This window comes from Lysobacter fragariae, assembly GCF_054779775.1.
In genome coordinates this window covers 278,119-319,208 of the sequence record NZ_BAAGXP010000012.1, presented here as the reverse complement: position 1 = coordinate 319,208, position 41,090 = coordinate 278,119, and the positions used below count along the sequence as shown (strand labels likewise).

40 protein-coding genes (1 of these 40 running past the window's edge) are annotated in these 41,090 nt (G+C 66.5%); 24 read left to right on the top strand and 16 right to left on the bottom strand.

Features of this window, described 5'->3' with window-relative positions:
- Positions 1-431: 431 nt before the first annotated feature.
- The 3 genes from ACYVD7_RS13520 (at position 432) to ACYVD7_RS13510 (ending at position 2,242) form a co-directional block, all read left to right on the top strand.
- On the top strand, positions 432-929 hold the full coding sequence (locus ACYVD7_RS13520; RefSeq protein ID WP_460764214.1) for a hypothetical protein: 498 nt from the start codon (positions 432-434) through the stop codon (positions 927-929).
- Between the two features lie 23 nt (positions 930-952).
- On the top strand, positions 953-1,693 hold the full coding sequence (locus ACYVD7_RS13515; RefSeq protein WP_460764211.1) for a pseudouridine synthase: 741 nt from the start codon (positions 953-955) through the stop codon (positions 1,691-1,693).
- A 180-nt stretch (positions 1,694-1,873) separates the two neighbouring features.
- A complete protein-coding gene (locus tag ACYVD7_RS13510; protein ID WP_460764208.1) occupies positions 1,874-2,242 on the top strand; it encodes a hypothetical protein in 369 nt (122 codons plus the stop codon).
- Positions 2,243-2,374: 132 nt separating this feature from the next.
- Here the strand turns inward: ACYVD7_RS13510 and kbl are convergent, their stop codons facing one another.
- From kbl to ACYVD7_RS13495, 3 genes are all read right to left on the bottom strand, one after another.
- Positions 2,375-3,568: a glycine C-acetyltransferase gene (gene kbl, locus ACYVD7_RS13505; protein ID WP_460764205.1), complete on the bottom strand. Its 1,194-nt coding sequence runs from the start codon at positions 3,566-3,568 to the stop codon at positions 2,375-2,377.
- A gap of 162 nt (positions 3,569-3,730) precedes the next feature.
- The gene (gene tdh / locus ACYVD7_RS13500; protein WP_460764252.1) at positions 3,731-4,753 is read right to left on the bottom strand and encodes an L-threonine 3-dehydrogenase; all 1,023 of its coding nucleotides are present in this window, start codon (positions 4,751-4,753) and stop codon (positions 3,731-3,733) included.
- A 413-nt stretch (positions 4,754-5,166) separates the two neighbouring features.
- A complete protein-coding gene (locus tag ACYVD7_RS13495) occupies positions 5,167-5,568 on the bottom strand; it encodes a DUF3224 domain-containing protein (protein ID WP_460764202.1) in 402 nt (133 codons plus the stop codon).
- 239 nt (positions 5,569-5,807) lie between these two features.
- Between ACYVD7_RS13495 and ACYVD7_RS13490 the strand changes: the two genes are divergently transcribed.
- From ACYVD7_RS13490 to ACYVD7_RS13460, 7 genes are all read left to right on the top strand, one after another.
- Positions 5,808-6,452, top strand: a complete 645-nt coding sequence (locus tag ACYVD7_RS13490; protein WP_460764199.1) for a histidine phosphatase family protein — start codon at positions 5,808-5,810, stop codon at positions 6,450-6,452.
- Positions 6,453-6,743: 291 nt separating this feature from the next.
- Positions 6,744-8,174, top strand: a complete 1,431-nt coding sequence (locus ACYVD7_RS13485; protein WP_460764196.1) for a bifunctional folylpolyglutamate synthase/dihydrofolate synthase — start codon at positions 6,744-6,746, stop codon at positions 8,172-8,174.
- Between the two features lie 480 nt (positions 8,175-8,654).
- A complete protein-coding gene (locus tag ACYVD7_RS13480; RefSeq protein ID WP_460764194.1) occupies positions 8,655-9,695 on the top strand; it encodes an SPOR domain-containing protein in 1,041 nt (346 codons plus the stop codon).
- 39 nt (positions 9,696-9,734) lie between these two features.
- Positions 9,735-10,502, top strand: coding sequence for a CvpA family protein (locus ACYVD7_RS13475; protein ID WP_460764192.1), 768 nt, complete (start codon positions 9,735-9,737; stop codon positions 10,500-10,502).
- 128 nt (positions 10,503-10,630) lie between these two features.
- Entirely contained in the window at positions 10,631-12,100 is a 1,470-nt protein-coding gene (gene purF / locus ACYVD7_RS13470; RefSeq protein WP_460764189.1) for an amidophosphoribosyltransferase, read from the top strand.
- A 139-nt stretch (positions 12,101-12,239) separates the two neighbouring features.
- On the top strand, positions 12,240-13,061 hold the full coding sequence (locus ACYVD7_RS13465; protein WP_460764186.1) for a ferritin-like domain-containing protein: 822 nt from the start codon (positions 12,240-12,242) through the stop codon (positions 13,059-13,061).
- 176 nt (positions 13,062-13,237) lie between these two features.
- Complete coding sequence (locus ACYVD7_RS13460) at positions 13,238-13,732, top strand: COG3650 family protein (protein ID WP_460764184.1); 495 nt, start codon at positions 13,238-13,240, stop codon at positions 13,730-13,732.
- Between the two features lie 61 nt (positions 13,733-13,793).
- Here the strand turns inward: ACYVD7_RS13460 and ACYVD7_RS13455 are convergent, their stop codons facing one another.
- Positions 13,794-14,249 (bottom strand): DUF2846 domain-containing protein, encoded by a 456-nt coding sequence (locus ACYVD7_RS13455; protein ID WP_460764181.1) that lies wholly within the window; start codon positions 14,247-14,249, stop codon positions 13,794-13,796.
- A 53-nt stretch (positions 14,250-14,302) separates the two neighbouring features.
- Entirely contained in the window at positions 14,303-15,034 is a 732-nt protein-coding gene (lpxH, locus tag ACYVD7_RS13450; protein ID WP_460764179.1) for a UDP-2,3-diacylglucosamine diphosphatase, read from the bottom strand.
- 178 nt (positions 15,035-15,212) lie between these two features.
- Here lpxH and gltX point away from each other — a divergent pair, with 178 nt between their 5' ends.
- Both gltX and ACYVD7_RS13440 read left to right on the top strand, forming a co-directional pair.
- Positions 15,213-16,616 carry a glutamate--tRNA ligase gene (gene gltX, locus ACYVD7_RS13445; RefSeq protein WP_460764176.1) on the top strand — a complete coding sequence of 468 codons (1,404 nt, stop codon included), beginning with the start codon at positions 15,213-15,215 and terminating at the stop codon, positions 16,614-16,616.
- A 9-nt stretch (positions 16,617-16,625) separates the two neighbouring features.
- A complete protein-coding gene (locus ACYVD7_RS13440; protein WP_460764174.1) occupies positions 16,626-17,120 on the top strand; it encodes a transcriptional repressor in 495 nt (164 codons plus the stop codon).
- A gap of 88 nt (positions 17,121-17,208) precedes the next feature.
- On the opposite strand, the gene ACYVD7_RS13435 is transcribed toward ACYVD7_RS13440, so the two are convergent.
- Both ACYVD7_RS13435 and ACYVD7_RS13430 read right to left on the bottom strand, forming a co-directional pair.
- Positions 17,209-18,435 carry an MFS transporter gene (locus ACYVD7_RS13435; RefSeq protein ID WP_460764172.1) on the bottom strand — a complete coding sequence of 409 codons (1,227 nt, stop codon included), beginning with the start codon at positions 18,433-18,435 and terminating at the stop codon, positions 17,209-17,211.
- Complete coding sequence (locus tag ACYVD7_RS13430; RefSeq protein ID WP_460764169.1) at positions 18,432-18,896, bottom strand: MarR family winged helix-turn-helix transcriptional regulator; 465 nt, start codon at positions 18,894-18,896, stop codon at positions 18,432-18,434. The genes ACYVD7_RS13435 and ACYVD7_RS13430 overlap by 4 nt, the downstream gene beginning before the upstream one ends.
- Before the next feature lie 153 nt (positions 18,897-19,049).
- On the opposite strand from ACYVD7_RS13430, the gene ACYVD7_RS13425 reads away from it, so the two are divergent.
- The 5 genes from ACYVD7_RS13425 to ACYVD7_RS13405 all read left to right on the top strand — a co-directional run bounded on the left by ACYVD7_RS13425 (position 19,050) and on the right by ACYVD7_RS13405 (position 23,170).
- Positions 19,050-20,441, top strand: a complete 1,392-nt coding sequence (locus ACYVD7_RS13425; RefSeq protein ID WP_460764166.1) for a P1/P2 acidic ribosomal protein — start codon at positions 19,050-19,052, stop codon at positions 20,439-20,441.
- A 97-nt stretch (positions 20,442-20,538) separates the two neighbouring features.
- Complete coding sequence (locus ACYVD7_RS13420) at positions 20,539-21,453, top strand: metal ABC transporter substrate-binding protein (RefSeq protein ID WP_460764163.1); 915 nt, start codon at positions 20,539-20,541, stop codon at positions 21,451-21,453.
- On the top strand, positions 21,450-22,262 hold the full coding sequence (locus ACYVD7_RS13415) for a metal ABC transporter permease (protein ID WP_460764159.1): 813 nt from the start codon (positions 21,450-21,452) through the stop codon (positions 22,260-22,262). Before ACYVD7_RS13420 ends, ACYVD7_RS13415 begins: the two co-directional genes overlap by 4 nt.
- Before the next feature lie 26 nt (positions 22,263-22,288).
- Positions 22,289-22,729, top strand: a complete 441-nt coding sequence (locus tag ACYVD7_RS13410) for a MerC domain-containing protein (protein ID WP_460764156.1) — start codon at positions 22,289-22,291, stop codon at positions 22,727-22,729.
- A 252-nt stretch (positions 22,730-22,981) separates the two neighbouring features.
- Positions 22,982-23,170 (top strand): 30S ribosomal protein THX, encoded by a 189-nt coding sequence (locus ACYVD7_RS13405; protein ID WP_460764154.1) that lies wholly within the window; start codon positions 22,982-22,984, stop codon positions 23,168-23,170.
- Positions 23,171-23,264: 94 nt separating this feature from the next.
- On the opposite strand, the gene ACYVD7_RS13400 is transcribed toward ACYVD7_RS13405, so the two are convergent.
- Together ACYVD7_RS13400 and hutI are read right to left on the bottom strand one after the other, a co-directional pair.
- Positions 23,265-24,437, bottom strand: a complete 1,173-nt coding sequence (locus tag ACYVD7_RS13400; protein WP_460764151.1) for a dipeptidase — start codon at positions 24,435-24,437, stop codon at positions 23,265-23,267.
- Between the two features lie 166 nt (positions 24,438-24,603).
- Positions 24,604-25,824: an imidazolonepropionase gene (hutI, locus tag ACYVD7_RS13395; protein ID WP_460764149.1), complete on the bottom strand. Its 1,221-nt coding sequence runs from the start codon at positions 25,822-25,824 to the stop codon at positions 24,604-24,606.
- Between the two features lie 138 nt (positions 25,825-25,962).
- On the opposite strand from hutI, the gene ACYVD7_RS13390 reads away from it, so the two are divergent.
- Positions 25,963-27,324 (top strand): formimidoylglutamate deiminase, encoded by a 1,362-nt coding sequence (locus tag ACYVD7_RS13390; RefSeq protein WP_460764146.1) that lies wholly within the window; start codon positions 25,963-25,965, stop codon positions 27,322-27,324.
- Positions 27,325-27,512: 188 nt separating this feature from the next.
- Here the strand turns inward: ACYVD7_RS13390 and ACYVD7_RS13385 are convergent, their stop codons facing one another.
- From ACYVD7_RS13385 to ACYVD7_RS13375, 3 genes are all read right to left on the bottom strand, one after another.
- A complete protein-coding gene (locus tag ACYVD7_RS13385; protein ID WP_460764144.1) occupies positions 27,513-28,022 on the bottom strand; it encodes a methylated-DNA--[protein]-cysteine S-methyltransferase in 510 nt (169 codons plus the stop codon).
- Positions 28,019-29,518 carry a DNA-3-methyladenine glycosylase 2 family protein gene (locus ACYVD7_RS13380; protein WP_460764141.1) on the bottom strand — a complete coding sequence of 500 codons (1,500 nt, stop codon included), beginning with the start codon at positions 29,516-29,518 and terminating at the stop codon, positions 28,019-28,021. Before ACYVD7_RS13380 ends, ACYVD7_RS13385 begins: the two co-directional genes overlap by 4 nt.
- Before the next feature lie 95 nt (positions 29,519-29,613).
- Positions 29,614-30,909, bottom strand: a complete 1,296-nt coding sequence (locus ACYVD7_RS13375) for an alkaline phosphatase family protein (protein WP_460764138.1) — start codon at positions 30,907-30,909, stop codon at positions 29,614-29,616.
- A 104-nt stretch (positions 30,910-31,013) separates the two neighbouring features.
- Here ACYVD7_RS13375 and ACYVD7_RS13370 point away from each other — a divergent pair, with 104 nt between their 5' ends.
- Together ACYVD7_RS13370 and ACYVD7_RS13365 are read left to right on the top strand one after the other, a co-directional pair.
- Positions 31,014-31,556: a YybH family protein gene (locus ACYVD7_RS13370; protein ID WP_460764135.1), complete on the top strand. Its 543-nt coding sequence runs from the start codon at positions 31,014-31,016 to the stop codon at positions 31,554-31,556.
- 147 nt (positions 31,557-31,703) lie between these two features.
- Entirely contained in the window at positions 31,704-32,051 is a 348-nt protein-coding gene (locus ACYVD7_RS13365; RefSeq protein ID WP_460764132.1) for a hypothetical protein, read from the top strand.
- Between the two features lie 89 nt (positions 32,052-32,140).
- On the opposite strand, the gene ACYVD7_RS13360 is transcribed toward ACYVD7_RS13365, so the two are convergent.
- On the bottom strand, positions 32,141-32,740 hold the full coding sequence (locus ACYVD7_RS13360; RefSeq protein ID WP_460764129.1) for a TetR/AcrR family transcriptional regulator: 600 nt from the start codon (positions 32,738-32,740) through the stop codon (positions 32,141-32,143).
- A gap of 145 nt (positions 32,741-32,885) precedes the next feature.
- Between ACYVD7_RS13360 and hutU the strand changes: the two genes are divergently transcribed.
- Together hutU and ACYVD7_RS13350 are read left to right on the top strand one after the other, a co-directional pair.
- Entirely contained in the window at positions 32,886-34,550 is a 1,665-nt protein-coding gene (gene hutU / locus ACYVD7_RS13355) for a urocanate hydratase (RefSeq protein ID WP_460764126.1), read from the top strand.
- A gap of 349 nt (positions 34,551-34,899) precedes the next feature.
- Complete coding sequence (locus ACYVD7_RS13350; protein ID WP_460764124.1) at positions 34,900-35,961, top strand: DUF1615 domain-containing protein; 1,062 nt, start codon at positions 34,900-34,902, stop codon at positions 35,959-35,961.
- 16 nt (positions 35,962-35,977) lie between these two features.
- Here the strand turns inward: ACYVD7_RS13350 and ACYVD7_RS13345 are convergent, their stop codons facing one another.
- On the bottom strand, positions 35,978-36,304 hold the full coding sequence (locus tag ACYVD7_RS13345) for a GIY-YIG nuclease family protein (RefSeq protein ID WP_460764121.1): 327 nt from the start codon (positions 36,302-36,304) through the stop codon (positions 35,978-35,980).
- 212 nt (positions 36,305-36,516) lie between these two features.
- Positions 36,517-37,629, bottom strand: coding sequence for a hypothetical protein (locus ACYVD7_RS13340; RefSeq protein ID WP_460764119.1), 1,113 nt, complete (start codon positions 37,627-37,629; stop codon positions 36,517-36,519).
- Between the two features lie 405 nt (positions 37,630-38,034).
- On the opposite strand from ACYVD7_RS13340, the gene ACYVD7_RS13335 reads away from it, so the two are divergent.
- On the top strand, positions 38,035-38,712 hold the full coding sequence (locus ACYVD7_RS13335; protein ID WP_460764116.1) for a GNAT family N-acetyltransferase: 678 nt from the start codon (positions 38,035-38,037) through the stop codon (positions 38,710-38,712).
- A gap of 60 nt (positions 38,713-38,772) precedes the next feature.
- The gene (locus tag ACYVD7_RS13330; protein WP_460764113.1) at positions 38,773-39,567 is read left to right on the top strand and encodes an MOSC domain-containing protein; all 795 of its coding nucleotides are present in this window, start codon (positions 38,773-38,775) and stop codon (positions 39,565-39,567) included.
- A gap of 51 nt (positions 39,568-39,618) precedes the next feature.
- Here the strand turns inward: ACYVD7_RS13330 and ACYVD7_RS13325 are convergent, their stop codons facing one another.
- Positions 39,619-41,090, bottom strand: the 3' portion of a protein-coding gene (locus tag ACYVD7_RS13325; RefSeq protein ID WP_460764111.1) for a DUF2207 domain-containing protein. 292 nt of this gene lie beyond the right edge of the window; the window shows 1,472 of its 1,764 coding nt (coding positions 293-1,764); the start codon falls outside the window, past its right edge; it ends in the stop codon at positions 39,619-39,621.

The following is a 41,090-nucleotide window of genomic DNA, read 5'->3' as shown; positions in this document are numbered from 1 at the left end:
GAACGGTTACGGCGAGAGCCGTCCGCTGGAAGCGCTGGGCGATGCAATGCCGGGCTGCAAGAGCGAGAAGAACCGCCGCACCGAGCTGAACGTCCAGAACTGAGTTCTGCATCAGCTGCAGTAAACGCGAAGCCCGGCCAAGTGCCGGGCTTCGCTTTTTTGTGCATTGGTTCGCGGTGATATGGGATCCATGCAAATCCGAAATCAGATGCAAGCCAATTCGGGCTTCGCGCCTGTGAAGCGTAGTGCCGACGTCGATCACTCTAGGTGATCCAGACTCCGCAGCCAGCGATCCGCAATGATCGCGAAGCCCCGAAGCTTCAGATTCCGAAACCGAAGTCGCGCTGGTCGCGGTTGTCCCCCCTGTACGCCCGGCCTAAACTCGCCGGACAGGGTGCCTCGTAGCCGGCATCGCAATGACGGAGAAGCCCATGCAACGCGCACTGATTGGATTGTCGGTCTGGTTCCTCGCTGGCGTCGCCCACGCCCAGATGCCGCCCGACTGCAGCGCGTTGCCGCGTCAGGGTCTGCCCGTGCAGCCGACGCTGCTGGCGCCGGCGTCGCCTGAACTGACCGCGCCGACCCACCAGCTCGGTGCACCGACCGGCGTACTGGCACAGGCCTTCGACGAAGCGCTCGCCGTGGACAACGTGCTGCTGCGGATACGCAGCGAGAGCTGCATGCAGCTGGCGAAGGCGACCGTGCCGTCGGCGCCGGCGGCGATGCCGTCGTCCACCGACCCGGCCGCCTACCAGCCCAAGACCCAGTACGACAACACACCCTGGCGTTTCAACATGAGCCAGAACGGCAAGCGCATGACTGCTGACGAATTCAGCGCCTGGATGAAGGCCAAGGGCGTGCGCGTGGCCAAGGGTGCGCCGCCCGCAGGGGAAGCCGTTCCTGCCGAAAAGGCCGAAGAAAAGAAGTAAGCCGGAACAGGTTGGATCCCGCGATGGCCGGATCACCGCGCCACGGCTTGGCCCGCGTGCTGTCCAAGCGAGGCCTGTGTTCACGCACGGAAGCCGCCCGCTGGATCGCTGCGGGCCGCGTTCGTGTCGACGGCCTTATCGTCCGCGACCCGGAGTTTCCGATCAGCGCCGATGGCAGGCAGCGGATCGAGGTCGACGAGCAGTCGCCCGAAGCCACCCAGCGCCTGTACGTGATGCTCAACAAGCCTCGCGGGCTGCTGACCACGGCGCGTGATGAGCAGGGGCGCGACACGGTCTACCGTTGCTTCGACGAAGCGCAGCTGGACGGCGTGCCGTTACCGTGGCTGGCGCCGGTGGGCCGCCTCGACAAGGCGAGCGAGGGGTTGCTGCTGTTCTGCAACGACCCGCAATGGGCCGCGCGCATCACCGATCCGGAGACCGGCCCCGACAAGACCTACCACGTGCAGGTCGACACGATTCCCGAGGCCGCATTGCTGGACCAGCTCGTCACCGGCGTGACGGAGGAAGGCGAGGCATTGCGTGCGAAGTCGGTGCGGATGCTGCGCCAGGGCACGCGCAACGCGTGGCTGGAGATCGTCCTGGACGAAGGGCGCAACCGCCAGATCCGACGCCTGCTCGCGGCCTTCGATATTGCCGTGCTGCGCCTGGTGCGGGTCGCCATTGGCGGCGTGCAACTGGGCGAACTCGCCAAGGGCCAATGGCGCCCACTGACCCCGGAAGAGCTCCGCGCCCTGTCCAGCTGAGCAACGCGCCTACGCCCCCCGTGCACCGCAGCGCAAGCGCGATGCACGTCGCAACACCGGAAATTCCCGGTGCATGCATCACGCGGAACTGTGGCCGCATGCACCTTTTGCAGCGACTCGACTCCCCGTCGTGGCCCTAGACTTTGAAATCGCAGGGGGCTGCAAAAGGGGAGAAAACTGATGCGCGCTATTGTCTTGGCCCTTCCGGGCTTGCTGTTGTGTGGCCTTGTCTCGGCGAAAGAAATGCCGGCTTCGTCCATCACTCGCATCGACGTGACCGGAACTGCCTCGCCAGTCGCCGCCAAGTCGTGGTTGTCGGGTGAGCAGCTCGCCGCGCGTCGTCCGGCGAAGAAGGCGAGTGCTGCAAAGAAGCCGCCGGCACCGGTGGAAAAGAAGACGGCTGCCGACAGCAACCGCTTCAACATGACCCAGAACGGCAAGCAGATGACTGCCGACGACTTCGACAAGTGGATGAAGGCGAAGGGCATCCGTGTTGCTGGTGGTGCACCCGCGGCCGGCTCCAGCGGCGCCGCTGCTCCGAGCAAGTAAAAGCAGGCGGGCTACCTGGGCCTGTCAACGCGACCTGCCGGATTGCGTTAACAGGCCCTGGCTTTCCCGCCTTTGCGGGTCACTGGAATCGAAGCGACGAAGGCGACGCAGCGAACCCGCGTCGCGTCGCGATCAGGCCTTCAGTACACCCAGTTCGTGTCCGATGCGGATGAACGCATCGATCGCGCGATCCAGGTGCTCGCGGGTGTGTGCCGCGCTGATCTGCGTGCGGATGCGCGCCTGGCCCTTGGGCACGACCGGGAAGAAGAAACCGATCGCGTAGATCCCTTCCTCCAGCAGGCGTTGCGCGAACCGCTGTGCCAGCGGCGCGTCGTACAGCATGACCGGCGAGATCGGATGCACGCCCGGCTTGATGTCGAAGCCCGCTGCCGTCATCCGTTCGCGGAAATACCGCGTGTTCTCCTGCAGCTGCTCGCGCAGGTCGCCCGCCGCGGCGAGCATTTCGAACGCCTTGATCCCCGCGGCCACCACGTGCGGCGGCAGCGAGTTGGAGAACAGGTACGGACGCGAACGCTGGCGCAGCAGCTCGATGACTTCACGCTTCGCGGTGGTGAAGCCGCCCAGCGCGCCACCCATCGCCTTGCCGAGCGTACCGGTGAAGATGTCGATCTTGTCCATCACGCCTTTCACTTCGGCGGAACCGCGGCCGTTCCTGCCGAGGAAGCCGGTGGCGTGGCATTCGTCGATGTGCACCAGCGCGCCGTACTTCGCCGCGAGTGCGGTGATCTCGTCGAGCGGCGCAATGAAACCGTCCATCGAGAACACGCCGTCGGACGTGACCATGATCGTGCGCGCGCCGTCAGCCTTGGCCTGATGCAGCTGTTTCTCCAGGTCGGCCATGTCGCAGTTGGCGTAGCGGTACCGCTTGGCCTTGCACAGGCGCACGCCGTCGATGATCGAGGCGTGGTTGAGCGCGTCGGAGATGATCGCATCAGCTTCGTCCAGCAGCGGCTCGAACAACCCGCCGTTGGCGTCGAAGCAGGCGGCGTAGAGGATCGTGTCCTGCGTGCCGAAGAAGTCGGCGATCGTCTTCTCCAGCTGCTTGTGCAGGTCCTGCGTACCGCAGATGAAGCGCACCGACGCCATGCCGAAGCCGTGCGTGTCCAGCGCGTCCTTCGCCGCGGCGATCACGTCGGGATGATCGGCCAGACCGAGGTAGTTGTTGGCGCAGAAGTTCAGCACCGTGCGGCCGTCTTCGAGCGTGATCTGCGCCGACTGCGGCGAGGTGATGATGCGCTCGGACTTGAACAGGCCGGCGGCGCGGATTTCGTCGAGGGTATCTGTGTAGCGTTGGGTAAGGGACATGCTCTTCGCTCGTCATTCCCGCGAAGGCGGGAATCCATGGACTTTCTTTTCAGAAGCAGGCGCCGGTCCCGGCAGGGAGGGAATCCGGACGATGCCTGGTTGCTTCGACATCGAAGGCAACGCCCGTGGATTCCCGCCTTCGCGGGAATGACGGTGGATGGATCAATTCCAGCTCAGCACGACCTTGCCGGCCTTGCCCGATTCCATGAGCTCGAAGCCCTGCTGGAAATCGTCGATCGGCAACTGGTGCGTCAGCACCTTGCCGAGCGGGAAGCCGCCCAGCACGAGCTGCGTCATCTTGTACCAGGTCTCGTACATCTTGCGGCCGTACATGCCGTGGATGGTGAGGCCCTTGAAGATGATCTTGTCCCAGTCGGCGCCGGCGCCCTTGGGCATGATCCCGAGCATCGCGATCTTGCCGCCGTGGTACATGCAGTCGAGCATGTCGTTGAAGGCGCGCGCGTTGCCGCTCATCTCCAGGCCGACGTCGAAGCCTTCCATGTGCAGGTCGGCCATCACGTCCTTGAGCGAGGTGTTGGCGACGTTGACCACGCGCGTCGCGCCCATGTCGGCGGCGAGCTTGAGGCGGTAGTCGTTGACGTCGGTGACCACGACATTGCGCGCACCGATGTGCTTGCAGATGCCCGCGGCGATTATCCCGATCGGGCCCGCACCGGTGATCAGCACGTCTTCGCCGACCACGTCGAACTCCAGCGCGCAGTGCGCGGCATTGCCGTAGGGATCGAAGAACGCCGCCAGCTCGCTCGGGATCTGGTCGGGGATCGGCCACAGGTTGCTGGACGGCATCACGATGTATTCGGCGAAGGCGCCGTTACGGTTCACGCCGATGCCGACGGTGTTCGGGCACAGGTGCTGGCGGCCGGCGCGGCAGTTGCGGCAATGGCCGCAGACGATGTGGCCTTCGGCCGACACGCGCTGGCCGACCTTGTAGCCGGTGACGCCCGGGCCGAGGTCGACCACGCGGCCGACGAATTCGTGGCCGATGACCAGGCCGGGCTTGATCGTGCGCTGGCTCCACTCGTCCCACAGGTAGATGTGCAGGTCGGTGCCGCAGATCGCGGTCTTCTCGAGCTTGATCAGGACTTCGTTCGGGCCCGGCGACGGGATCGGCACCTGTTCCATCCAGATGCCCTTGGTGGCTTCGCGCTTGACCAGCGCCTTCATCGTCGACATGGGATTCGCCCTGTGAGGTTTCATGGGAGCGGCCGCGGCGGGCGCGGCGCGAGGCCCGAAATTATACGCGCCGGGACCTTGCCGACCCTGTCGGCGACGCTACTGCGTGCCCTCCACGGGCCGACGATTGCCGGCCTGCTGCGTTCAGGACCGGTCGCCGCTCGGCGCGGATGCGGATTTCCCGCTCACCCTGAGCGCAGCCGCGTAGCGTCCTTCGACTCGGCCTGCGGCCTACGCTCAGGATGAGCGGATCCCGAGGGCTGCGATCCAGAGCTCGGAGCTCCCGGCCGGCCGCAGTAGATGCGGATTTCCCGCTCACCCTGAGCGTAGCCGCGAAGCGGCGAAGTCGAAGGGCGGCCTGCGGCCTACGCGCAGAATCCGCGCTGCATTCGGGATACAGGGCCCTACACCGGCAACGTGTACTCGAACGAGTACGAATGCGCGCCGTCCTTGGCGATCTCGATCAGCAGGCTGCCGCGCAGCCCGGCCAACGCGTCGGTGCCGCTGCCCGGTACCACGGTCACCGACAGCGAGCCGTGGCCGTTCTCCATCACGCCGTTGTGCTGGAACATGAAACGGCCCCCGCGGCCTTGCAGCGAACCGATCACATGCTCCACCGCCACGTAGCCGGCCGAGCCCGTACTCGGGTCGCCGGCGCTGAGCATCTCCACGACGCTGCTGGCATCCAGGTCGCCGTGGAAGCGCTTCTCGAAGCGGATACGTCCGAACGCGGCATCGCCGCCGGCATCGACGGACTCCATCGCGGTGCGCTTCACGTCGAAAGGGCCCTTGGCGAGCTGGCTCATGATGCGATTCCCTGTGCGGTGAGGACGCCATGGTTCCACGCTTTCGCGCCACGGGGTAGGCGTCGCTTGCGGACACCGCGTTCAACCGCCGTGGCGGCGCGACTGCTTCGACATGCTGCTGGTTCGGCGACTTGTCGCGAAGCCCGCTGCGCTCACGCGTTCCACGCGGGGGCATTCCACACGGCGAGCACCCCGGATCGTTCTGCTACGCTGGCCCGCCGTCGATTTCCCGCCGCCGCATGAAGATCCTCCTCGCCCGCCACGGCGAAACCCCGTGGAACGCCGAAGGCCGCTACCAGGGCCAGGAAGACATCCCGCTTTCGCCGATCGGCGAATCCCAGGCCCGCGCACTCGGCGACCGCCTGGCCGAAGCCCGCATCGATCGCGCCGTCGCTTCGCCGCTCAGCCGCGCCCGTCGCACCGCGCAACTGGCGCTGGGCGAGGAGCGCGCCGGCATGCTGACGCTCGACGAAGGCCTCATGGAAATCGCCCACGGCACCTGGGAAGGCCTGCTCGCCGAGGAAATCCGCGCGCGCGATCCCGAACTCATGGACGCCTGGCGCAACGCGCCGCACGAAGTACTGATGCCGCAGGGCGAATCGCTGCAGCACGTGCTCGATCGCGCGTGGCCGGCGCTGGAGCGCGCCTGCGCCGGACTGGGCGCGCACGAGACGCTGCTCGTGGTCGCGCACGACGCCGTCAACCGCGTCCTGCTGTGTCGCATCCTCGGCATCCCGCTGGCGAACCTGTGGTCGTTCCGCCAGGCCCCGACCACGCTCAACCTGCTCGAAGGTCCCGACGTCGACCATCTGGAAGTCGTGCGCCTGAACGACTGCAGCCACCACACGCCGCTGTTCGGCGAGGCCGTGCACCGGGCGTTGTAAAGCGCGGTGTAAATCCGCGGGCGCGCGCCTCCCGTTCTCGCGGTGGGAGCCTGTGGACATGCCCTGTCATCCCGAGCGCAGCGAGGGATCTGTTTTTCGCGACGAAATAGCAGATCCCTCGCTGCGCTCGGGATGACATTTGACTTGTTCAGTGATCGAAAGACGGGCGTCGCCCGAAGTCGTGAACAAGAGCGACGCGGGGCTCGCTTCCCCGCCTTCAAATGCGTCGTGCGGACCGGTCCGGCTACGTCGCTGGCTGGGCGGGTCGAGACCCGCCCTACAATTGCGCCCATGCAACGCACCCTCGCCGACTGGCTCGAGTACATCGAGCGCCAACATCCAAAATCCATCGAACTCGGCCTTGACCGCGTGCGCGAAGTCGCCACGCGCATGGGCCTGAAAAAGCCCGCGAAGAACGTCATCACCGTCGCCGGTACCAACGGCAAGGGCTCCACCGTCGCCTTCATCGAAGCGATCGCGCGATCCGCTGGCTGGAAGGTGGGCGCGTACACCTCGCCGCACCTGCTGGCCTACAACGAGCGCGTGCGGGTCGATGGCGACGATGCCGGCGATGCAGATCTTGTCGCCGCATTCGAAGCGATTGAAGCCGCGCGCCTGCAACCGGCCGCAATGGCGAAGGCAACTGGCAAGCGCGTTGCGTCCATGCGCCGCCCGCAGACGGATGCCGGCATCGCCGGCCCCGATGTCGCGCTGCCCGAAACCACAAAAGCACTGACCGAAGCCGCGCCGACCGAAGTCCCGCTGACCTACTTTGAATTCGGGACGCTCGCTGCGTTGTGGCTGTTCGCGCGCAGCGGTCTTGACCTTGCGATCCTCGAAGTCGGCCTCGGCGGGCGCCTGGACGCGACCAACATCGTCGATCCCGACGTCGCCGTGATCACCACCGTCGACCTCGACCACCAGGACTGGCTCGGTACGGATCGCGAAACTATCGGCCTGGAGAAGGCCGGCATCGCCCGCGCATTCAAGCCGTTGGTGCTGGGCGACGACGATCCGCCCGCCAGCGTGCTGCGGCATGCCTACGCGATCGGTGCGTCGGCGGTCCGCGCCGGCTGCGATTTCCTCATCGAACCGGAGCATCGGACCCTGTTCGAAGCGCCGGTCGAAGGCTGGCGCTGGCGCGAAGTGGGCTTTGCCATCGACCTGCCGATGCCCGCGCTCGCCGCGCCGGTGCAGGTGCGCAACGCCGCCACCGCCATCGCCGCGTTGCGTGCACTGGGCAAGACGCTGCCGCGGGCGGCGATCGTGCAGGGCGTGTCGCAGGCGCGCGTGGCGGGCCGGTTGCAGCGCTTCGAGCGCGACGGCGTGGACGTCGTCGTCGACGTCGGCCACAACCCGCAGGCGGCGCGTGAACTGGCGGCATGGCTCGCCGCGGCGCCGCCGACGGGTCGGACGCACGCTGTGTTCGCAGCGCTGGGCGACAAGGATGCGGCCGGTGTCGTCGATGCCCTCGCGGATCGGATCGATACCTGGCAGCTGGGTGGACTGACCGGCAGCGGGCCGCGCGGGCTGGACGTCGATGCATTCGCGGCGCGCCTGGCCGGGACCGTGGCCGGCGAGGGGGCGCGCCATGCCGATGTCGCGGGCGGGTTGGCTGCGGTGCTGGCAGGGGCACGGCCGGGTGATCGGGTGCTGGTGTTCGGGTCGTTCCATACCGCGGCGGCGGCGTTGGAGTGGTTGGCGAAGCATCCGCTGGGCTGAATCCTTGCCCGTTGTGTCGGGTCGGCCGCCGGTGCGGCATCGTCCGGTGAGTCGTGTGCCGTTGCCGCGTTCCGGGCCGCCGGCTCGGCATTGTTGGTGTCCGGTTTTCGGCTGGGTTGCGGGCCGGCTTTCGGCGACTCGAGTCGGTCCGACGGTGACTGCAGTCGGCATTCCGGCGACTCGAGTCGGTCCGACGGCGACTGCAGTCGATATTCCGGCGACTCGAGTCGGTTCGGTGGGCGACTGCAGTCGGTATTTCGGCGACCTGAGTCGGCCGGGTGGCGACCCAAGTCGTTGTTCCGGCGAGCTGAGCCGATACGTTAGCGACGGCGGTCAGCTACTCCAGCGATTCCAGTCGGGATAGGTACGTTCCTCGACCAGACCGGGTCAGCGAGACGTCTCCATTCAACCTTCCTGCGGTCTGGGGCGTGGCGCGGGCGGTATAATTCGCGCGCCCCTTTCCCCCGAGGCTCCGATTCGATGGAACCCGCCCTGAAGCAGCGAGTGGTTGGCGCGTGCGTGTTGGTAGCCTTGGCAGTGATTTTCCTGCCCATGCTGGTCAAGGGACCGGCGCCCGAGAGCGGTGTATCCGATGTGCCGTTGAAGCTTCCCGACGCTCCGGCCATCAATGAAGGCATCGAAACCCGTGAACTGCCGCTGGTGACGCCCGGTTCGGCGCCGGCCAGTGGCGTCGTCGGCATGGACGCGAGCGCGCCGGCCGACGCCGGTGCCAATCCGGATGCGGCCGAACCCGCCGCCGGCATGCTCCCCGCCACCACCGCCGGCGGCGATTACGCCGTCAGCTTTGGCCGCTACGCCACGGTCGCCGATGCCGACCGGGTGATCGCCGCGCTGCGCAGCGCGCAGCTGCCCGGCTACCAGGAAGCCACGACCGAGAACGCTCGCACCCTGTACCGCGTGCGCATCGGGCCCTTCACGACCCAGGCCGATGCCGAAGCCGCCCGCCTGCGCGCCGCGCACGTGCGCGACGACGTCGGCGCCAAGGTCGTGGTGCTGAACGCGGACGCCTCGGCGCCGGCCGACACTGCGCCCGCCGCGACGCCTGCGTCGCCGCCGGTCGCCGCTGCGACCCCCGCTGCGCCGAAGGTCGAACCACTGCCCGAAACCAAGCCGGCGACGATCGCGGCCAAGCCGGCCGACACAAAGCCGGCGGCCACGAAGCCGGCTACCAAGCCCGCCGCACCCGTCGCTACCGCACCCGCCAAGCCTGTCGCGACAACGCCGCCGGCCACGACCAGGCCTGCACCGCCCGCCGCCGCAGCCACCGGCTTCGCCGTGCAGCTGGGCGCGTTCGGCAACGCCGATGAGGCGATCAAGCTGCGCGACCGTGCGCGCGCCGCCGGCCTGCGTGCGTTCGTCGATTCGGTGCGGACCGACAAGGGCGTGCTCAGCCGCGTGCGCGTCGGACCGGTGATGACGCGTGCGGAGGCGGACCAGTTGAAGACACAGGTCGCCAGCAAGCTCGGCGTCGGCGACGCCATCGTCAAACCGCACCCGTAAGGGTCCGGTGCGGCGGCAGGCATTCGGATCGAGGCAGCAATGACGGCGCTGGACTGGGTGTTGCTGCTGGTGGTCGGTGTCTCCGCGCTGTTGGGGCTGCTGCGCGGCGTGATCGGCCTGGTTGCCTCGCTGCTCGCATGGGCGTTGGCGGGCGTGGCGGCGCTGGCGTTCGGCGGCGACGTCGGCCGCAGCCTGGTGACCGACGGCCAGCTGGGCTGGGGCGAAGTGCTCGGCGGCTACGCCTTGAGCTTCCTCGTGGTCTGGATGGTGGTGGCGCTGATCGGGTGGGTGGTGAAGCGGGTGGCGGATTCGGCCGGATTGTCTGGCGTCGACCGGATGTTCGGATTGGGACTGGGGGTGGTCCGCGGCGTGTTCTTCGCCTGCGTGCTGCTGCTGGGACTTGGCCTGAGCGACGTCCCGCGTGAAGCCGCCTGGCGCGGTTCGGCCCTGGTGGCGGTGCTGCTGCCGGGTGCGCAATGGATGCGCGGCTGCCTGCCGCCGTGGGCGGCGCAACGCATCGACCTGGAAGGTCGGGGCGCGTCGTTGCAGGCCTCGGTGAAGGAATTGCAGCAGCAGATGCCGCACGGACTGCCGGCGGCGATTCCTGAAGGGCTGATGGCAGGCGTGTTGGCTTCAGGAGAGCCCGCCTCTGGAAGCGCGGCCTCTGGAAAGTTCGCTCCCGAAGGGTTGCCGGAGGCAATCCCCGACCTCATACAGGGTGTGTCGCAACAGGTTTCATCGCGCCGCGCCCCTTCACGATCCGAACCTTCAACAGCACCCGTGCGCGACGACAAGCTCGTGCACTGATCGGATCTGGTGATTCAGCAATTCAAGCCAGATCCAGTTCCAGATCCAACTACAGATCCAACTTCAGATCCAACTCCGATCCAACCCGGTTCCGGTACACCGGAACCACCCAAGCAGGATTCATCGACATGTGCGGCATTATCGGAATCGTCGGCAACACGGATGTGGCCGCCCAGCTCTACGACGGACTGTCCGTGCTCCAGCATCGCGGCCAGGATGCGGCCGGCATTGCCACGGCAGACGGCGGCAAGCTGCGCGTGTACAAGGGCAACGGCCTGGCCAGCGACGTGTTCAGCGAAGACGCGATGCTGCTGCTGCAGGGCAAGTTCGGCATCGCCCATTGCCGCTATCCGACGGCGGGTTCGGAAGGTTCCGACGAAGCCCAGCCGTTCTACGTCAACTCGCCCTACGGCATCGCGCTGGCGCACAACGGCAACCTGATCAACACCGACAAGCTGCGCCGCGAGGTCTTCGAGCAGGACCTGCGCAACGTCAACACCGAGTCGGACTCGGAAGTGCTGCTGAACGTGTTCGCGCACGAGCTGGGCCTGCAGAAGGCGCTGACGCCCGAGGCGGTGTTCAGTGCGGTCGAAGGGGTTTCGCGCCGCTGCGTCGGCGGTTACGCCGTCGTCATCGCGGTGCTGGGCCTGGGCCTGGTCGCGTTCCGCGATCCCAACGGCATCCGCCCGCTGGTGCTGGGCAAGCGCAGCAAGGGTGGCAATGACGAATACGCGGTGGCGTCGGAATCGGTCGCGCTGGACCTGCTGGGTTTCGAGCGCGTGCGCGACGTGGCGCCGGGCGAATGCCTCGTGATCACCGCGCGCGGCGAGCTTTTCGCCAAGCAGTGCGCGAAGCCGCAGAAGCACACCCCATGCATCTTCGAGTACGTGTACTTCGCGCGTCCCGACTCGATGATGGACAACATCTCCGTGCACAAGGCGCGCATGCGCATGGGCCAGAAGCTCGGCGAGAAGATCCTGCGCCTGATGCCCGAGCACGACATCGACACGGTGATCCCGATTCCGGACACCTCGCGCGACGCCGCGCTGGAAATCGCCAACGTGCTGGGCGTGAAGTACCGCGAGGGCTTCATCAAGAACCGCTACGTCGGACGCACCTTCATCATGCCGGGGCAGGGCCAGCGCGCGAAGTCGGTACGTCGCAAGCTCAATCCGATCCCGCTGGAATTCAAGAACCGCGTCGTGCTGCTGGTGGACGATTCGATCGTGCGCGGCACCACGTCGCAGCAGATCGTGCAGATGGCGCGCGATGCCGGCGCGCGCAAGGTGTACCTGGCTTCCGCCGCGCCGCCGGTGCGCTATCCCAACGTGTACGGCATCGACATGCCGTCGGCAGAGGAACTGGTCGCGCACGATCGCACCGAGGAAGAAGTGCAGACGCTGCTGGGTTGCGACTGGCTGATCTACCAGGACCTTGCCGACCTGGAAGAGGCCGTGTCCGGGCCGAAGCACCGCATGGAGCATTTCGACTCCTCGTGCTTCAACGGCGACTACGTCACCGGCATCGAGGAAGGCTACTTCGACCGAATCCGCCAGCTGCGTTCGGACGAGGCGAAGAAGACGCGTCGCGCGTCCTGATTCATTTGTTTCGTTCCCGCGAAGTCGGAATTTCGACGGCGCTGCCGGTCAACCCGGTGACTTTTGTTTCGCGGTTATTCAATGAGCAAAAGTCACTGGGCTCCCGCCTTCGCGGAAGTGACGAGCAAGGGCAACAGCCTTGAGCAACCTCTTCGACGCCGCCCGCGATTGCCTCGATGCCGCTGATCCCGCGGCGAAAGTCGAGCGCACCTTCGCTGCCGCCGCGGCGTTCGCAAACGGTGAGCTTGGCGTTCCCCAGGACGCTGAGCCGCCGCAACTGATCCGAATGCCAGGCCGCCCCGAGCGGCCGGTGCTGGTGCCTCCGCGCGACCTGCCGCGGCGCGGCTTCGGCACGAAGGAAGGACTGGCGGCCTTCATCCACGCCGTCGCCCACATCGAGTTCAACGCGATCGATCTGGCGTGGGATGCGGTCTACCGCTTCCGTGGACTGCCGCCGGCTTTCTACGCTGACTGGGTGGGCGTCGCCAACGACGAAGCGCGTCATTTCGTGATGCTGCGCGGGCGCCTGCAACAGCTGGGTTACGACTACGGCGCCTTCGACGCCCACAACGGCCTGTGGGAAATGGCGGAAAAAACCGCGCACGACGGCCTGGCGCGGATGGCGCTGGTGCCACGCGTGCTGGAAGCGCGCGGGCTGGATGTCACGCCGGGCATGATCGCCAAGCTGCGGTCGCTGGGTGACCATGCGACGGTGGCGATACTCGAAGTGATCCTGCGCGAGGAAGTGGCGCACGTCGCGGCGGGCTCGCGCTGGTACCGCTGGTATTGCGAACGTGCCGGCGTGGAGCCGCGCTCGCGCTTCCGTGACTTGCTGCGTGAATACGCAACCGGCGTACTGCATGGCCCGTTCAACACCGATGCGCGGCTGGCGGCGGGGTTCGACGAAGAAGAACTGCATGCCTTGCAGGCGCAGGCCGACGCAGCAGCCGGACGACGGTAGGGTCGGGAAGGTCGGCCGTCGTGAAGTCCACGGGCAGGTCGATCATCAGGGGCTTGTTCATCGCGGGCTCATCGCCAGCGGCAGTATGGTTACCGGTAGCGAGATCAGCTTCCGTCAGATCACCACCCGCCAACACCGGCGACGCCAGCATCCGCCGGTCCCGATGGAGTCCGCCCATGCGCATCCTTCCCGTTGTACTGTGCGTCGCCACTTCGCTGCTCGTTGCCTGCCCGCGTTCGACGCAGGTGCCCACCGACACGCCGCCTGTCTCGACCGCGCAATCGCCTGCCATGAAGCCTGCTGCTCCCGCCGCCAACACGCCGACCACGCTGCCGCCCGGTGCGCAGGGCAAGCGCGCGGCTGGCGAGGAGAATGCGCCGGTGACGGCGTGGCGCGGCTTAGGCAACGAACCGTTCTGGAGCGCGCGCGTGGACGGCGAGACGCTGGTGTTCAGCACGCCGGAAGACCAGGAAGGCAAGACGATGCAGGGGCGCCGCGTGCCGTCGCTCGTGGGCTATGTCTTCATCGGTCGCGATGGCGATACCGACTTCAACCTCACGCTGAATCCGGGCGGGTGCAGCGACGGCATGTCTGACAATCGCTACCAATTCACCGCGAGCTTCAGCTACGGCGACACCACCTACAACGGGTGCGGGGAGTTGGCCAAGTAGGTGAATCAAGCCGAGCCGCGAAGCGGCTTTCGGTTTGGATGAATTGTTAGGAGTCGGACGACTACTGCGAGGAAGCTAGAGGCGCGTGAAACGTGTAGCCGGATTGGAGGCGCTTTTCCGCAATCGCCTGGTCCACGCCGAGTAATCTGTCCGGCGCGTACATGTTGTAACCCGGATGATCCTCAAAGAAATATGAGGCTCCTGCAGAAACGTGCAGGTCTGCAACCAGGTAGTTTGTGTTTTTCATGGTACCGAGACTGAGCTTGTGCTCGCCGGGAGTAACTGCAATCCGCGTGAACTCTCCGTTGCGCAGGTCAGCGACATGCTGCCCGTCGAGGAATACGCGATGTGTCCAGGCTGCGCCTTTTAGCGAGCTCCAGCGGTAAATCACCACAGAACCCTTGTCTGAAGCGACGCTCGTGGCAACTTGGAGGTAGGTGGGACCGCCTGAAGTTGCGCAACTGGCTCCTGCAAGAGCGAACAACAATATGGCTGTTTTCTGAATGAGCAGCTTCATTGCACATCACTCCTGACGTGTTGTTTGCAGCGGCAGGTGGGTCGATACCCGCCCTACAGCGTCTCCAGTCGCACGCCGTCGGCATCCACCCGCAGCACCGATCCCTGGTCGTACCAGTCACCAAGCACGATGCGCTGGTGCGCACGGCCTTCGACGGCAAGGTCGTGGATCGCGGGGCGATGGGTGTGGCCATGGATCATCCGCGCGATGCCGAAGCGCGACAGCGTGGCCTCCACGGTTTCCGGGGCGACGTCGGTGATCGTTTCCATCGTGCCCTTGTCCTGCAGTCCCGACTGGTGCGCCTTGCTCGCCGCGCGCGCCTGCTGCGCGAACGCCAGGCGCGCCGCCAGCGGCTGCGACAGGAACTGCTGCTGCCACGCCGGATTGCGCACCTGGGCGCGGAACTGCTGGTAGGCGACGTCGCCGGTGCACAGCAGGTCGCCGTGCATCAGCAGCGTCGGCTGGCCGTGCAGTACGACGACGGCGGGATCGGACAGGATCCGCATGCCGGCGCGGCTGGCGTAGGCATCGCCGAGGAGGAAGTCGCGGTTGCCGCGGATGAAATGCACCGGCACGCCACTGTCGCGCAATGCGCGCAGCTCGCTCGCGACGAAGGCGCCAGTGTCGGAGGGGTCGTCGTCGCCGACCCAGGCCTCGAACAGGTCGCCGAGGATGTAGAGCGCATCGGCGCGGCGGGCGTCTTCGCGCAGGAATCGGCCGAACAGCTCGGTGACCTGCGGGCGCTCGGCATCGAGGTGCAGATCGGAGATGAAAAGCGTGGTCATCGGCGGATTGTAATTGCTCGTTGTCGGTTCCCGGTTGGCGGTTGGTGCCGGGTAGGGTTCCTGGAGAGCGCTTCCAACCCGTCGCGACCAACCAATCAGCACCCACTGACGACCGAAACCGCCTTTCCCCGCGCAAACGGCTAAAATTCCGTCCCTTGCCCGTTTCCTTGTCCCCGCGATGACCCGCACTCGTTTCGCCCCCAGTCCCACCGGCTACCTGCACATCGGTGGCGCCCGCACGGCGCTGTATTGCTGGCTGGAGGCGCGCCGCCACGGCGGGCAGTTCATCCTGCGCATCGAGGACACCGACCAGGAGCGCAGCACGCAGGCGGCGATCGACGCGATCCTCGATGCCATGCAGTGGCTCGGCCTGGATTACGACGAAGGTCCGATCTACCAGACCCATCGCCTCGCGCGCTATCGCGAAGTCGCCGAGCTGCTTGTCGCCTCGGATCATGCGTACTACGCGTATGAAACCAAGGAAGAACTCGAAGCCATGCGCGAAGCCGCCATGGCCAAGAACGAGAAGCCGCGCTACAACGGCGCGTACCGCGAGCAGAACGCCGGCCATCGCGATGATCCCAACCGCGTCATCCGCTTCAAGAACCCGCTCGACGGCGTCGTGGCGTGGGAGGACAAGGTCAAGGGTCGCATCGAGATCAGCAACACCGAGCTCGATGACCTGGTGATCTTCCGTTCCGACGGGTATCCGACCTACAACTTCGCGGTCGTCGTCGACGACATCGACATGGTCATCAGCGACGTCGTGCGTGGCGACGACCACGTCAACAACACGCCGCGACAGATAAACATCTACGAAGCGCTCGGCAAGCCGGTGCCGCATTTCGCGCATCTGCCGATGATCCTCGACGAGCACGGTGCCAAGCTGTCCAAGCGCACCGGCGCGGCCGACGTGATGCAGTACCGCGATGCCGGCTACCTGCCGCATGCGCTGCTGAACTATCTGGTCCGCCTGGGTTGGTCGCACGGCGACCAGGAAATCTTCTCGATCGCCGAGATGACGTCGCTGTTCGACCTGAAGGACGTGAACGCGAAGGCGTCGCGCCTGGATCCGGCCAAGCTCGGCTGGCTGAACCAGCAGTACCTCAAGAGCGACGATCCGGGCGAAGTCGCAAAGCACCTCGAGTGGCACCTGCGCAACAGCGGTTACGACCTCGACAAGGGGCCGAAGGCCGCCGACATCGTCATCGCCCTGCGCGACCGCGTGCAGACGCTCAAGGACATGGCCGAACGCGCCGCGGTCTGGTTCAACCCGCTGACGCAATACGACGAAGCGGCCGTCACCAAGCACCTCACCGCCGCTGCACAGGCGCCGCTGGCCGATGCGCGCGAGCGCCTGGCGAAGCTGGCGTCGTGGACCGCCGAATCGGTTTCAGCAGCGCTCCACGAGACCGCCGAAGCGCTCGGCCTGGGCATGGGCAAGGTTGCACAGCCCATGCGCGTGGCGATCACCGGCACCCAGGTCAGTCCGGACATCTCCCACACCGTCTACCTGGCGGGGCAGGGCCAGGCGGTGGCGCGGATCGACGCAGCCCTTGCAAAGCTGCCGGCCGGGGCATAAATCAGGGTCATGGCCCACTCCCACGCCTGCACCGACCCGAAACACCATGTCCACGATGGCGACGGCTTCGTGCGCGAGGTCGAACGCGCGTGCGAGCAGCGCGGCCTGCGCCTCACGCCCATCCGCGCGAACGCGCTGCGATTGATTGCCGCGGCCGGCCGGCCGATCAAGGCCTACGACCTGCTCGACCAGATGAAGGCCACGCATGACGCCGCCGCACCGCCGACGGTGTATCGCGCGCTGGATTTCCTGCTCGAGCACGGCTTCATCCACAAGCTCGCGTCGATCAATGCGTTCGTCGGCTGCCACCATCCCGGCAGCGAATCGCACGCCGTTCCTTTCCTGATCTGCGACAGCTGCCAATCGGCGACGGAACTGGAGGATGCGGCGATCGTCGCATCGCTCGATGCCGCCGCGCGTGCTGCGGGCTTCACGCCGCAGGCGCAGACGCTCGAGGTGCACGGTTTGTGTGCGAACTGCGCGAAGCAGGCTGCTTCCGCCTGAGTCAGGTGGAGTGGCTTGTTCCTGGTGGCGTGCTTTTAGCTAACGTGCTCTGAGCTGCGTGCTGTGAACGAGCTGTCCTGACTGTGACTCAGGCCGTCGCCACCTGCATCACCGGCTTCGACTCGCGAATGGGCAGGTTCGCAGCTGCCGCCAGCAAGGCGAGCACCATGTCCGCGTACCACATCCACGTGTAGCCACCGAAGCGCTCGACGACGAGACCGCCGACCCACGCACCCAGGAATCCGCCGATCTGGTGCGATAGCAGCGTGAGTCCAAACAGCGTGCCCAGATAGCGCGGACCGAACAGCTTGCCGACCAGTCCCGCCGTGGGCGGCACCGTCGCCAGCCAGGTCAGGCCCAACCCTGCGGCGAACAGGAAGAACGTCATCGGTGTCGGCGGCGACACCATGTAGACCGCGATCAGCGCGGCGCGGCTCGCGTACATCAGCGCCAGCAAGTACTTCATGCGGAAGCGCTGGCCGAGCCAACCGATGCCCAGGCTGCCACCGATGTTGAACAGGCCAATCAACGCGAGGCTGATCGCCGAGACGCGCGGCGACAGGCCGCACATCGCGATTTCCGTCGGCAGGTGCGTCACCAGGAAGGCGATGTGCACGCCGCAGGTGAAGAAGCCGATATGCAGGCACCAGTAGCTGCGGTCGCGCAGCGCGATGCCCAGCTGCTCACGCAGAGACATGCCGGCGGGAGCGATGGTCGCTGTCGTCACGTGCGCGACCGGTTCGCGCCGTCGCAGCGGCCATGCCAGCGGCAGCGTGGAAAGCGCCGTCACCGCGAGCGTCCACATCGCCGCGGCCCAACCGAACGCACTGATCAATGCCTGCACGAACGGCGCGAACAGGAACTGGCCAAGCGAGCCGCCCGCGTTGATCACGCCACCGACCATCGAGCGCTTTTCCGCCGGAACATGCTGCGCCGTCGCGCCGATCAGCACTGAGAAGCTGCCCGCGCCCGCGCCGGCTGCGGTTAACACGCCGAGCGTCATCATCAGGCCCCACTTCGAATCGAAGAACGGCACCAGCGCCGTGCCCGCGACCAGCAGCAGTCCACCCACCACCAGCACGCGCCCCGGCCCCTTCTGGTCCGCGATCGCACCGAACACGGGCTGCACCGCGCCCCACACGAATTGTCCGATCGCCAGCGCGAAGCTGATCTGCGCGATGCCCAGGCCGGTCGACTGGCCGATGGGACTCACGAACAACCCGACCGACTGGCGGATGCCCATCGTCACCATCAGCGTTGCGGTTGCGGCCAGCACCAGCGGCCAATAGCGGGAGGAATGCGCGGTCGGATTCATGCGTGGCCTTCGATTTGCTGCAGGGCGTTGTCGAGGTGGTCGTGCAGGGCGCCGACACCCGTCGGCCCGAGCATGGCGTCAACGGCGTCCTGCGCCTTGCGCCACAGCGGCAGTGCAGTATCGAGTGCGTCTTTCCCTGCACTGGTGACGCTGATGCAACGCTGGCGTGCATCGGTGGCGCCCTGGACGAGTGCAATCCAGCCGTTGCCGACCAGTGGCTTGAGGTCGCGGGTGAGGGTGGTGCGGTCCATGCCCAGCTCGCGCGCGAGGCTGGTGATCGGACGCGGCTCGCGGGAGGCGCGGCGCAGGATCGAGTACTGGTTGATGTTGAGTCCGGCCGCGGCGAGTTCGCGGTCGTAGCGCTGGCTGACCAGGCGCGACAGCTTGCGCAGCCGGAAGCAGGTGCACAGGCCGGGAGTGGGCTGGGAAGGTGTGGGCGGGGAAGGCAGGGGTCGAGACATAACGTGTATATACACTCTTTTATCTGGAGAGGCACCTCCCGGGAACGGTCATCGCCACCTGAATGGATCGAACGACAGTGACTAACGTCCTATTGACCCCCAATTCGACACGAATGTTATGTTATTACATCCCGACAACGACCTATTCGGCTCATGCGGAAATCCCTGCTCACCCTGTGCGTGCTAAGCGCGCTCGCGACGTCGCCGGCCTTCGCGGCCGATCCCGACACCGACCGCCGCATCGAAGCCCTGGAAGCCCAGGTCAAGGCACTGCAGGCCCAGCTTGAGGCACTGAAGTCGCAGCCGATCGCGGCCACGCCCGCAGTCCCGGCCACTCCGGCGACGGCATCCAGTAGCGAACAGGCGGAGATCGACGCCCTCGCGGCAGGTCCGGAGGAGGCGCCCGCCGACAGCACCGCCGACAGCACCGCGTCGGTCGCGGCGTCCGCTGGCACGACCAGCGCAAGCGGCGCCAATGGCAACGCCTTCAATCCGGCGATCAGCATCATCCTCAACGGCAGCTACTCGCATCATTCGCTGGACCCCGATGCCTACAGCCGCGCCGGTTTCCCGCTGGTAGGCGAAGGCGGTCCCAGCGCCAACGGTTTCTCGCTGGGCGAAAGCGAGGTGTCGTTGGCCGCCAACATCGACGACAAGTTCTACGGCCAGCTGACCGTGGCGATGGAAAGCGAGGACGGCGAAGACCACCTCGGCGTCGAAGAGGCGTTCATCGACACCACCGCGTTACCCGCGGGTTTCAACATGCGCCTGGGCCGCTTCTTCTCCAACATCGGCTACCTCAACAGCCACCACGCGCACACCGACAACTTCTTCGACCGCCCGCTCGCCTACCAGGCGTTTCTCGGCGGCCAATACGGCGACGACGGCGTGCAGCTGCGCTGGGTTGCGCCGACCAGTACCTTCATCGAACTCGGCGGCGAAGTCCTGCGCGGCCAGAACTACCCCAGCGGCGGTGCGCAGCAGGGTGGCCTGGGCACGCGCACGCTGTTCGCTCACGTCGGCGGCGATGTCGGCACCGAAAGTTCGTGGCTCGCCGGCGTGTCGATGCTCAACACGAAGGTCGAAGGCGGCGAGGACGGTTTCAGCGGCGATGCCAAGGTCTATGTCGCCGATGCGACGTGGAAGTGGGCGCCGCAGGGCAACTTCAAGGATGGCGGCGTGACGCTGCGCAGCGAGTATTTCCAGGATGATCGCAGCGGCAGCTTCACCGATCCGGAAGACGACACCCTGGTTTCGCCGTGGGATGGCAAGCGTCGCGGCGGCTATGTCGAAGCGGTCTATCGCCTCAACCGCATCTGGGACGTGGGCTACCGCTACGACAAGCTGTGGGCGGATTCCCAAGGCCCCTACGCCAGCAATTTCGATCCCTACCGCCACACCGCCGAGCTGACCTGGCGCAACAGCGAGTTCAGCCTGTTCCGTCTCCAGCTCAGTCACGACAAGCCCAACGCGGACGACAGCGACAACGCAGTCACCCTGCAATACCAGACCAGTCTGGGCGCGCATGGTGCGCACAAGTTCTGATCGCAACGTCATTCCCGCTTCGCGGAATGACGGCAAGGCAACGTACTTAACCGCTACGCACTCCATAGCAACACTTCATCGCCGAGGTAACGCGTCAATGAAATTCCATGCACTTTCCGCATTGCTGCTGGCTGCGCTGGTGTCGACGCCTGCGCAGGCGAAACTCAAGGTGTTCGCATGCGAACCGGAATGGGGTTCGCTGGTGCAGGAGTTGGCGGGCGACAAGGTCGATGTCGATGTCGGCACGTCCGCACTGCAGGACGTGCACCAGATCGAAGCCAAGCCCAGCCTGATCGCCAAGGTGCGCAGCGCCGACCTGATGGTGTGCACCGGCGCGGAACTCGAAGTGGGCTGGCTGCCGCAGCTGATCCGCCAGTCGGGCAACTCCAAGGTGGGTTCCGGCCCCGGTTCGTTCATGGCCGCGGCGCAGGTGAAGACGCTCGAGAAGCCGACCGCGCTCGATCGCGCCTATGGCGACGTGCACCCGGACGGCAACCCGCACGTGCAGATGGACCCGCGCCGCGTGCTCGTGATCGCCAAGACGCTTGACGCACGCCTGGCGCAGCTCGACCCGGCCAATGCCGCGACCTACCAGCAGCGACTGGACGACTTCACCAAGCGCTGGCTCGCCGCGATGGTGCGCTGGAAGGCGCAGGCCGCACCGCTGAAGGGCCGCAATGTCGTCGTCCACCACATCAGCTGGGTCTACCTGTGGGATTGGCTGGGCATGAACCAGATCGGCGCGCTTGAGCCCAAGCCCGGCGTGCCGCCGACCAGCGCGCACCTGGCCAGCCTGATCGCGACCACCAAGTCCGGCAACACGCTGGCGATCGTGCGTGCGGCCTACCAGGACGGCAAGCCGTCGGACTGGCTGTCCGAACGCACCGGCGTGCCGGCGGTATCGCTGCCGTTCTCGGTGGGTGGCGATGCGCAGTCGAAGGATCTGTTCGGATTGTTCGATTCCACGATTTCCAAGTTGCTGGATGCATCCCGCACAGGAGCGGCCAAGTGACACTCAACTGGGAAGGCCTCGATATCAGCATCCTCGGTCCGGCGTGCGTCGCGGGACTGGTGGTGTTGTCCACGCATGTGCCGCTGGGCAAGCAGGTGTTGTCGCGCGGCATCATCTTCATTGACCTCGCGATCGCGCAGATCGCCGGGCTCGGCGTGATCCTCGCGCAGTATTTCGGCATCGACGAACACGGCCTGGGCGTGCAGTTCGCCGCGGCCGCCGCAGCGTTGGCCGGCGCCGGTCTGTTGTCGTGGACCGACCGGCGCTGGCCGGAATACCAGGAGCCGCTGATCGGCACGCTGTTCGCGCTGGCCGCAACCGGCGGACTGCTGTTGCTGGCGGACAACCCGCAGGGCGGCGAACACCTGAAGGACCTCCTCGTCGGCCAGATCCTGTGGGTCAGCTATTCGCAGCTGATCCCCGCCGCCGTGCTGTCGGTCGCGCTGCTGGCTTTCATGTGGCTGCGCGGCGGCAGGCTGGCGGGGCTGCTGTTCTATGCGTTGTTCGCGTTGGCGATCACGGCTTCGGTGCAGCTGGTGGGCGTGTACCTGGTTTTCGCCAGTCTCATCGTGCCGGCCCTGGCGACCGCGGGCATGCGGGGGCGCTCCCGTCTGGTAGCGGCCTATGCCATCGGTGCGGCGGGTTACATCACCGGGCTGGGCTTGTCGGCGGTCCTCGACCTGCCCAGCGGCGCACTGATCGTCTGGACGCTCGCGGGCTGCGCCTTGCTCGCCCAGGCCATCCCGGCGGTACGTCGCTCCCATCCGGCGCACGAAGCCGCCGAACCGGTGTTCGACGCGGGTTCGTAACGGAATCGACTGTTATAATGTAACGAATGAACGACGTCTTCCGCCCCGTCCGGTCCGGTCACGTTGCCCGCTCGCGGTCCCTGCTGGACCGCCTGGGGGCGACCGGGTCGCTGCTGTGCGCGATCCATTGCGCGCTGCTGCCGCTGCTGATCGCGGCGCTGCCGTCGCTGGGCGTGGCGACCTGGCTGGGCGACGACTTTGAGCGCGGTTTCGTGCTGTTCGCGACGATGCTGGGGCTGTTTAGCGTGGTCTGGGGCTATCGCCGCCATGGCGCGGTGCGTGCGCTGGGCCTGCTGCTGCCGGGTCTTGCGGTGCTGTGGATGGGAGTGCTGTACGGGCCGCTCCACCATGCCCTGGTCCCGCACGCGTTGGCGATGACCCTCGGTGGCACCCTGGTGGGGCTGGCGCACATGGCCAACCTGCGGCTCAACCACAGCCACGTGCATGACGCGAGCTGCGTGCATTGACCATGCTGCGCACTGGATCAATCCCAAAGTTTGCTTCGCAAACTTTGGGCTGCAAGCTACCGATCCCCGCCCCTTCGGGGCGCCCCCTTACCAAGGGGGCTTCCCTCCAGCAGGTGGGCGAGGGGCTGTGGTCTTCGGAGCCCGGTCGGGCGGCGCGTGGTAGACTTCGCGGTCTCGCGCGACCCGGTTCGACGCGATTTCTAGCAACCGCCGCACCGCCGTGCGGACTTTGACAGCTTCAGGAGCACGAACATGGGTAAGGGCGATCGCAAGACAGCCAAGGGCAAGCGCTACAACTCCAGCTACGGCAACGCCCGCAGCAGCAAGGCCGTGACCAAGGCTGCCGGCACCGCCGCTGCGCCGGTCGCCAAGAAGACCGCGACCAAGACCGTCGCCAAGGCTCCGGCCAAGAAGGCCGTGGCCAAGAAGACCGCCGCCTGAGCGGGTCCTTCGCGCCGTAAGTAAAAAAGCCCCGCATTGCGGGGCTTTTTTTTGCCACATGCCGGTATCGCGGACGGGCCAGCGCAACGCGCCATCAGTGCGTGGCGATCCGCTCCACTTCGGTCCAAACACGCAGCAGATTGCCGCCGAGGATCTTGCGGATATCGGCATCCTTGTAACCACGCGCCTGCAGGCCGGCCACGAATGCCGGGTAGTCGGCGACGGACTTGAGTTCCGCGGCCAATGCGCCGTTCACACCGTCGAAGTCAGAACCGATGCCGACGTGATCGACGCCCACCATCCGCACGATGTAGTCGATGTTGTCGAGCACCTGGGTGATCGAGGTCGGCTTGAGCTGCGGAAACCCGGGCTCCGGTCCGCTCATCCTCTTGCCGGCTGCCTTGTCGCGACGGTACGCCTCGCGGTCGCGCAGGAACTGCGAATACACCTGCGCGGATTCGTCGTCGATGAAGATGCTGCCGAACGGCACCTGCACCACGCCGCCCTTCGCGGCGATCGCCTTGAGGTTTTCGTCGCTGAGATTGCGCTGGAATCCCGGCGTGAAATGCCGCATCGCCGAATGGCTGGCGATCACCGGCGCACGGCTGAGCTCCACCGCCTGGGCGATCGCGGCTTCGGACAGGTGCGAGACATCCACCATGATCCCGACGCGGTTCATCTCTTTCACGACCTCCACGCCGAATGGGCTCAATCCGTTCCAGTGCGGCGCGGTGTCCGTCGCCGAGTCGCTGATGCGGTTGTTGCGGCCGTGGGCGAGGGTGATGTATCGCACGCCGCGCGCATGGAATTTCGCCACGTTGGCGATGTCGTCCACGATTGGCGCGCCGTTCTCCATGCCCATCGCCAGCAGCACCTTGCCGCCGCGCTTCAGGCGCGCGACGTCGCGCGGTGAGCGTAGCAGCGCGAATTTATCCGGATGCCGTTGCACGAGCGCTTCCACCTGGTCGATCAGCATGTGCGCGCGCTGCCACGCCTTGCCGGCATCGTCGTCGTCGGCGGAGGTGTAGATCGACATGAACGGAATATCGAGGCCGCCTTCACGCGCGCGCGGGTAATCGAATTCCTTGCCGGGAGTGGCCAGCCCCAGGTCGTCCCAGTGGTCGAACAGGCCTTCGGGCGCATCGATGTGGGTGTCGACGATGATCGCGTCCTGCGCGAGGCGTCGGGCGGCGTCAGGCGCCTGTGCAGCGGTCGCTGCGCCAGTCAGCAGAAGGAGTACGAAGAGCGCGGGTGCGGACGGCTTCATGTGTTCTCCAGGAATGGATCGGCGATTGTTGCTTGTCGTTCCGAGCGCAGTGAGGACTCTGCGGTGTGGCGCTGGTCACCTGCTTCGACGGCCGCGGTGCGGCATCGACACAACAGGTGCCCGCTTGTGTCGCCGGCCGGCTCCTCGCTGCGCCCGGCGCGACAGTTCATCTCGCGACACCGCCAGCGTACACCGCGTGCGCCAGTCGTCCGCCCAGCCAATAGCAGAGTTCGGCGGGGTGTCCTACATTCCAGTGCACGAAGTCCGCGCGCATGCCAACGCGCAGCACGCCCCGATCGGCCAGGCCGAGGGCGCGCGCGGCGTGCACCGTCGCGCCGCGCAGGGCTTCCTCCGGCGTGAGGCGGAAATGCGTACATGCAAGCTGCATCGCCTGCCGCAGCGACAGCAATGGCGCCGTGCCGGGGTTGCAGTCGGTGGCCACCGCCATCGGCACGCCGTGCTCGCGGAACGCGTCCAGCGGCGGCAGCTTGGTCTCGCGCAGCACGTGGAACGCGCCAGACAGCAGCACCGCGACAGTGCCGTGATCCGCCATCGCGCGCACGCTGTCGAGCGAGGTGTACTCGACGTGGTCCGCGGACAAGCCATCGAACTGCGCAACGAGCGCCGCGCCGCCGAGGTCGCTGAGCTGGTCCGCATGCAGCTTCACCGGAACGTTGAGCGCACGCGCGGCCTCGAACACGCGGCGCGTCTGCGCGGGAGTGAACCCGATGCCTTCGCAGAAAGCATCGACGGCATCGACCAGACCTTCGCCATGCAGTCGCGGCAGCCATTCGACCACCGCGTCGATGTAGTCGTCCGCGCGGTCCTTGAACTCGGCCGGCAGCGCGTGCGCGGCGAGGTAAGTGGTGCGCATCGTGACGCCCAGCTGCTCGCCGATACGACGCGCGACGCGCAGCATCTTGCGTTCGTTGTCGAAATCCAGCCCGTAGCCGGACTTGATTTCCAGCGTGGTCGCGCCGTCGGCGATCAGCGCCTGTGCGCGTGGCAGCGATTGCGCTAGCAATTCTTCCTCGTCAGCCGCGCGAGTGGCACGCACGGTGGAGAGGATGCCGCCGCCAGCGCGTGCGATTTCTTGATAGGTCGCGCCTTGGAGGCGCAGTTCGAATTCGCGTGCGCGATCGCCGGCGAAAACCAGGTGGGTGTGGCAGTCGATCAGGCCAGGCGTGACCCAGCCGCTACCTTCGATGACCTGGCGTGCCAGCGAACGCGGGTCGCCGGGCAATCCGTCGCGAGGGCCGACATGGGTCAGGACGCCGTCGCGCCATCCCAGGGCGGCGTTGGTGATCTCGCCGTAGCCGGTGGCGGCATCCAGCGTCGCGAGGTGGGCGCCGAGGAGCAGGCCGTCGAAAGGGAGTGCGGTGGTCATGGTGGAGATTCTAAGGGGTGCGTTGGCGCGCGCCGACCCGGTGCGTATCCCGGGCGGTGGAGAGGAGCCGCCACCGGCCGCATGCGTGGCGCCACGCATTCGTGTCGAGTCGATCATGCCGAGTCGAGGAGCCGCCGAATGAGCGAGAATGCCGCGATGAACACCCTCGACGCCGCCATGCTGTGGACCCCGGCCGGATGGAAGGCCGGCGCCGGATTCGATATCGACGCCCAAGGCCGCGTGGCCGCGATCCGCGCCGCGCAGCCCGGCGATCGCTGGATAGTCCCCGGCATCGCCAACCTGCATTCGCACGCATTCCAACGTGCCATGGCCGGCATGGCCGAGCGCCAGACCAATCCCAGCGACTCGTTCTGGACCTGGCGCGAGACGATGTACCGTTTCGCCGCGCGATTCGATCCCGATTCGCTGCAGGCGGTCGCCGCGCAGCTGTACGCGGAGATGCTGGAAGCCGGTTACACCACCGTGTGCGAATTCCACTACCTGCACCACGCACCGGACGGTCGTCCGTATGCCGATCCGGCAGCGATGTCGAAGGCGCTGATCGCCGCGGCGCAGGAAACCGGAATCCGGCTGACGTTGCTGCCGGTGCTGTACATGACCGGTGGTTTCGACGGCCGCGCGCTGGGCGAGCGACAGCGGCGTTTCGGTCACGACGTCGATGCCTATCTCCGTTTGCTCGACGCGCTGCGTGCGCAGGAAGACGCCACGATGCGCGTCGGCTGCGCGTTGCACAGTCTGCGCGCGGTGCCGGCCGATGCCATGCGCGCGGTGCTGGACGCGCTTCCCCGCGACAGCCGCGTGCATATCCACATCGCCGAGCAGGTCGGTGAAGTGCAGGATTGCCTCGCTCTGCGCGATGCACGGCCGGTGGAGTGGCTGTTGGCCAATGCCGACGTCGATGCGCGCTGGACCCTGGTGCACGCCACGCACCTGGACGATGCCGAAGTGCAGGGCATCGCGCGCAGCGGTGCGACGGTGGCGATCTGCACCACGACCGAGGGCAACCTGGGCGACGGGCTGTTCCCGTTACGCGCATATCTCGATGCGGGCGGCGCGTGGGGTGTGGGCTCGGATTCGCACATCTCCGTTTCGCCCATCGAGGAGCTGCGCTGGCTCGAATACGGCCAGCGCCTGATCACGCGCCACCGCAACATCGCGGTTGGTGCCGATTCCACCAGTGTCGGCGAGACGTTGCTGCGCGGCGCGATGGCCAGCGCGCCGCGGTCCAGTGGCCATGCCATCGGCAACCTGGCGGAAGGCGAGTGCGCCGATTGCGTCACGCTCGACATGCAGGCGCCGCAGTTTGCCGGTGCGCACGTGGACGATGCGGTGGATCGCTGGATTTTCAGCGGTAACCGCAACCTGGTGGATGCGGTGCATGTCGGTGGCCAGCAAGTGGTTGCCAACGGCCTGCACCGGGATCGCGACGCGATTGCCGCGCGCTATCGCAAGGTGATGCACGAGCTGCTGTCGGCCTAACCAGAGCGGTTCTGCGGGCTTGGGGAGGCTGACGAACTCTTTGCTCGTCAAATTCCCGCGAAGGCGGGAGCCAACGCGTTCGAAGTCGCTGGATGACCGGCTTCGCCGTTGTGAAGCGCATCCCGCCTTCGCGGGATGACGGTAATTTTTTATTGTTCAGGCCCTCCTTGGCTTCACAGTTTCCTGCGCTACGAAAACAGATCGTCGCCGCGCGGCAACGCACCTTCCAGCTGAAGCAGGAACTGCTTGGTGGGCAAACCGCCACCGAAGCCGGTCAGGCTGCCATCGGCGCCGATCACGCGGTGGCAGGGAAGCACGATCGGCAGCGGATTGCGCCCGTTCGCGGCGCCGACGGCTCGCGTTGCCGTCGGTCGACCCACGCGTGTGGCGAGTTCGGAATAGCTGATGGTGCCGCCGAACGGGATGTTGGCCAGTTCCCACCACACCTGCCGCTGGAAGTCGGTGCCGCGTGGCGCAAGCGGCAGGTCGAAGTCGCGACGCTCGCCGGCGAAGTATTCGCCCAACTGCTCCTGCACCTGTCGCAGCACGGCGACATCGCCTTCGTGCCAATCCGGGCCGCCCGACATGGGGTGGCGCGGCGCGTGGAATTCGATCAGTTGCAGTCCGTCGTTGTTGCCCGCGATCAGCAGCGGCCCTACGGGGCTGTCGATATGGCGAAAGATCACGCGCGCACTCATTCGACCACCCCCGCCTTCTTCGTGGCGCCCATCGAATCCTTCCAGAGCTGGATCACCGAATACGCCCGCCATGGGCGCCACGCTTCCGAGCGCGCGTTGAGGGTCTTCGCGGTCATGCGTGAACCATCGTTCGGCACAGCACGTTGCAGGACCAGGTCGTCGGCGGGGAACGCATCGGGATGCCCGAGCGCACGCAGGGCGATGTAGTGCGCGGTCCAGGGGCCGATGCCCGGCAGCTCGATCCAGCGCGACGTGAAGTCATCCAGCGTGCGTTCGGGCTTGAAGTCGATGCGGCCATCCAACAGTGCCTGCGACACCGTGCGTACTGTCTGCGCGCGGGCGCGGGTGAGTCCGACGCTGACCAGGTCGGCATCGGCCAATGCATGCGGCGTCGGGAAAAGATGGTCGAGTCCGGTGGCGAGGGCGGCAGGCAGCGGTTGTCCGAAGCGTTGCGACAGCCGCGCCGCGATCGTGCGCGCGCCGGCGACGCTGATCTGCTGGCCGATGATCGCGCGCACCGCGATCTCGAAGCCGTCCCAGCCGCTGGGAATCCGCAGGCCGGGGCGCCGCTCCAGCAATGGACGCAGGCGAGTATCCACCGAGAGCGCATCGGCAATCGCACGCGGATCGGCATCGAGATCGAACATCCGCCGCAGCCGATTGACGATTTCCAGCATCCGCGATGCTGGCGCGCCGTGCAGTTCAAGCTTCAGGGCGTGCTCGGCTTCGCCCTTGGGCTTTGCGGGCCATTGCGAAACGCGCAGCCAGCCTGCGTTGTCGGTTCCATTATTCGCGTCCGGGGCAAACACGCGCGAGTAACTGTCCGCATCGACGACTTCCACGCCGGGCAAGGCGCGACCACGCAGGAAATCCAGCATCGCCACGAAGTCGTACGGCGGCCGGTAACCCAGGCGCAAGGTGAGCGTTTCGCCCGGGGCTTCCACCCGCTGCTTGCGCAGGTCGCGCGGTGCCATGCGGTAGGCCTCAAGGAACGCGGCATTGAAACGACGCAGGCTGCCGAAACCGGACGCCATCGCGACCTGGGTGACCGGCAACGCGGTTTCGGTCAGCAGCTGCTTGGCGAAGAGCAGGCGCCGCGTCCCCTGCACGCCGATCGGCGGCACGCCCAGGCGTTCAACGAAGAGGCGACGCAGTTGCCGTTCGCCGATGTCCACGCGTTGTGCCAGCGTGGCGAGAGGCTGCTCGTCCAATGCGCCTTCGTCGATCAGCTTCAGCGCGCGCGCGACGACGGCGTCACCGCGTCGCCATGCGCCGTCGGCGGGGGAGAGCTCCGGTCGGCAACGCAGGCAGGGCCGGTAGCCGGCGGCTTCGCAGGCGGCGGCGCTGGCGTAATAGGTGACGTGCTTGGCCGTCGGCGCGGGGCAGACGGGCCGGCAATAGATCTTCGTGCTGCGTACCGCGCGCCGCGCCTGCAGGCAGGTGTTCTCGTCGGGAATGCTGGTGGTCGTGGCGACGGTGGCGGGGAGCGACGTCATGGCCACAGGCTAGCACCGGCTGGGCGGCCCGGACTGGCCGGTTTCGGACATCGTCATGGGGGCAACGTGCCAGCTCGACGCGGTGCGCGGATCGGCTAGTGCGCCAGCGCCGCTTCCAGCGTCGATGCATCGCCGTCGCTGGGTTGCGGCGCGATTCCCAACAGCCTTGCCAGCAGTGGATACACGTCGACGTTGTCGAACGCAGGCAGCACCGCGCCCGCGCGGAATGCAGGTCCGTTGGCGATGAAGATCGCGCGCATTTCCATCGATTCCGGCGCGAAACCATGCGCCCCATATTCCATGCCGTACCGGGGGCGCGACAGCCATTCTCGCGGCACCGCCTCCCAACCCACATCCATCTGGCACACGATCGGCGGGATGCGCGGATGGGTCCCGTAATGCCAGCGCGGCGGCATTTCGCCCTTGCGCCAGCATTCATAGTGTTCATGGCGGCCGAGCAGATTTGCTTCGGCTTCACTCGTGCGGCCCGGAACGGGCTGGAAGCCGATGACTTCGCCCGTCGTCACGACGGTCGCGTATGTCGGCGGGACAAAGCCTTCCACTGCAAGCGTGTTCCCTGTGGGAACCGTCGCCATGCCATGGTCGGAGACGATCACGACATTGACGTGATCGCGAAGCCGCGCTGAAGCCAGCCCGTCCAGCAATCGACCGACGGCGGCATCGACATCGGCGATGGCGGTGCGCGTGACGGCAGCATCGGGACCGGCGTCATGACCCACATGATCCAGCACGGACAGGTACAGCGTCGCCAGCCGTGGCCGTCGCGCCGCCGGTGTGTCGAGCCATGCCAGTACGCGCGCGACACGTTGCCCTGATGTCATCGCATCGTCGTAGGGCAGCCATTGGCGTGGGTGGATGCCGCCGATCGCGGCTTCGCTGCCGGGCCAGAACAGCGTCGCGGTGCGCAGGCCGGCGCGTTCCGCGCCGACCCATATCGGTTCACCGCCCCACCAGCGCGGCTCCTGCACGGCGCGTGTCGAATTCGACTTGAATTCACCCAGCGCCGGATCGGTCATCGTGTTGTGCACGATGCCGTGGTGGTCCGGCCGCAGCCCGGTCACCAGCGTGTAGTGGTTGGGGAAAGTCAGCGTCGGGTACGACGGATTCATCCATTGCGCGCGCACGCCCGTGCTGGCCAGATGCGACAGGTTCGGGGTGAGACCGCGTTCCAGGTAATCGGCGCGGAAGCCGTCGAGCGAGACCAGCAGCAGGGAATCCGGGACATCCGTATGCGCGGGAGGTGTCGACGCACAGGCGGACACGAACAGCGCCAGCAGCCAGGCGAACACGATGCGACCGGGCGGGCTGGCGAAGGGCAGGCCGGCGAATGGCCCACAGCGGACGGACCCGGAAGGGAAGGGCGCTGGCATCCCCCGATGATAGGACCGGTTTGGCGGCATGCCGGTGACAGGACTTCTGGCGCTTGGGTTCACGGGCGGCGGCAGGGATCATGCGACGCCTCGAGGAGACATCCATGCGCATTGCTGCCGTTGCTCTTTCCGCCGCCGTGCTGGCGTCGACGTCCCTGCTCGCGTCCTTGCCAGTATTCGCCGCGACTCCTGCATCAGTGCCCACGGGCACCGATGAATGCGCCGTGTGGAACCGCGAACTGGCATTTGCCCGGTCCGTCGCCGACCACGACGCCACCGCCTTCGCCGGACACATCAGCGAACAAGCAGTGTTCGGCCCCGGTCGCGCGCAGTCGCTGCGCGGACCGGTCGCAGTGGTGAAGGCGTGGGCGGGCATCATCGACGGCAGCGCCGTGCGCCTGCAGTGGTATCCGGAACGCGTGACCCTCGCGTCGCCCGACCTGGCGTGGTCCACCGGTCCCGCGTTGTATGAGGACCCGGATCCGAAGGCGACGGTGCGCTACCGGCTGGGTCACTTCCATTCGGTCTGGCGTCGCGAAGCCGATGGCGCATGGCGCGTCGTGTTCGACGATGGCATCCAGCCGCAGCCGGCGACCGACGCGCAGGTGGAAGCATTCCATGCCGGACGCAGCGGTTGCGGAAACTGAACGAATCAGGCATCCGCGACAGTCGTTGGCGAGCGGCAGGCGCGAGACTGACAAGCGGCTGAATTGGCCCGCCGGGGCACATGCCGCGGTGGCACCGGCGGCGTATGGTTGCCTTGCGGAACAGCCGTGCCGAACAGGGAGCACACCATGAATCGCAGGCCCCTTTGCCTACTCGGCCTTCTTCTCGCTTTCGCCGCAACGGCGCAGGCGCAGCAAGTCACGACGCACGAGCCCAACGCCGCCGACGAACAGACCACGCCGACTACCGACGAGCAGAACCAGCCCAGCCAGGACCAGGCGAAGTCGAAGCGCAGCGACGTCCGCGACCATCACTGCCTGCAGTACACCGGCACGCTGATCCGACCGCGAGGCGACCGCAAGAACCGCGATTGCATCTGGACGTCCGGCCGCGTCTACACGCAGGAAGACATCCAGCGCACCGGCGCGTTCAGCGTGAGCGAAGCGCTGCGAATGCTGGATCCGTCGATCTACTGAGCGGACAGGTTGTGGATATCGAACGCCCGGCGATGCTGGGCGTTCTGCTTTGGTGGAATGTCGATGCTTCGATTGGCATCGCGCTTGGCTCAAGCCTTCAACCCATCCAGCAGCCGTTGCAGTGACGCATCGTAGAACCGGCGGAAAGGCGCTTCCTCCAGGCTGAAACGACCAGCGCGATACAGCGCTACCAGTCCGTGCGTGTGCGCCCACAGCGTCATCGCCACGTCCCATGCGTCGTCCTTTCGCAGCAGGCCGGCCTGCATGGCTTCTGCGACGGCTTCGGCCGCCACGCTGAGCGTCGGCGACAAGCCCGCGCGGAAGTCGTCCGGGTAGCGTCGCGCGTCGGACCGACGGGCGGAAAACGCGTGGTCGAAGAGGTGCGGATGCGACAGCGCGTAGTCCAGGTAGATCCGCTGCAATGCGATGACGCGCGAGAGCGCATCGCCGCCACGGTTGCGCGCCAACCAGTGACGCGAGATCTCATCGAAGCTGTCGTCGCTGATGCGCTTGAGCAACGCCTCGCGATTTGGGAAGTGGCGGTAGATCGCCATCGCCGAGAGGTCGCACGCCTGCGCGACGCGACGCATGCTCACGGCCTGCGCGCCATCGCGTTCGAACAACGCGCGCGCCGCACGCACGATGCGGTCTGCGGTGCTGGCTTGGGCGGGCGGTCGGCGGGACGTCATGTGTACAGCGTACACAAACCGGCTGGGGATGGCAGGAAATCGCAGGTTTACCCGTGAATTCGCGCTCCGGATGCGGCGCGGCAATAGCTGTCGCACAAATGCCGGCGCGATAATTTCCCTACTCCGCCACACGCAGGAAGCCTCAATGTCCACCCGTCGCGATCCGTCCCGCCAGATCCGCGCCCCGCGCGGCAACACGCTCAACTGCAAGTCGTGGCTCACCGAAGCCCCGTACCGCATGCTGCAGAACAACCTGGATGCCGAAGTCGCCGAGAATCCGGCCGAACTCGTCGTTTACGGCGGCATCGGCCGTGCCGCGCGCGACTGGGAAAGCTACGACGCCATCCTCGAGTCGCTGCGCAACCTCGAAGACAATGAGACGTTGCTGATCCAGTCCGGCAAGCCGGTCGGCATCTTCCCCACGCATCCCGATGCACCGCGCGTGCTGCTCGCCAACTCCAACCTGGTGCCGGCGTGGGCGAACTGGGAGCACTTCAACGAGCTCGATAAGAAGGGCCTGATGATGTACGGCCAGATGACGGCCGGTTCGTGGATCTACATCGGTTCGCAGGGCATCGTGCAGGGCACCTACGAAACCTTCGTCGAAATGGGGCGTCAGCACTACGGCGGCAGCCTCAAGGGCAAGTGGATCCTCACCGCAGGACTGGGTGGCATGGGCGGCGCACAGCCGTTGGCCGCGTCGCTCGCCGGTGCGAGTTCGCTCACCATCGAATGTCGCCAGGCCAGCATCGATTTCCGCCTGCGCACGCGCTACGTCGACGAACAGGCCACCGACCTCGACGACGCGCTCGCCCGCATCGCGAAGTACACCGCGGCCGGCGAAGCCAAGTCGATCGCGCTGCTCGGCAACGCCGCCGAAATCCTGCCGGAAATGGTGAGGCGCGGCGTGCGTCCGGACTGCGTCACCGACCAGACCTCCGCGCACGACCCGGTGCATGGCTACCTGCCGATCGGCTGGACCGTCGAGCAGTGGCTGGAAGAACAGAAGGCCAACCCGACCAAGGTCCGCGACGCGTCGAAGAAGTCGATGCGCGTGCACGTCGAAGCCATGCTCGCTTTCCATGCGCAGGGCATTCCGACCGTCGACTACGGCAACAACATCCGCCAGATGGCGAAGGACGAAGGCTGCGCGAATGCCTTCGATTTCCCGGGTTTCGTGCCCGCCTACGTGCGTCCGCTGTTCTGCCGCGGTGTCGGCCCGTTCCGCTGGGTCGCACTCAGCGGCGATCCGGAAGACATCTACAAGACCGACGCGAAGGTGAAGGAGATTATTTCCGACGATCCGCACCTGCATCGCTGGCTCGACATGGCGAAGGAGCGCATCAGCTTCCAAGGGTTGCCGGCGCGCATCTGCTGGGTTGGCCTTGGCCTGCGCCACAAGCTTGGCCTCGCGTTCAACGAGATGGTGCGCAACGGTGAACTCAAGGCGCCGATCGTGATCGGTCGCGACCATCTCGACAGCGGTTCGGTGGCATCACCCAATCGCGAAACCGAGGCAATGCGCGATGGCTCCGATGCGGTATCCGATTGGCCGCTGCTCAACGCAATGCTCAACGTCGCCGGTGGCGCGACGTGGGTGTCGTTGCACCACGGCGGCGGCGTGGGCATGGGCTACTCGCAGCACTCCGGCGTGGTCATCGTGTGCGACGGCACCGCCGAAGCCGACAAGCGCATCGCCCGCGTGCTGTGGAACGATCCGGGTACCGGCGTGATGCGCCACGCGGATGCGGGCTACGACATCGCCAAGCAGTGCGCGAAGGAACAGGGGCTGAAGTTGCCGATGCTGTAAGGCACTTCGTCGTGCGGTCGGCGGAAGTCGGCCGCACGGTGCAGCTCCGGAGATCCGGGGATTCGGGCAGGCGTCCGCCACCAGCCTGGTGCGGCCGCGAATACAGCGGCGTCAGGGAGCGGTATCGATCACTCCCGGATGTCATGTTTGGGCCAAAGGGTGAAAGGCGGTGCTCGCCGCTGGTGTCGCTGGTTGCGGCGCGGTTTCCCGTTCTCGGCGCCGCATTCGCCGGGAACGCTGCTCGAAGCTGACGCTCCGCACAACGCAATCGGCATGGCCCCGCTCGATCTGGCGCCGCGTGCTTCGGGTGTTGCACCCTACGCACGGCCCGAGACCATCGAGAACGTTCATGCGTTTCCCACGTGCCGTGCTTTTCCTGTTGCTGCTCGCAGCCTGTGCGCCCAAGCGGACGCCCGGGGATGTCCGGGCGGAGTTGCTGCGCAAGATGCCGATCAGCCTCCCGGACCGCGCTGGCTGGGCGCGCGACATCCAGGCGGCGCTGGCGGCGCAGGAAATCGTCCCGAGCAGCGAAAACCTGTGCGCCGTGCTGGCGGTGATCGAGCAGGAGTCCACCTATCGCGTCGATCCCCCGGTGCCGGGCCTGGCGCAGATCGCACGCCGTGAACTGGATCGCCGCGCGGAGCGCCTGCACGTGCCCGCTTTCATGGTCGACGCGGCATTGCAGCTGCATTCGCCCGACGGACGCACGTATGCCGAGCGGATCGCCGCGCTGCGCACCGAGCAGCAGCTTTCCGCATTGTTCGAGGAGATGACCAATCGCGTGCCGCTGGGGCGGCGACTGCTGGGCGGCTTCAATCCGGTCCACACCGGTGGACCGATGCAGGTGGATATCGGCTTCGCGCAGGCGCATGCGCGCGGCTATCCGTATCCCATCGAGGGATCGATCCGGCACGAGGTTTTCAGCCGTCGCGGCGGACTGTACTTCGGCATCAGGCACCTCCTGGGCTACCCGGCGCGCTACACGCAGCCAATGCATCGGTTCGCCGATTTCAACGCGGGCTGGTACGCAAGCCGCAATGCCGCGTTCCAGCGGGCAGTCGCCCTGGCGTCGGGACATGCGCTGGTCTACGACGGCGACCTGCTGCAACCGGGTGCGTCGATGGACGCCCCGGGCGCAACCGAAATCGCGATCCGTTCGCTACGGCCGCGGCTGTCGATGGACGATGCCGCGATTCGACGCGACCTGCGCAGGAGCCACGGATTGTCGTTCGAAGACACGGCGCTGAGTCGTCAGGTCTATGTGCTGGCCGAGGCGAAAGCGGGCGGGGCACTGGCGCGGGCGCGGGTGCCGCAGATCGACCTCAACAGCCCCAAGATCACGCGCAAGCTGACGACGGCGTGGTTCGCGGACCGCGTCAACCAGCGATGGAAGCGGTGCATGGCGCGTTGAAGCCTGCACGGTGGCGTCAGGCGACTTGTTCAGGTGACCCAAGCGGCATCCGGGTCCGGCATCCGGCAGCGGATGGAGGCAGCAACTCGGCCGGCAGGATTCCCCCACGCAGCGCGCGCTTGCGGTCCGGGCTGAGTTGCTTGATCGCGTACTCGGCGCTACTGGCCGAGGAGCGGTCCGGCAACTCGAAACGTGCAAGCAGGCGCGCAGGCGGATGCGATCGCGTGTAGCGCGCGCCCTTGCCTGAAACATGCAGCGCGTAACGCCGGTCGACATCGGTCGCGATGCCGGTGTAGATGCTGCCGTCGCGGCATTCGATCAGGTAGACAAACCACGCGCTCATACAGGTCAGTCTGGCGACCCCACTCAGGCGCGATTCCGACGCGCATCGCTGTCGATGCGGCGGTAGGCCCTGCCGCCGCAATGATCGGGTCGGTCGGCCAAGGCTATTGCTGATGGATATTGGCATTCGCGACGGATAGCGCCGCGAATGCCAGGTGCTCCTTGGAACAACGGGGTGACCATGGCGTGGTCACCCCGCATTGCGGCCTGGTCTTATCGACCCGGCACGCGACAGCACTGTGCGGTGCCCTCGACCGTGATGGTGCCTGCGGTCTTATTGGTACCCGAGCAGAAAGCTGCCGTATCGCCGGAACCATTCCTGTAGAGGCCATTGATCGCCCAATCGGCCTCCTGGAAGCCGGGCGTCCTGCACCCCGCGCCAGCGATGGTGTAGCCGGCGGCGCAGGCGGGAATCTCGATGTCGAAGATATCGTTGCCGGCGATGTTCTGGCTGACGAAAGTCGAGGTGCAATCCAGCGCGGTGGCGGTCGGCGGAGCGAAGTAACCGACGATGTCGGCTACGAAGTGCGCCTGCGAGTTCGAGTAGATCGTGAAGTCGCTCGTCGTCAGCGGCGTGGGAATCTTGGTGATGACGGTATTGCTGATCAGCTGGCCGGCCTGCCAGGTGATGGTTGCCGCCAGCGGCTTGGTGGTGCCGAAGGGGTAAAGCGTCGCGAAGCCCTTGGTGGTGGGATTGGTCGCCGCCAGGCTGATCACCACGGCGCTGGCGTTGAGCCCCAGGGTCCCGCAGTCGGTGGCGCTACCGCCCTGGCTCGTGAAGTTCGCCTGGTTGACCGATACGAAGTCTCGAGAGCCGCCGGCCGCGATGGTGCCGCCGGCCAGTCGCGTATCGAGGATGCGGCAGGGCTGCATGGGCGTGAACACCAGGTCGCTGGTCGTGCTGCCCAGGGACTCGGTGACGGCGAGGGTGCCTGCCTTCGCCATGCGGGTGATGACGGCTTCATCGGCGAGCTTGCGACCCGTGCCCGACAGCTCGGCCATGGCGCCTTCGTACGTGTTGCGCTTGAGGGCGTTCTGGAAGTTCATCCCGTCAACCGTCGCGAACGTCGGGATCATGCGCTTCGACCACGTACCGACCGGAACGCCGTAGACGCGCTGGACGTACACGCCCCACTTCAGTACGAACTGCCGGGCCATTCCGCCCCGTTCGCGCGGCGACAACGCCGTGGCCGGAGCCGAAACCATCGCCTTGGTGGCGGTGTTGCCGGTGGTGCGGTGGGTGGTGCCGGAGACGGTTTGAGCGTCCGCGGCGGATGCGCCAACAGCGAGCAGCCCAATACAGAAAATACGCGCAACGTGAGACATGTACTCCCCCAATGGAATGAACCGAGGGCCGAGTATAGGGGGCAGCGGGGGAATTGTGAGTGCGGCGTGAAGCGCGCTGCGCTGCAGCAATTTTCCTGGCAAGTACCGGGGAGCTGGTCGGATTCGAGGCGGTGGCGTATGGGTTGGACTGGATTTTCCCTGGGCGACCCGCGTCGGTGGGGGGCCGCCTGCAGTCTTCGATCAGGTCGAAAACCCCGCGCGTGTAGCCACGTCGCGAGACGTGTCAGGGACGTGCCGCGGATCAGTATCGCCTTGCTCAATGCGAGCGATGCTGGGCTTCACCGCAAGGGGCCGGCCGGGTAGCGGCAGTCATGCAGTTGCTGGTGGCCAGTGGCCGCAAGCTGCGGATAGTTCGCCGGGAGCCGGTATCGGTAGCATGGCGCCATGGGTGAAACCGACCTCGACAATCCGTTCTGGGCATCGCTGCGGACGCGGCATTGTGACGTGGCGCTGCGCAGTGGCGTCGCCGCGCGTTATCCGGCGCAGTACGCGCCGTTCCTTGGCGTGGCGGGCGTCGATGTGGATGCGAGCAGTGCTCTCGAGTCACTGGTTGCGCCCGGCGAGAGCGTTTACCTGCTGGGGGTGACCCCCAGCATCCCCGCCGGTTGGCGGCTGGAAGCCTTCCGCCCGCTCGCGCAGATGATCTGCCACGCGCCGCTGGACGTGATCGAAGGTCCGGAGATCGCGCCGCTGACACTGGATCACCGCGCCGACGTGCTGGCGCTGACGGCGCTCGTCTACCCGCACTATTTCCGCGAACGGACGATGGAGATGGGGCGCTACTTCGCCATCTACCAGGACGGTCGCCTGGCTGCGATGATCGGCGAGCGATTGGGCACCGATGAATTCACCGAGATGAGCGCGATCTGCACGCATCCGGATTTCAACGGTCGCGGCTACGCGCGCCGATTGACCGCCATGTTGACCAACGACACCCTGCAACGCGGTCGTACCCCGTTCCTGCACGTAAGCCACGAGAACGCCCGTGCGAAGGCGCTGTACGAACAGATCGGCTTCCGTCATCGCCGCGACATCGGATTCTGGTCGCTTACCCGACAGTGAACCAGTCGCGGTGGACGACGGGTCGGCGCGGCACGGTTGCCACCATTCAAAGGACGAACGATGCAGCTTTCCGGTCTCTACCTGTACCCGATCAAGTCTTCATCACCGCTGCCGGTCGAGGCCGCGCAGGTCGAGCCCCGCGGGTTGGTGGACGACCGCCGCTGGATGGTCGTGGATGAAACCGGTCGATTCATCACTGGCCGCCAGCAGGCACGGCTGACACGTGTGCGTGCGCAGCCTTCTCCGGGCGGTCTCCAGCTGGAAGCCCCCGGCGTGCCGGCGCTGTCGGTAGCGCTGCCCGAAGCCGAGGAAACCATCGCAGTCACGGTGTGGGACGACACCGTCGATGCACGACCTGCGGGCGTGCAGGCGGACGCGTGGATCAGCGCCTACCTGGGCCAGGCCGCGCGGCTGGTGCACATGCACGCGTCCAACCGGCGCGCCGTGGCACCGGGCTATGCGCAGCCGGGCGACGAAGTCAGCTTTGCCGATGGCTTCCCGTTGCTGCTGATCACGCAGGCCGCACTCGATGGCCTCAACGAACGATTGGCATCGCCAGTGTCGATGCTGCGGTTCCGACCCAACCTGGTGGTATCCGGCACGAACGCGCATGCCGAGGACGGCTGGAAGCGCGTGCGCGTCGGCGAAGTCGAGTTCGACGTGGTCAAGGCCTGTACGCGTTGCGTGTTCACCACCGTGGACCCGGAGCGCGGGGAACGCGATCCGAGCGGCGAACCATTGCGCACGCTGACCACCTATCGCCGTACCGAACGCGGAGTGACGTTCGGTCAGAACCTGATTCCACGTGGCAGCGGAGTACTCAGGCGCGGTGATGTCGTGGAAGTGCTGGGGTAGGGCCTGGTAACACTATTGGCATTCCGCGGGCGCTAGCGTCCAACGTCCGGCTCAGCGACCGCCGCCGCCGCCGCCACCGCCACCGCCACCCGAAGAACCGCCGCCGCCCGAACCCGACGAGCTTCCCGGTGGCGTCGATGCCGACGAGATCTGCGAACTGAGGCTGCTGCCAATCGACTGGGTGAGGCTGGCGAGGTCGTTGGCGCCGCCACCGCGGTACCAGGAAATCGCTGAAGTGGTCGCTGCCGCCGCCGTTACACCGACGGCCAACGTGAACTGCTTCGTCCACGCATCCTCCACTTCCAGCGCCACGGCGTAAGGCAACAGGCGCTCGTAGCGCTCAGCATCCAGCGTGGGCGGGCCGTTGGGGCCCTGCATGCGCGCGATGTCGTCGCGTTCGGCGACGCCCAGATACAGCTTCAATCCCTCGATCTCGTCCAGCAGCTTGCGGCCTTCCTTCGTGGGCGCCTTCACCAGCACGCCGAACACGATCAGGACGACGAGCATCAGCACCGCAGTCGCGATGATCGCCAGCACGCCCGCGCCGCCGCTGACGATCAGCGCCAGAACGATGCTGCCGACAGCAATCACCACCGCGAGGAGGATGCTGCCGATGTAGCGGTTGAACATCCGCGGCTGGAACTGCTTGTCCAGCGACTGCATGTGTTCCGATCGCGCGCCGGAGATGGTGGTCGCGTTGCTGTCGTCCAGTTCGATGCGCTCACCCGCTGCGAACAGCTTGGCCAGCAGCCCGGCCTGCGCGGGACTCGGCATGGTCTTGCCGCCCTCGACGCGCTGCAACCACCACGAGTCGGTGAGGAACCCCTTCTCGCGCTCGATCAGTACATGCCCGCCAACGGCGAGCTCCAGCAGGTCGGCAGAGAAACAGCGCGGGTCGTAGCCCATCTTCTGCATGAAGCGCAGGCCGGCGGGCGTCTGGTTCTCCGGCGGGTCGTAGCGGGCGATGATGACGCCCTTGGCGGGATCGCGCCCGACCTGGTTCCAGCGACGCCAGCAGAATGTCACCAGTCCGACCAGACCCAGCAGCGCGACCAGTGCGCCGCGGTTGTCCTTGAAGAACCAGAAGAATTTCCGTGCCCGCGTCGGTTCGGCGATCAGGCCCTTGGGGAAGGTCAGCACCACGGTGAAGCCTTCCTGCGGCGCGAGCGGACGCGACAGGCGCCAGCGTGCGATGCCCGGTCCCGGCGTGATCGCGACGTAGTCGTCGCCCTTTTCCCCGAACGCGCCGGTGTAGCCCTCCACGTGCATGTCCGACACCGCTACCGCCGTTGGCAGGCGGGCTTCGACCTTGCTGCTGGCGATCGGGAACATCCAGCCATTGCCGATCGCGTTCCAGTAGAGCTCGTCGTGGTCCTTGAAGAACCCGATCTGGCGCGTGGTGCGGTAACGCAGCGTGTAGGTGAATTGCCCGGGCACCGGGAGGAAGTCGTCGTTGCCGGTATTGATGCGCACGCCGTTGGCGATGTCCTCGATGAACCAGGGCTCGGTGCGGCCGTCGCGCT

Excerpts from the sequence above, each read along its gene's own strand:
- ACYVD7_RS13520 (WP_460764214.1), top strand. The coding sequence starts at position 432 with ATGCAACGCGCACTGATTGGATTGTCGGTCTGGTTCCTCGCTGGCGTC.
- ACYVD7_RS13515 (WP_460764211.1), top strand. The coding sequence starts at position 953 with ATGGCCGGATCACCGCGCCACGGCTTGGCCCGCGTGCTGTCCAAGCGA.
- ACYVD7_RS13510 (WP_460764208.1), top strand. The coding sequence starts at position 1,874 with ATGCGCGCTATTGTCTTGGCCCTTCCGGGCTTGCTGTTGTGTGGCCTT.
- kbl (WP_460764205.1), bottom strand. The coding sequence starts at position 3,568 with ATGTCCCTTACCCAACGCTACACAGATACCCTCGACGAAATCCGCGCC.
- tdh (WP_460764252.1), bottom strand. The coding sequence starts at position 4,753 with ATGAAGGCGCTGGTCAAGCGCGAAGCCACCAAGGGCATCTGGATGGAA.
- ACYVD7_RS13495 (WP_460764202.1), bottom strand. The coding sequence starts at position 5,568 with ATGAGCCAGCTCGCCAAGGGCCCTTTCGACGTGAAGCGCACCGCGATG.
- ACYVD7_RS13490 (WP_460764199.1), top strand. The coding sequence starts at position 5,808 with ATGAAGATCCTCCTCGCCCGCCACGGCGAAACCCCGTGGAACGCCGAA.
- ACYVD7_RS13485 (WP_460764196.1), top strand. The coding sequence starts at position 6,744 with ATGCAACGCACCCTCGCCGACTGGCTCGAGTACATCGAGCGCCAACAT.
- ACYVD7_RS13480 (WP_460764194.1), top strand. The coding sequence starts at position 8,655 with ATGGAACCCGCCCTGAAGCAGCGAGTGGTTGGCGCGTGCGTGTTGGTA.
- ACYVD7_RS13475 (WP_460764192.1), top strand. The coding sequence starts at position 9,735 with ATGACGGCGCTGGACTGGGTGTTGCTGCTGGTGGTCGGTGTCTCCGCG.
- purF (WP_460764189.1), top strand. The coding sequence starts at position 10,631 with ATGTGCGGCATTATCGGAATCGTCGGCAACACGGATGTGGCCGCCCAG.
- ACYVD7_RS13460 (WP_460764184.1), top strand. The coding sequence starts at position 13,238 with ATGCGCATCCTTCCCGTTGTACTGTGCGTCGCCACTTCGCTGCTCGTT.
- ACYVD7_RS13455 (WP_460764181.1), bottom strand. The coding sequence starts at position 14,249 with ATGAAGCTGCTCATTCAGAAAACAGCCATATTGTTGTTCGCTCTTGCA.
- lpxH (WP_460764179.1), bottom strand. The coding sequence starts at position 15,034 with ATGACCACGCTTTTCATCTCCGATCTGCACCTCGATGCCGAGCGCCCG.
- gltX (WP_460764176.1), top strand. The coding sequence starts at position 15,213 with ATGACCCGCACTCGTTTCGCCCCCAGTCCCACCGGCTACCTGCACATC.
- ACYVD7_RS13440 (WP_460764174.1), top strand. The coding sequence starts at position 16,626 with ATGGCCCACTCCCACGCCTGCACCGACCCGAAACACCATGTCCACGAT.
- ACYVD7_RS13435 (WP_460764172.1), bottom strand. The coding sequence starts at position 18,435 with ATGAATCCGACCGCGCATTCCTCCCGCTATTGGCCGCTGGTGCTGGCC.
- ACYVD7_RS13430 (WP_460764169.1), bottom strand. The coding sequence starts at position 18,896 with ATGTCTCGACCCCTGCCTTCCCCGCCCACACCTTCCCAGCCCACTCCC.
- ACYVD7_RS13425 (WP_460764166.1), top strand. The coding sequence starts at position 19,050 with ATGCGGAAATCCCTGCTCACCCTGTGCGTGCTAAGCGCGCTCGCGACG.
- ACYVD7_RS13420 (WP_460764163.1), top strand. The coding sequence starts at position 20,539 with ATGAAATTCCATGCACTTTCCGCATTGCTGCTGGCTGCGCTGGTGTCG.
- ACYVD7_RS13410 (WP_460764156.1), top strand. The coding sequence starts at position 22,289 with ATGAACGACGTCTTCCGCCCCGTCCGGTCCGGTCACGTTGCCCGCTCG.
- ACYVD7_RS13405 (WP_460764154.1), top strand. The coding sequence starts at position 22,982 with ATGGGTAAGGGCGATCGCAAGACAGCCAAGGGCAAGCGCTACAACTCC.
- ACYVD7_RS13400 (WP_460764151.1), bottom strand. The coding sequence starts at position 24,437 with ATGAAGCCGTCCGCACCCGCGCTCTTCGTACTCCTTCTGCTGACTGGC.
- hutI (WP_460764149.1), bottom strand. The coding sequence starts at position 25,824 with ATGACCACCGCACTCCCTTTCGACGGCCTGCTCCTCGGCGCCCACCTC.
- ACYVD7_RS13390 (WP_460764146.1), top strand. The coding sequence starts at position 25,963 with ATGAGCGAGAATGCCGCGATGAACACCCTCGACGCCGCCATGCTGTGG.
- ACYVD7_RS13385 (WP_460764144.1), bottom strand. The coding sequence starts at position 28,022 with ATGAGTGCGCGCGTGATCTTTCGCCATATCGACAGCCCCGTAGGGCCG.
- ACYVD7_RS13380 (WP_460764141.1), bottom strand. The coding sequence starts at position 29,518 with ATGACGTCGCTCCCCGCCACCGTCGCCACGACCACCAGCATTCCCGAC.
- ACYVD7_RS13375 (WP_460764138.1), bottom strand. The coding sequence starts at position 30,909 with ATGCCAGCGCCCTTCCCTTCCGGGTCCGTCCGCTGTGGGCCATTCGCC.
- ACYVD7_RS13370 (WP_460764135.1), top strand. The coding sequence starts at position 31,014 with ATGCGCATTGCTGCCGTTGCTCTTTCCGCCGCCGTGCTGGCGTCGACG.
- ACYVD7_RS13365 (WP_460764132.1), top strand. The coding sequence starts at position 31,704 with ATGAATCGCAGGCCCCTTTGCCTACTCGGCCTTCTTCTCGCTTTCGCC.
- ACYVD7_RS13360 (WP_460764129.1), bottom strand. The coding sequence starts at position 32,740 with ATGACGTCCCGCCGACCGCCCGCCCAAGCCAGCACCGCAGACCGCATC.
- hutU (WP_460764126.1), top strand. The coding sequence starts at position 32,886 with ATGTCCACCCGTCGCGATCCGTCCCGCCAGATCCGCGCCCCGCGCGGC.
- ACYVD7_RS13350 (WP_460764124.1), top strand. The coding sequence starts at position 34,900 with ATGCGTTTCCCACGTGCCGTGCTTTTCCTGTTGCTGCTCGCAGCCTGT.
- ACYVD7_RS13345 (WP_460764121.1), bottom strand. The coding sequence starts at position 36,304 with ATGAGCGCGTGGTTTGTCTACCTGATCGAATGCCGCGACGGCAGCATC.
- ACYVD7_RS13340 (WP_460764119.1), bottom strand. The coding sequence starts at position 37,629 with ATGTCTCACGTTGCGCGTATTTTCTGTATTGGGCTGCTCGCTGTTGGC.
- ACYVD7_RS13335 (WP_460764116.1), top strand. The coding sequence starts at position 38,035 with ATGGGTGAAACCGACCTCGACAATCCGTTCTGGGCATCGCTGCGGACG.
- ACYVD7_RS13330 (WP_460764113.1), top strand. The coding sequence starts at position 38,773 with ATGCAGCTTTCCGGTCTCTACCTGTACCCGATCAAGTCTTCATCACCG.